The sequence below is a fragment of the Anaerobacillus sp. ABA4_114 genome (genome assembly GCF_056159065.1).
The window spans coordinates 1,667,829-1,725,223 of sequence record NZ_JBSWUM010000001.1; the positions used below are offsets into that span (position 1 = coordinate 1,667,829).

Genomic DNA, 57,395 nt, shown 5'->3' on the forward strand with positions numbered 1-57,395 from the left:
AACAGTCTGCCGATGAAGATGAGTTCCTTGATGTCCTTTATCTATCGTTAGATGAATTAGAAGAAATGGTCAACACAAAAGAAGTGCATGATGCAAAAACGGCTTATGCTTTGCTTTATTTGAAAATGAACCAAAGGTGACGTTGCGCTATGATTGATTGTTATGCAGATTTTCACATACATATTGGAAGAACTTCTTCTTATAAACCGGTGAAAATCACTGCATCTGACTCTCTAACACTTTCTTCGATCTTAGATGAAGCTTCAAATCGTAAAGGATTGGACATGATCGGTATAATTGATTGTCATGTTCCTGAAGTGATCGCTGATTTAGAAAATGAGGTCAGAGTAGGGAATGGTTATGAATTGGATGACGGTGGTATTAGGCTTGGAGATCTTACGTTAATTCTAGGTAGTGAGATCGAGATCTATGACGAAAATTGCAAAGGTCCTATTCACGTATTAGTTTATTTGCCTGATTTGATTACTATGAAACATTTTTCAGAGTGGTTGATAGGCCGGATGACTAATATTCATTTGAGCTCGCAACGAATTTATGAAGATGCACAAACGTTGCAGCGTAAAGTTAAAGAACTCGGCGGATTGTTTATCCCCGCTCATATTTTTACTCCTTTTAAAAGTTTGTTTGGTAGAGGCGTTTCATACTCGTTAAAAGAAGTGTTCGATATCAGTTTAATCGATGCTGTAGAATTGGGATTATCATCGAACACAATGATGGCAGATGAGATAGCAGAACTCCATGCTTTACCATTTCTTACGAATTCTGATGCCCATTCGACGCCAAAAATCGCACGAGAGTATCAGCAATTGAAGGTGAAAACTCCTAGTTTTCAGGAATGGAAGAAAGCATTAATGAACGTGGACGAGAGACACATTGTTAGAAACTATGGGTTAGACCCTGAACTAGGTAAGTATTTCGAAACAGTTTGTGCAAAGTGTGAAACAAGCGTTCACGGGAGAGAATGTCAAACCTGTAAGGGCACGAAATTGATCAAGGGTGTCTCGAATCGAATTAAAGAATTACGTTCTACAACTACTAAGCCCATGAGGCCAGAATATATCCATCATGTTCCTCTTGAATATATACCTGGTATCGGACCAAAGACGTTAAGTCGACTGTTAGATCATTTCGGAAATGAAATGAATATTTTACACCGAGCTAAGGAAAAGGAACTTGCGACAGTAGTGTCTTCTAAGATAGCGAGACTTATTAACCTTGCAAGAAACGGAGAACTCACGATCGAAAAAGGTGGGGGAGGAAAATACGGCAAAGTAAGAACAGAAGAGTGACAATCTAGCAACTGTCATACGCCTAGTATTCGATTCATAGACTTTACCAAGAGCAGTTTGGAGGGGGAGTTCTTATGAATCGGAGTCGACAGTTGAAGCAGATCATTTCGTCACATATTACTGACCATCTTTCGATTTATACATTCATCGCTGTATTATTTCTCATGGGGATCGTTTTCGGGGCAGTCATTGTTAACAGCTTAAGTCTAACCCAAAAAGAAGACCTCGCTCTCTATTTAAGCCGATTTTTTGGACAAGTGTCAGAGGGACAGTTTGCGACTTCCTCAGAGATGTTTCAGCAAAGCTTTACACATTATGTGAAATATATCGGATTGATGTGGCTACTAGGATTGACAGTGATCGGTCTACCGATTATTTTAGTAATGTTGTTTTTAAAGGGGATCGTAGTCGGTTTCACAGTAGGCTTTCTAGTGAATCAAATGAGTTGGAAAGGTTTTCTATTGGCGTTTGTATCCGTTTTTCCTCAGAATGTATTGGCAGTTCCTGTATTTATCGTGATCGGAACAGCTTCTCTAACATTTTCTCTTCGACTTGTTAGACAGCTGTTCATGAAACGGAAAACAGAGTTGATCTTTCCCCCATTCATTCGGTTTTCTTTATTAGTTCTCGGTTCCCTGTGCGTGCTTTTTCTAGCATCATGGTTTGAAGCTTACTTATCCCCTTCATTAATTAAAGCTGTAGTTGATATTCAGTAATTATTATATAATAATAATTACAAAGTGCTATTGATAATTATTTTAGTTTGACACCTTTTTTTCTACTGCTTATAATGAAATTGGCATCGATCGAGGGAGGGAATAAGGGATATGGAAAGCAGAATCGATCGAATTAAGAAACAGCTTCATTCTCAAAGCTATAAGCTGACACCTCAACGTGAAGCAACCGTTAGAGTACTTCTTGAGAATGAGGAAGATCATTTGAGTGCTGAAGACGTTTACCTTCTCGTTAAAGAAAAGTCTCCAGAAATTGGACTGGCTACAGTATACAGAACGCTAGAGTTACTGGCAGAATTGAAAATCGTTGACAAAATTAATTTCGGTGATGGCGTATCCAGATTTGATCTAAGACAAGAAGGCGCTGCCCATTTTCATCATCACCTCGTATGTATTGAGTGTGGAGCGGTAGACGAAATACAAGAAGATCTACTTGGAGACGTAGAAGAAGTTGTCGAGAAAGATTGGAACTTTAAAATCAAAGATCATCGTTTAACATTTCATGGGATTTGCTACCGCTGTCAAAGCCAAGAACAAGCTGAGCAGCCTGAAGAGGAAACAGCGAATCGTTCCTAACAATTATAATGAACGCAAAAGAGCCCCTTATCAAACATGCTATGTATAAAAATCTCCTTATCTGGCATATCTTTTACTAGAGATGGAGGTGCATATGATGGTTAGGGGTCTATTGCTTGTTTTAGATACTATGAAGGTATTCTTGTTATTCACAGGCTGCACGCTGCTGTTTTACTTTGGAATTCTCTGGGTAAATCAAGAGTATCAAAATTACCACCGGTATGATGAGCCAGAGGGAAAGGCAGTCAAAGTGGTGCAGATGGAGTCAGTACCTCAGCAGATTTTCCTTGAGAGGCTCGGTTTGTTTTTCCAAACTGGTGAATAAGGGAGTTTTCGCTTATGGAGGACCAGGTACAGGATTTTTTACATTATTTAATCGTTGAGCGGAGCCTATCAAAAAATACTCTCGATGCTTATAGGCGAGATCTGGCTCAATATACAAAGCACTTAACAGAACAAGAATCACTTACTTCATTGCAGGATGTAAGGCGTGTGCACATCGTCAATTACTTATACGAATTAAAGGATAACGGTAGAGCCTCAACGACCATAGCGCGTAACATTGCTTCGATACGATCCTTTCATCAATTTCTCTTAAGAGAAAAAGAGACCGATCAAGATCCTTCCGTACATATTGAAACGCCGAAAGCTGAAAGAAAATTACCGAAAATCCTTTCTACATCAGAAGTCGAACAGCTGCTTGAAGCACCTGATCATTCAACTCCGTTCGGTAAACGGGACCGTGCGATGCTTGAAGTACTCTACGCTACAGGACTTCGTGTTTCTGAGTTAGTGGATTTAAACTTGGAGGATATCCACTTAACGATGGGATTTATACGCACGATAGGCAAAGGCAATAAGGAGAGGATCGTTCCTTTAGGTAAGATGGCACGTGATGCATTGCAGCTCTATTTAGATGAGGGAAGAAGTGCGCTATTAAAACGAAAAAAATCAGATGCGCTTTTCCTCAATCATCATGGTGAGAGACTTTCTAGGCAAGGATTCTGGAAAATCCTCAAAAAGCTTGCGCTGCATTCGAATATTGTAAAGCCTCTTACTCCGCATACACTAAGGCATTCTTTCGCTACACATCTACTTGAAAACGGAGCAGATTTAAGAGCGGTTCAGGAATTGTTAGGTCATGCTGATATTTCGACAACACAGATATACACACATGTAACGAAGGCCAGGTTGAAAGATATTTACTCAACATACCACCCAAGAGCTTAATTCGCTTTTCCAGAGATCAATCTGGTCGTTGACCAGGTTTCTTTTTTGTTTTATTGGACCGATTGTACATAAGTGTGTTTTTATATTTTCTGAAGGGAATAGTAAAATATGAGTGTTATTCATACAAGGAGGACTAGGAATGTCAAATAAATTTAAACGAGTATTTTTAGTAGTAATGGACTCTGTTGGTATCGGTGAAGCTCCTGATGCTGAGCAATTTAATGATAAAGGTGCAGATACGCTTGGACATATTGCTGAACACATGGGTGGACTAAAGATGCCAAACATGGAAAAGTTAGGTCTCGGTAACATTAGAGAAGTCAAAGGCATTTCCAAAGTGGAGAAACCGATGGCGCACTTCACAAAAATGCAGGAAGCATCAAATGGGAAAGATACGATGACTGGCCATTGGGAAATAATGGGCCTTCATATCGAACAGCCTTTCCGTACATTCCCTGATGGATTTCCTGATAAGCTATTGAATGAATTAGAAGAAAGAACAGGTCGAAAAATCATCGGTAACAAGCCAGCTTCTGGAACAGAGATCATTAAAGAGCTCGGTCAAGAACATGTGGAAACAGGTGCTTTGATCGTCTATACATCTGCAGATTCCGTACTGCAAATTGCAGCTCATGAAGAAGTAGTACCACTCGATGAGCTATATCATATTTGTGAAATCGCAAGAGAGATGACGAAAGCAGAAGAGTACATGGTAGGAAGAGTTATCGCTCGACCATTTGTTGGTAAAGAAGGCGAATTCAAACGAACTTCCAATCGTCACGACTACGCTTTAAAACCATTCGGCCATACCGTGATGAACGAGCTTCAGGATAATGGAAAAGATGTCATCGCTATCGGGAAAATTTCCGACATCTATGATGAAGAAGGTGTCACAAAATCTCTAAGAACGAAATCAAACATGGATGGTATGGACAAGCTTATCGATACCCAAAAAATGGAATTTGAAGGGTTGAGCTTCCTGAATCTTGTTGATTTCGACGCACTCTTTGGACACAGAAGAGATCCACAAGGGTACGGAGAAGCTCTTGAGGAATACGATGCACGTCTGAGTGAATTCTTAGAAGGTATGCAAGAGGATGATCTCCTCCTAATTACTGCAGACCATGGTAACGACCCAGTACATCATGGAACGGATCACACTCGTGAGTATGTGCCGTTGCTTGCTTATCATAAAGGAATTGAAAAAGGTGAAGACCTTGGAATCCGCAAAACATTTGCAGATATTGGTGCTACTGTAGCGGATAATTTTGAGGTAAACTTGCCTAAGTATGGAACAAGCTTTCTTGAGAAGCTTTAAGGACAAGAGGAGGAATAAATAATGACAGTAATCAAACAAGAAATTCAAGATGCAGCATCATACATTACAGAAAACGCTGGAGAAGTGAAGCCTGAAATAGGTCTCATCTTAGGATCTGGTCTTGGTGTACTAGCAGAAGAAATCGAAAACCCTGTGAAAATCGCATATAGCGATATTCCTAACTTTCCTGTCTCAACAGTTTCAGGACATGCAGGTCAATTCGTATTTGGAACGCTTAACGGCAAGAACGTAGCAGCGATGCAAGGTCGCTTTCATTACTATGAAGGGTATGAAATGGATAAGGTAACGTTCCCGGTACGAGTAATGAAAGAGCTAGGCATCGAAAAAATCATCGTAACAAACGCTGCCGGAGGCGTTAATGAGGAGTTTGAACCTGGTGATTTGATGGTGATCTCAGATCACATCAATAACTTTGGCGCAAACCCGTTAATCGGCCCGAATAGCGAAGAGTTTGGTCCGCGCTTCCCTGATATGTCTACGGCATATAGCCAAGACTTACAAAAGCTTGCTCATGATACTGCAACAGAACTTGGCATGAAGCTTCAGTCTGGTGTGTATGTAGGGAACACGGGTCCAACATATGAAACACCAGCAGAAGTACGTATGCTACGTACAGTTGGTGGAGATGCAGTCGGCATGTCAACGGTTCCTGAAGTAATCGTTGCAAGACACGCTGGAATGGAAGTACTAGGAATATCTTGTATCTCAAACATGGCTGCAGGAATCCTTGATCAGCCACTTCACCATGGTGAGGTAATCGAAACAACTGAAAAAGTAAAAGCAAACTTCTTGCTTCTAGTTAAAAATATTGTAGAGAAGATGGCGTAGGAAGGGAGATTCATCACATGAGAATGGTTGATGTTATTCAAAAGAAACGTAACGGTAAAACGTTAACTAAAGAAGAAATCGAATTTTTTATTAATGGCTACACAGCAGGTGATATTCCGGACTATCAAGCTTCTGCACTTATGATGGCTGTTTATTTCAACGGCATGGAATCAAACGAAACAGCAATGTTAACGCAAGCGATGGTTGATTCAGGTGAAACGATCGATCTTTCTGCTATCGAAGGACACAAAGTAGATAAGCATTCTACAGGTGGAGTAGGAGATAAAACAACATTTATTGTTGGACCTCTTGTTGCTTCTGTTGGAGTTCCTGTTGCAAAAATGTCTGGTCGTGGACTAGGACATACGGGTGGTACTCTAGACAAGCTTGAATCCATCGAAGGCTTTAACATTGAAATGACGAAAGAGAAGTTTATCAACAATGTAAACACACACAAGCTTGCAGTGGCTGGTCAAACAGGAAATCTAGCTCCAGCTGATAAGAAGCTATATGCTCTTAGAGATGTTACGGCTACTGTTGACTCCATTCCTTTGATTGCAGGCTCAATCATGAGTAAGAAATTAGCGTCTGGTGCTGACAGCATTGTTCTTGATGTTAAGACGGGAACTGGAGCTTTCATGAAAGAATTAGAAGATTCTAAAGCTCTAGCAAGAGAAATGGTGAACATCGGAAATAATCTTGGACGTAACACTGTTGCAGTCATCAGTGACATGAACCAACCTCTAGGGTTTGAAGTTGGAAATGCGAACGAAGTACGTGAAGCTTGTGAAGTTCTTCAAGGTAAAAAAGTAGAAGACCTTCGTCTCTTATCTTTAGAATTAGCTTCACATATGACTGTTCTTGCAGGAGTATTTAATGACTTTGATTCCGCATATAAAACGCTAGAAGAAAACCTTGAAAACGGTAAAGCGTTTGAAGCGTTCCGTTCTCTTGTTTCTGCTCAAGGTGGAGACGTAAGCGTGATCGACGATCTTTCTAAACTTCCGCAATCGAAGTATCATATTGAAGTAACTGCTGAACAAGACGGTTACGTAACTGCGATCGATGCAGAATCAGTCGGTGTTGCTGCTATGTACCTTGGAGCGGGTAGAGCAACGAAAGATGATCAGATCAATCACGGTGTAGGGATCACGTTAAACAAAAAAGTCGGCGATGCAGTGAAGAAAGGTGAAGCATTGGTTACACTTCATAGTGATGATGAGAATCCACAAGATTCAATCAAAAAGATCAATGAAGCATACACACTTTCTGAGGCATCTCCAGGTAAACACAAGCTTATTTATGATGTGATCAACTAAATATAAACGAAAGCCCCCATTTTGGGGGCTTTTTTTATTGGTATCCGCCCTCGTTCTATCGTAATGAATGAAAGGTATACTTTACCAATAAGATGGGCATCCTTCTATTACTAAGAATGGAGGGATCCAGATGAAAGTTTCGGCAGCTTTACTCGCCATGCTACTCGTAGTAGCAACATTCGTTCCAACATTTGCAAGCGCTAATGAAATAAAATCAGATATTGTGGAAGAATCATCGTCTGCAATACTCATTGAACGAGATACAGGGGCAGTTTTATATGAAAAAGACAGTGATAAAAAGCTTCCTCCAGCAAGTATGACAAAGATCATGACGATGGTTTTGATTATGGAAGCGATCGAAAGTGGAAAAGTGAAGCTTGATGACAAAATCCGCACGAGTGAATACGCAGCATCTATGGGGGGATCTCAAATCTTCCTTGAAGCAGGGGAAGAGATGACGGCCGACGATATGCTGAAGGGCATCGCGATTGCTTCAGGTAATGATGCATCGGTTGCGATGGCAGAGGCGATTGCTGGTTCAGAAGAAGCTTTTGTTCAAATGATGAATGATAAAGCAAAAGAAATGGGTCTAAAAGATACGAACTTCGTGAATCCTACAGGCCTTCCAGCGAAGGATCACTATTCAACTTCACATGATATGGCTATGATGGCGAGAGAATTATTAAAATATGATTTGATTACGAAATACACAGGAAAGTACGAAGATTACTTAAGAGAAGATACTGATAAAAAATTCTGGTTAGTGAATACGAATAAATTAGTGAAATTTTACCAAGGTGTAGACGGGCTTAAGACTGGTTTTACGAATGAAGCAAAATATTGTCTAACCGCTACTGCGAAACGCGATGATATGAGAGTAGTCGCTGTTGTAATGGGCGCACCATCACCCAAAAAGCGGAATGCTGAGGTAACGAAGCTATTCGATTATGCTTTCTCTCAATATACGACAAACAAATTATTCGATAGAAATCACGTTGTGAAAGAAGTCGAAATTAACAAAGGTGACCGAGCAACGATGGAAGTTGTAACTTCTGAGCAAGTATCTGTGCTCATGAAAAAAGGCAGTAAAGACGAGAAGATAACGACCTCGATCAAAATGAATGAAAACCTTCAGACCCCGATTAAAGAGGGTGATCCTGTAGGTGTTCTTACTGTTAAGGTAGATGGCAAAGTAACAGCAACGTCGCCTGTATTGTCATCACAATCGATCGATCAAGCATCATGGTGGCAGTTGATGAAGAGGACGGTAGGGCAATTCGCCAAAGCGTCAGATGGTGTCAAGTAAGCAACCCTTTCATCGAACAATCACTAGTTTTGTCACGAAGAAGGAATTAAGGTAATAAACAGAGAAAAAACTCACAAGCAAACCATGAGGAGGAGTGCGTTGTGAGTCTTACGATTAACCTTGAAGTTAAGCATCCAGTTTTATTAATACGTTTAGAAGGCGAACTAGATCATCATACCGCTGAAGAGTTACGGGAGAGAGTCGATCAACTTCTTGAGGAGAGAAAAATCGAGCATATCGTTCTAAGTTTGGAAGGTCTGTCATTTATGGATAGCTCTGGGCTTGGTGTGATTCTTGGCCGGTACAACAAGGTGAAAAGCTTTGGTGGAGAGATGGTTGTATGCTCGATATCTCCTGCTGTGAAACGCCTTTTTGAGATGTCAGGTCTATTTAAGATCGTGAGACTCGAAGATGATGAGCAACATGCTCTTGCGACACTGGGGGTGGCTTAATGAGAAATCGTATGGATATTGAATTTTCAGCTCTCAGTCAGAATGAATCCTTTGCTCGAGTTACAGTTGCAGCATTTATAGCTCAATTAGACCCAACAGTCGATGAGCTAACCGAAATTAAAACAGTTGTCTCTGAAGCAGTGACAAATGCAATCATTCATGGGTATGAACAGAATGGAGATGGAAAAGTCTATATATCTGTTGAGCTCAATGATGATACGGTTCACCTTACTATTCGCGATAATGGAATCGGAATCGATGATTTGGATGAAGCTAGACAACCTCTGTTTACTACGAAGCCAGAATTAGAAAGATCTGGGATGGGCTTTACAATCATGGAGAACTTTATGGATGAAGTAAAGGTTGAATCTGCTAAGAACCAGGGTACTTCGATTCATGTTGTAAAGTACCTATCAAAAAATAAAGCGTTATGTAATTAAGGGGACCTGCGTATGGACGTGGAGGTAAAAAAAGGTAAACATACTCAGCTTAAGCATGAAGAAGTCAAGGAATTAATCAAACAGAGCCAAAATGGCGATCAGCAGGCAAGAGATCAAATTGTACAAAAAAACATGAGACTGGTTTGGTCTGTGGTACAACGCTTTCTTAATAGAGGCTATGAAGCCGACGATTTATTCCAAATAGGGTGTATTGGTCTGTTAAAATCCGTTGACAAGTTCGATTTAAGTTATGATGTTAAATTCTCCACTTACGCTGTCCCAATGATTATCGGAGAAATCCAGCGCTTTATTCGAGATGACGGTACGGTAAAGGTTAGCAGATCTCTTAAAGAAACAGGAAACAAAGTGCGTAAAGCAAGAGATGAGTTGTCAAAAACGTTAGGTCGAACACCAACGATCAATGAAATTGCTGAGCTTATCGACGTCACTCCAGAAGAAGTGGTAATGGCTCAGGAAGCTGTTCGGGCACCGAGTTCGATCCATGAAACGGTTTACGAAAATGACGGTGATCCAATTACGCTATTGGATCAAATTGCAGATCATTCAGATACATCGTGGTTCGATAAGATTGCCTTACAAGATGCTCTACAGCAGTTAGATTCAAGGGAAAGGTTAATCGTATATCTGAGGTATTACAAAGATCAAACACAATCAGAAGTAGCTGAACGGTTAGGGATTTCCCAAGTACAGGTTTCAAGGCTTGAAAAGAAAATATTAAAGGAAATAAAAGAGCAGCTGAACAAATAGTTCAGCTGTTAGAGTGTAGAGAAAGTTTCGGTGTTTAGATGAAGTTATGAAGTTGATCGTTTCCATTCTTGTCTATGTTGATGGATAGTGAAATATCTGTCTGTTAAACCTTGGGACGGAACGTTCTTTTTGGATAAATTCTCATCAAGTAGGAGAGACGATCACGGACTCCTGCGGTCGTACGGGCGGCCGAGACCGGGGTGTGGTTTTCACCTCGGGCTTGGACGTTCGTCCGCGGAAAGCATGTGATCGTCATCGACTACGGTATTGGGAGCACTGAATAATGACATAGGTTTCTCGAAAGGCTGGCAGCTGAACAAATAGTTCAGCTGTTTTTTTGTTGGATATTTTCTTAATTTGAACCATGTTTTTCTACGAGGGAATTAATGGAACATGGGTGCAGTTCGAATGAGAGCGATATACCAGAAACATACTATTACCTATATAAGGTACCTCTCGAATAAGGAGGTGGAGAGCTGTGACAGCTGATATGATTTACCTTCGATTGAAACAAAAGATTAGAGTGAGGCCCGGAGCACATCTGACGATCGGTGATATCGCTCAGCTGATTGGAGAAGACGAGATATGTAGAAAACTTGAGACCACCATCATTCATCGCATTAGGAAAGAAGATAAGAATCTCGTTGTAATCGATGTGATGAAAGTGATAAGAGCGATTCAACGTACAAACTCTCTTGAAGTGCAAATTATCGGACCGACACAAACCATTATCGAAGTGCAAATCTCAAAGAAAAAATTAGCACCTGTCTATTTTGTCTTCATTTGGCTTCTCCTATTTATTGGGGCTGCACTAGCAATTATGAACTTTCATGAAGACGTAAGTATGCGTGAAGTACACCAACAAATTTACAAAATCGTTACTGGGATTGATAATCCTAAACCTCTTCTCCTCCAGATTCCGTATTCATTCGGACTTGGGATTGGAATGATCCTATTCTTTAACCACTTGTTTAAGAAAAGATTTAATGAAGAACCTAGTCCACTTGAAGTAGAGATGTTCAATTATCAACAAGACCTCGATCGATATGTCATCGTTCATGAAAATGAAGACAATGGAAAGAACGAATGATGAATGCGCAGATCATTTTGGTAATGATCATCGGTTTTGCTGAAGGAATTGCTGTAGGAGCTGGTTTAGTTGCATTTTTATCTGTTCTAGGGATTATCCCTCGTTTAACTCAAATAACAAAAACAAGGCATCTGATCAAGTTCTATGAGTGGGCAATCATCGTTGGAGCTGTTACAGCGAGCTGGCTATCATTAAGAAATCCAATCTTAGGGTTACCTAAGATCTTCATGGTGCCGGTTGGGCTTCTAGCAGGGATTTTTATAGGAATGCTTGCGGCAGCTCTAACAGAAGTCCTAAACGTGCTTCCAATTCTTACGAAACGGATTGGATTTATCGATAAAATCCTTTTGTTATTGATGGCTATCGTATTAGGAAAGATCTTCGGTTCACTATTTCATTGGACAGTCTTTGTAGATGGAGGGTTTTAAATGTCGTTACACGACCAGGAACAATATTCGAAAAATATTAAGAATTATCATCCTAAAACACCTTATATTTGGAATTCATTAAAAGCTTTTTTGGTGGGAGGCGCAATTTGTGCATTTGGTCAAGGGATTCAGAATTTCTACATGAGTGTATTCGATTTTTCTGAAAAAAATGCAGGAAACCCAACGGTTGCTACGCTTATCCTTATCTCAGCTTTACTTACTGGTTTTGGTGTATACGATAAGATAGGACAGTTTGCGGGTGCCGGTTCAGCTGTTCCTGTAACAGGTTTTGCGAATTCGATCACAAGTGCTGCTCTCGAACATAAAAGTGAAGGGATCGTTTTAGGGGTCGCAACGAACATGTTTAAGCTCGCTGGGTCTGTCATCGTTTTCGGGGTTGTTGCAGCTTATTTGGTAGGAATTGTCCGGCTAATTTTCAGAGCGTTGTTGTAAGTAAGGAGAGAGTCGAATGAAAATTGGAAAACAAACGTGGAAGTTCTCTAACGTATATGTACAATCTGTTGGCACAGCAGTTGGTCCTAAGGAGGCTGAAGGCCCTTTAGGTGAATGTTTCGATGTGACCTATGACAATCTTCATTGTAATGAGGAGAATTGGGAGTTAGCCGAAAGAAAGCTTCTGGAAGACTCGATTACAAACTGTTTAAGCAAAAAAGGTTTTTCTAAAGAAGATGTAGACATTTATGTGTCTGGAGATCTTTTAAATCAGATCGTAAGTGCGACCTATTCTGCAAGGGCACTACAAATTCCCTTCCTAGGTGTATTCGGAGCATGCTCGACCTCAATGGAATCCCTTGCAGTAGCATCCTCTTTAGTAGAGGGAGGTTTTGCGACATCTGCTGTAGCTGGGGTTAGTAGTCATAATGCGACTGCTGAAAGGCAGTTTCGGTACCCTACTGAATATGGAGGCCAAAAGCCAGGAACTGCAACCGCGACAGTAACAGGTGCAGGTGCCGTTTTAATCAGTACTGACCCTTCTGATATCAGAATTACTGCAGCGACAGTTGGAAGAGTGGTGGATTGGGGGGTGAAAGACCCATTTGATATGGGATCTGCGATGGCGCCTGCTGCAGCCGATACGATCGCTACACACTTTAAAGATCTTGATATTCAGCCGACTGAATACGATTTGATCGCTACTGGTGACTTATCAGCTGTCGGGTCACCAATCGTCAGAGACCTGCTGTTAGAAGATGGATATGACATCACCAATAACCACAATGACTGTGGATTGATGGTCTATCGCCCAGATCAAGAAGAAGTGTTTGCAGGAGGCAGTGGATGTGCGTGTTCTGCTGTTGTAACGTATGGGCATCTTATGGATCTATTGAAAAAAGGGCGCTACAACAAGATTTTAGTCGTTGCAACAGGGTGCCTTCATAGTCCCGTGATGGTTCAACAGAAAGAAAGCATGCCAGCCATTGCACATGCTGTAGTTTTTGAAAGAATAGGAAGTGGTCAATAATGGAATATTTCCTTGCATTTGCTGTCGGAGGAGCTATCTGTGTGATAGGTCAACTTTTATTAGACATTTTTAGATTAACACCTGCACACGTTATGTCGTCCTTCGTCGTCTCCGGTGCGATATTAGACGGATTTGGAATTTATGATAAGCTGATCGAATTTGCGGGGGCAGGAGCAACCGTTCCGATCACAAGCTTTGGTCATTCTTTGCTCCATGGAGCCATGCAAAAAGGTGAAGAACACGGCTTTATCGGAATTGGGATGGGGATTTTTCAATTAACTTCAGCTGGTATTTCGTCAGCGATCGTATTCGGTTTTATCGTTGCCATACTGTTTAAACCAAAGGGGTGAAGATATGAATACAAAGCGGAGGGTTATTTTTGTTACTGACGGTGATCTATATGCGCAACAGGCTATTGAAACAGTAGCCTCAGAACTTGGCGGAAGATGTATCAGTCAATCGGCTGGTAACCCTACCCCGCTTGCTGGATACGAAATCGTATCACTCATTTCTGAAACCCCTCATGACCCAGTATTTGTCATGTTTGATGACAGTGGCTACCAAGGTGAAGGGTACGGCGAACTTGCGATGCAGTACGTAGCTTCTGATGCGAATATCGAGGTTTTAGGAGCGATCGCTGTGGCATCGAGAACCCATTTTTCTGAATGGACGAAAGTGGATGTTTCCATCGACCGGTTTGGGGAGCTTACCCATTTTGGCGTCGATAAAAACGGGCTTCCTGATATGGAAATCGGGAGAATCGATGGAGACACGGTATCTATCCTTGATAAATTGGACCTTCCAATCGTTGTGGGAGTCGGTGATATTGGTAAGATGTCAGGTTATGATGATCCGTCAAAAGGGTCACCGATTACGAGGAAAGCGGTCCAAATTCTTCTAGAAAGGAGTGGAATAGATGAGTTCAACAACGAAGGATAAACAAAAAATCTTTAAAAAGATAAAAGAAAATGAAAAGTTCATGGAAAAGTCGATTGGTATTGGGAAGAGTTTCGACGTAGGCGTTCGGAAAATAAGAATATTAAACAAAGAAGTGTACTTTTACTACTGTACAGGACTCTGTGATACATCTATCATAGTAGAAATCATGCGTGAATTGATGTATACAGACGAACATCATCGTCTGACTGCGCAGTTTGAAAAAGTGATTCATAATCACTTGCCACATCAGCAAGTGTCGACAGTAACTACCTTTGATGAAGTCGTAGATCAAGTTCTCTCAGGCTTAATCGCTGTTTTTATGGAAGGCGAAGAACAGGCATACATTATTGACGTTCGTAAGTATCCTGGCAGAACACCACAAGAGCCCGATACAGAAAAGGTCATCCGCGGTTCGAGAGATGGGTACACAGAGAATATCATTGAAAATACAGCGTTAACACGTCGTAGAATACGTGATGGAAAGCTTAGGAATGTGATCATGCAAGTTGGAGAACGTTCTAAAACAGATATTTGCATAACGTATATAGAGGATGTGGCAAATCCTAACCTAGTCGAAATCGTAACGAAAAAGTTAAAAGAGATCAATATCGATGGTCTACCGATGGCTGATAAAGCGATAGAAGAATTTTTGGTGCATCAAGCAGGGAATCCATTCCCTCTGGTGAGGTATACGGAAAGACCCGACGTTGCAGCGTCTCATTTATTAGAAGGTCATGTGCTGATCATCGTAGATACTTCACCGAGTGTCATCATCACGCCTACGACATTTTTTCATCACGTTCAGCATGCGGAAGAATACAGAGAAGCACCTCTAGCGGGAGCGTTTCTTAGATGGGTACGATTTGGTGGTATGCTTGCTGCATTGCTTCTTTTGCCACTATGGCTACTATTCGTATATGAACCGGAACTACTTCCAAAAACGATCGATTTCATCGGACCGAATGAGAAAACCAATGTTCCGATATTCGTTCAAATCGTACTAGCCGAACTCGGTATAGAGACTTTGAGGATGGCCGCCATCCATACTCCTACGCCACTTTCAACAGCTATGGGCTTAATCGCAGCGGTTCTAATTGGACAAATCGCCATCGACGTTGGTCTATTCGTACCAGAGGTCATTCTTTATGTGTCGATCGCGGCAATCGGTTCTTATGCGACCCCAAGCTATGAGCTTGCAATCGCAAACAAATTGATCCGGCTCTTATTATTGTTTCTCGTCTATTTCTTCCGAGTCCCAGGCTACATGATCGGCGTTACTTTGACGATATTGTTTTTAATAAGTTTACGCCCGCTCAATACACCGTATTTGTGGCCGTTCGTCCCATTTAACGCAAAGGCGTTCTTACAGATTCTAATCAGAGTCTCAGTGCCATTGACGAAGCTTAGACCGAGTATTACGCAGCCTCAAAATAAAAAGAAGCAAGAGGACGAACCACTTGCTGAATCTTAAAAAGTGTGATAATTTAATTTTTAATAGAATAGACCTCATTGAATGTAATGGGGATAGAGGCGCAATGAGAATGAGTACGATATCTGAGCATATAATGGGTTGCGATGATGGTATCTGAAAGGTCGAATTGCCGAAGTGGAAGAAGGTCCATCCTTTTTCTGCTGGGCTGTAGTTGAATAAGCTGCAGACTGTCACTGTTATCTATACTGCAGTGGTGAGCTAATCCAACTCGTGGGGATACGGAGCAAAACAGCCAATGTATCTATAAGTTGGCTGTTTGTTTTTTTTATGTAGTGGGAGCTCGCTTACTGAATAAAGCGAGAGGGGAGAATATCGTGCACTTATTTGGCACAGCAGAAATTTCAGAAAACGGTCACTATACAATCGGAGGGGTCGATACGTTTCAGCTAGCGAAAACGTACGGCACAGCATTGTACGTCTATGATGTAGCACTGATTCGAGAGAAAGCAAGAGCATTTAAAGAGGCTTTCGAGAAAAAGCAATTAAACTATCAGGTTGCGTATGCGAGTAAAGCATTCTCTTGTATTGCGATGATTCAACTAGCGGAAGAAGAAGGGTTGAGTCTTGATGTTGTCTCTGGAGGAGAATTATATACGGCTTTACAAGCAGGGTTTCCAGTCGACCGGATTCACTTTCATGGTAACAATAAAAGCGAAAGTGAAATAAGGATGGCTCTAAAAGCTGGGATTGGTTGCTTTGTGGTCGATAACTTTTATGAGCTTTCGTTACTCGAACAGCTAGCAGCAGAAGAAGAGGTTTCAACGAATGTGCTCTTAAGAATAACGCCTGGGATCGAAGCACACACACATGACTATATTCTTACGGGTCAAGAAGATTCAAAGTTTGGATTCGATTTACAGAGTGGTCAAGTAGAGCAAGCGATTGATACAGCGTTAAAAATGAGTAACATTCACCTGCTTGGCCTTCATTGCCATATCGGCTCTCAAATATTTGAAACGACAGGATTTGTGATGGCGATCGACAAGATCTATAGTTACCTCCATCGCTGGAATGAAGCGTTTGGGTATGAGCCCCGGGTGCTGAATTTAGGTGGCGGGTTTGGTATTCGTTACAACCACGAAGATCAACCGATCTCTCCTCAGAACTACATCGATGCCATGACGGATGCTGTAAAAAAGCAAATCGAGCATAGCAACATGTCGATGCCAGAAATTTGGATTGAACCTGGCCGCTCTCTTGTCGGTGAAGCGGGGTCTACATTGTACACCGTTGGCTCTCATAAAAATGTTCCGGAACTAAGGAATTACCTTGCTGTTGATGGGGGGATGAGTGACAATCTTCGTCCTGCTTTATATAACGCAAAGTATGAGGCATCGATCGTAAATCGAATGAATGAACCGAAAGATCACCTGTATTCGATCGCAGGAAAGTGCTGCGAATCCGGTGATATGTTGATTTGGGACTGTCAGCTTCAGCGCGCGATCGCAGGAGATGTGATGATTGTCTTTTCCACCGGAGCATATGGGTATTCGATGGCGAATAATTACAATCGACTACCAAAGCCAGCTGTTGTTTTTGTAGAAGATGGGGAATCAAGTCTTGTAGTTGAAAGAGAATCATATGAAGATTTAATTCAATATGACAGACCTTTTAAAAAAATGGTTATATCAAAATAGTTTCCTAAAGTTAATTCATATGGTAAATGCATCTCTTATGCTATAATGAAAGAGCTTTTAAGCAAATTGTTTACGCAGGAGGATATTTTTAATGAAAAAAGGTTCAATCGCATTTGAAAATGGCGAAGTAATTCAAATTGAATTCTTCCCAGAAGAAGCGCCAAACACTGTAGCTAACTTTGAAAAACTAGCAAATGAAGGCTTCTATAACGGTGTTAACTTCCACCGTGTCATTCCTGGATTCGTTGCACAAGGTGGAGACCCAACAGGCACTGGTATGGGCGGCCCTGGCTATACAATCGATTGTGAAACAGAAGGTAATCCTCATAAACATGTAGCTGGATCCCTTTCTATGGCTCATGCTGGTAAGAACACTGGCGGTAGTCAGTTCTTCCTAGTACATGAACCACAGCCTCATCTTGATGGAGTACATACAGTATTCGGTCAAGTAACGGAAGGAATGGATACTGTTCTTCGCATCAAGCAAGGTGATGTTATGAAAGAAGTGAAAGTCTGGGAAGAGTAAGTTTCAGACTTTAAGGTTGTTGTAAGGAGTTTAACCACTTTCCTTATAGCAATAACATTGACAATTGTATAGAACTTTCCTTCGGGGTAGGGTGAGATTCCCAACCGGCGGTAATGATTGATTATTCTATTGCGTAATCAACTAAGTCCGTGACCCGTTTGCTTTTTGTAAACGGTGGATCTGGTGAAAGACCAGGACCGACAGTATAGTCTGGATGGGAGAAGGAGTAAAAGTTTGCCGATCCTTTTGAAGAAGTACGTTCAAAAGGCTTATTTGGTATACTCTTTTTAAAGCCTCCCTACTAATCGGGAGGCTTTTTTTATCTCTTAACCCCAATTGATTCGTTAGGAGATGATACATGTGAATAACAAAGATTATATGAAGATGGCGATTGAACTCGCGAGAAATACGGTGGGTCAAACAGCTCCAAATCCAGCTGTTGGTGCTGTTATCGTCAGTGATGGAAGAATAGTTGGAATGGGTGCCCATTTAAAAGCAGGTGAGCCACATGCTGAGGTTTATGCACTTAGAATGGCAGGCGAAAAAGCAAAGGGAGCAACTGCTTATGTGACGTTAGAACCTTGTAGTCACCATGGAAAAACCCCACCGTGTGCTAATGCATTAATAGATGCTGGTATCACAGAGGTGCATGTAGCAATGCAAGATCCAAACCCTCTCGTAGGAGGAAGAGGGATAGAGCGGTTGAAGGACGCTGGTATAACCGTTCATGTAGGCTTACTTGAAGAAGAAGCGTACTCTCTAAATGACGTGTTCTTTTACTACATAGAGACGAACCGTCCTTATGTGACACTAAAATCGGCCGTTTCATTAGATGGTAAAGTAGCCACTAAAACAGGAGAAAGCAAATGGATTACTGGAAGCGAAGCCAGGCAAGATGTTCATGCAGAACGTCATCAACACGATGCGATACTCGTAGGTGTCGGAACCGTGGAGAAGGACGATCCCTCTCTTACAACAAGGTATGGTGAAGGGATAAGTGCTATAAGAGTTATTCTCGATCGAACGTTAAGGCTTCCTTCTGATGCTGTTGTTTTACAAGATGACTCTGTGGAAACTTGGATTATTACGACTAAAAAGGCTAAAAATGAAACAAAAAGAATGTTCTCTCAGCACGTAACTGTTCTTGCAGTGGAAGGTGACTCTATTTCAATTGATGATGTATTGCATATGCTAGCTGATCGTGGAGTCACATCTGTTTTTGTAGAAGGTGGACCTACGATCAACGGTAGTTTTTTGGAAGCGGGAGCTTTTCAAAAAGTGATCACGTACGTAGCCCCTAAGCTGATCGGTGGTACAGGTGCACCGACATCGTTTGAAGGAAATGGAATTGCCACAATGCAAGATACACTGGAACTTACGATCGAGAGCGTTGAACAAATAGGGGACGACATTAAGATCATATCGAAGCGGAGGTGCAGTGATGTTTACAGGTATCGTTGAAGAAATAGGTAAAGTACAAAGTGTACATCAATCGGGTGAGTCGATCGTAATGGACATTCGCGCTTCAAAAGTTCTCGAAGACGTTCATTTGGGTGACAGTATATCGATAAATGGCGTATGTTTGACCGTTACTACCTTCACAAATTCTTTCTTTTCTGTAGACATTATGCCTGAAACGTTTCGTGCAACAGGATTAAGAGAACTTCGTCCAAACGACGATGTGAATTTAGAACGAGCGATGGCCGCAAACGGAAGGTTCGGAGGTCACTTTGTGTCGGGTCATGTAGATGGTATTGGAGAAATCGTGAAGATCGAACAAGTTGATAATGCGTTGTACTATGATATAAAGCTTTCTGCAGACCTTATGAACTATTTTGTTGAAAAGGGTTCTGTTTCCGTAGATGGGACAAGTTTAACTGTGTTTAAACTAACGGATGATACATTAACGATCTCTCTTATTCCCCATACTGTAGATGCTACCGTATTAGGCAATAAGCGCGTCGGCGATACGGTCAATATTGAATGCGATATGCTTGGGAAATATATACTCAAGTACCTCAATAAAAGTCAAGATAAAAACGAACACAATACGCTTAATCATGATTTCTTCAAAGATCACGGATTTAAGTAGACGGAAGAGGGAGGGATTGGTATGTTTCATACGATTGAAGAAGCGATTTATGATCTAATGCAAGGAAAAATGGTAATCGTTTGTGATGATGAGGACCGTGAAAACGAAGGGGATTTTATCGCTTTAGCAGATAAGGTCACACCTGAAACGATTAATTTTATGATTACAGTTGGACGAGGGCTTGTTTGTACACCCATCACAGAAGATAGGGCAAAAAAGCTACAGCTGAATCCGATGGTGGATCATAATACAGACTCTCATGGCACTGCATTTACAGTAAGCGTTGATCATGTAAGTACAACGACTGGTATTTCTGCATCGGAAAGAGCTGCAACTATAAAAGCGTTAATTGATGATCAATCTAAACCTTCAGACTTTAATCGACCTGGTCATATTTTCCCATTAGTGGCAAAGGATGGCGGGGTGTTAAGGCGTGCAGGGCATACTGAAGCGGCGATCGACCTTGCAAAGTTAGCAGGATCAGAACCTGCAGGGGTGATTTGCGAAATCATTAAAGAGAATGGTGAGATGGCACGTGTGCCGGATTTAGCCAAGTTATCAAAAGAACACGATATGAAAATGATTACGATCAAAGATCTCATTCACTATCGAAATCGTAAAGATAACCTCATCAAGCGAGAAGTTGAGATAGAAATGCCTACTGAATACGGCTCATTTCGAGCGATCGGCTATTCCAATATTTTGGACCAAAAAGAACATGTTGCACTTGTAAAAGGCGAGATTCTTCCTGATGAAGCTACCTTAGTAAGAGTGCACTCGGAATGTTTAACAGGTGACGTGTTCGGCTCATTTCGCTGTGATTGCGGTCCGCAATTACATGCTGCGCTCTCTCAGATCGAGAAAGAAGGGCATGGCGTGTTACTCTATATGCGCCAAGAGGGAAGAGGAATAGGACTTCTCAATAAAATGAAGGCGTACAAGCTTCAAGAAGAAGGGTATGACACCGTAGAAGCCAATGAGAAGCTCGGCTTCAAACCAGACTTGAGAGATTATGGGATCGGTGCTCAGATACTTCGTGATTTAGGGATCTCTAACATGAAGCTACTAACGAACAATCCGCGAAAAATCGCAGGCTTAAAAGGATATGGTCTCGAAGTCCAAGATCGTGTTCCACTTCAGATGGCATCGAGGATGGAGAACGAACGATATTTGAAAACAAAGCATAGTAAGCTTGGACATATGCTGCACTTCTAAAACAAAAATAAACCAAACAGGGAGGATATTAATGATGGGTCATTTATATGAAGGCAATTTAGTTGCATCTGGTTTAAAAGTAGGTATTGTAGTAGGAAGATTTAACGAATTTATTACGAGCAAGTTGCTTGGTGGAGCTGAGGATGCCTTAAAAAGGCACGGCATATCAGAAAATGATATCGATGTAGCGTGGGTTCCCGGAGCATTTGAAATACCATTTGCTGCTAAGAAGATGGTCGATACAGGTCGGTATGATGCTGTGATCACCCTTGGAACGGTGATCAGAGGTGCAACGCCTCACTTCGACTATGTTTGTAGTGAAGTTGCAAAAGGCGTTTCAAATTTAACGCTTCAGAGCGGCGTGCCAGTCATCTTTGGAGTGTTGACTACCAACACGATCGAACAAGCTGTAGAGCGTGCAGGAACGAAAGCTGGTAACAAAGGTTGGGAAGCTGCTGCAGCTGCGATTGAGATGGCGAATTTATCAAAATCATTTGAAAGTTGATTAATAGGAGATTTTTGGCTATGATTGTGGTGATGTTTAACAATCCGACAAGGGAGTCATGCAAGTGAAGGGTAAAAAACAAGAGAAGTGGCTGATCCGTATGTGTGTACTGATCGCTGTAATCATGCTCTTTGCGCTTGTGCGAAGACTTGTATGAACACTTCATCGTATGATTGAATATGGTAATAAACAGAACGCCAAGAATTTCTTTAATGAGGGATAATGATGTTAATTCGATATAAAAAAGCTCATGAAAAGATCGCAATGGGACTTTTGAGCTTTATGCCAAATGAAAAAGAAATAAAGAAGCTTCAGCAGTCCATCAAAGATTATGAAGATATGGACTCAAGACAGCTCTATCTGTGGAAAGATGAGGATATCATCGGACTATTGGGTATTGAGTGGATCAGTGATACCGAAGTTGAACTGAAAGACATTAGTGTCAACCCTTCTCACCGTCACCAGGGAATCGGTAAACAAATGGTTGAGGCTCTATGTGAGATCCTAACTGATGATGTTGATATTAAAGGGAATGAGTTTACAGGAACATTCTTTGAGAGATGTCATCTTGAGGGAAATATCAATATATCTAATTAAAAAAGGAACGGCTCAGCCGTTCCTTCAGGCTGTCGAGAAAGTCTCGACAGCCTGTTTTTTTGTTTTTTTCTCTTTCTCCCTCATTTCGCTCTCTCGTTTGTTACCCTATAGATAGATTCTTTTTAGGCGGTGATTTCATTGTTTCAATCTAAAAAAGCGCGACAAAACGAATTAGAAATGGTAACGATTGATGAATTAGTCCCTGAAAACCACTTACTTCGCAAAATTGATCACTACATAGACTTTTCCTTTATTCCAGAGAAAGTACGTCCCTACTATTGTGAAGACAACGGACGTCCCTCGCTAGATCCTCTAGTGCTGTTCAAGATGATGATTATCGGTTACATCTATGGCATTCGGTCCGAACGAGAATTGGAACGTCAAATTCAAACCAATGTCGCTTATCGTTGGTTTCTCGGATTGAACCTTACAGACACTGTGCCTCATCACTCCACGATCAGCTGGAATCGGCGAATGAGATTCCATGAGACGGATATCTTCCAAGAGGTCTTCGATGAAATCGTTCATCAGGCGATGAACCACCGTATGGTTTCAGGGCGTGTGCTTTATACAGATTCAACCCACTTGAAAGCCAACGCCAATAAGAAGAAGTTTTCTAGAAAAGAAATCAACGTTGAAACGGTAGACTACATTGAAGAGTTGAATGAAGCCGTGGAACAGGATCGGACTGATCATGGAAAAAAGCCTCTAAAAGAAAAGAAGGAGGTGAATAAGACGAAAGAAATCAAAGTCAGTGACACAGATCCAGAGAGTGGCTATTTGTATCGAGAACACAAGCCTGAAGGGTTCTTTTACTTGGATCATCGCACGACAGATATGAAATTTAACATCATCACAGACGTTCATATTACCCCAGGTAATATTCATGATTCCAAGCCTTATTTACAACGATTAGACCGACAGATGAAACGATTTGGATTTAACGTTGAAGCTGTAGGCTTAGATGCCGGTTACTTGACCACGCCAATATGTCATGGATTAGAACAACGAAATGTGTTTGGGGTGATTGCCCACCGTCGTTATAAATCCAGAAAAGGAATAATGCCGAAATGGAAATATACATACGATGAAAACGTAGACCAGTATGTCTGTCCGCAGGGTGAATCATTAACATACGCGACAACCGATCGAGAAGGCTATCGTCACTATAAATCTGACCCAACTATATGTAAGGCCTGTCCACTGTTAGCCCAGTGTACGCAAAATCATAAACATCAGAAAACCATCACCCGACATGTGTGGGAAAGTGCGAAAGAACAAGTTCGGGAGAACCGGCTTTCCAATGAGGGAAAGTGGATATATCGCATGAGAAAAGAGAAAGTCGAGCGTAGCTTCGCAGATTCAAAAGAACTGCATGGGCTGCGTTATTGTCGTTTGCGAGGAAAACAAAAAGTTCGCGAACAAGCGTTACTAACAGCTGCCTGTCAGAACATGAAGAAGATTGCCCTTCACCTAGACCGGATGAGCTAGGTGAAGGAGAGTTTTTTTCATTTGGATATCACCAAACCAAAAAACACAGGCCAAAAAAAGAAAGACAAAAGAAAAAGCTTGTAGAGGAACCGGGGGTTCCTCTACAAGCTGAAGGAACGGCTCAGCCGTTCCTTTTTCTTTACGAATTTGGATTTGTTGATCTCGTTCTTCGAGTACCTCTGTTCGATCTCGTTTCGTGTGTTTATGGACGATATATTCGTTCGTTAAATCACTTGGAGATCCATATACGCAGCCTACTTCCGTACAGCGTGCATCACAAAGCTCGAGAAGTTCTGGGCTTGTTATCGGGAGGTCTATACTTTCGTATGGTGCGTTTTTTTCAATGAGTTCGATCTGTTTTGTCAGCTTAACGATAAGGGCATCTACTTCTAGTGAAAGCTGTTCGAGAGCTTTTCTTTCCTCTAAAGCAATTTTCTTTGCATTTGTGAGCATGCGTTTAGCTCCGGCAACGTTTCCCCTTCGATGATGATATAAACCGACCGCAATTTGAATAAGACCGACCCAGTGGGGTTTTCGCTCACCACGAGGATCTTCTTTCCAGTGTTCTTCTAATATTTCGTGGCATTCAAAATAATCTCGCAAACCGTGAAAATGCACTAAATAATCAATATAAGCTTTTGGATACATGTCATTTCCTCCAATTCCCTTGTAGTTTAGCACATGATGAAAGCACTTTAAAAGTGAATGGGATACCTGGTCATGTAGCATAATAAGACCGGTTCATCTTATTGAACTAAAACGAAATCGGGAGTGGCCATTATGGGCAAGAGAAGCAATATGATGCCTTTATTAACAGCGGTTAGTGTTGGGGCTGCATTGTACAGTGTGTACCAAAATCGCCAGCCCAAAAAAGGAAATACAGAGGATGTTTCAACGATGATCAGCTCAGTCCTCGGTCAACAAAAGCAATGATAGATCGGGCATTCGCCCGGTCTTTATTTGTATTTTCCTAAGTCGGTACACGGATTCAGTGTGATATAATCGGTTTATTAGATGGTATATAAAAGGAAGATGAATTTATGAAACACTATAATGTTAAGGTGGATGCTTTCGAAGGTCCCTTAGATTTATTGTTACATTTGATCAATAAGTATGAAGTAGATATTTATGACATACCCGTTTCAGAAATCACTGATCAATATTTAACATATATACATACGATGCAAGAACTAGAGCTCGACATTGCGAGTGAATATCTTGTAATGGCCGCAACTCTTCTCGCTATTAAAAGCAAAATGCTTTTACCCCAACGAGAAGAAGAGCTTTTTGAAGAAGATGCAGAACTTGATGAAGATCCCCGTGATGAGCTGGTTCAGCGACTTGTCGAATACCGGAAATATAAAGAAGCTGCAGATGAGTTAAAGAAAAAAGAAAGCAGTCGAAGCTTATTATATACTCGTCCACCAGCTGATATGACTGAATATAGCCGCGAAGATTCAAACACATCGATCGGAGATGTTACGCTTTATGATATGCTTGCAGCTTTTCAAAAAATGTCGCGAAGAGTGAAAGAGAAAAAGCCTAAAAGAACGACGATTAAAACCGAAGAGATCCCAATAGAGGACCGAATGAGCGAGATCAAGGAGCAGCTGAAAGGTGGAAAACGAAAGCGATTTACGGATCTATTTACCGAACAGGAAAAGGGTCCTATGATCGTTACGTTTCTAGCGATATTAGAACTTATGAAAACAAGGTATGTGAGCTGTGAACAAGAAGGAAACTTCGGTGAAATTATGATTTTTGAGTGTGAAAGGAAGGCAATGTAGTGTCGAACGAAGAAATAAAAAGTATCATCGAAAGTCTCCTGTTTGTAGTAGGAGACGAAGGAATCGATCTGAAGAGCTTATCTGAAACGATTTCGATCGATGAAAAGAATGTGTTAGAAGCAATAAACGAATTGCAGGAAGAATATATTGAGAAGGAAAGAGGTTTTCAAATCGTTTTTCTTGGAGGAAGCTATCAGCTAACTACGAACTCAAAGAATGCTTCTTACATTGAAAAAATGGTTGAGGATCCTAAGAACCAATCCATATCGCAAGCAGCACTTGAAACGCTAGCTATCATCGCATATAAGCAGCCGATCACAAGAGTAGAGGTAGAGGAAATACGGGGGGTAAAGACCGATAAGCCTCTTCAAACGTTAATGAGTAAACTTCTGATTAAAGAAGTTGGCCGAGCTGAAAAGACAGGTAGGGCAATTCTTTATGGGACGACAAGAGAGTTTCTGTTTCATTTTGGTTTGAGCGCGATTGAAGACCTTCCACCATTACCAGATGGGGAAGATCAGGGAGAAGATGATGAAGCAGATTTATTTTTCGAGAAGTTTCAAGAAATTCCTGACTGACCATATGAATCGGAGGGGGTATCTATGCAAATTAAACACATTGTAGGTGGAGAGTTAGAGAAGGAACGTTCAAATTCACCAGAGGATGCTTTTTCGAGGATGACGGTTACATATGAATCAAATGGAGCTGAAAAGAATTTCTCAGTCTTGTACCCAACTGTATTTGAGAGTAAAGTGATCGAAGAAGAAATTTTAGGAGGAGAATCCTTTTTAAAAGAAAAGATCGCACTTTGCTTTTTTGAGCGATACCCAGAACGAAAGCGACTTTATATTAGTGATGCCGATGAGTTCATCGATGTCATAAAAAGTAGTGATTTAGAAGGGATACAATCTTCGCTAAATCGTATAAAACAGAAGTGATAAGACAAATGAGGTGCTCAATGATGAGTACCTCATTTTTGTGTAACTTTTTAGAATAATAACTACCAATAAATCTCAAAATAAACGAAAAGATCGTTGAAGGAGTCGGTATGATGATTCTATCGATAGGAAGACACCTTCCTCCCAATCGTTTAGGTCAAGATGAAGCAATAACATTTGCAAGAGATCAGTTTGGTAGTCATTTTAAAGATATAGACAGGCTCTTACCTGCTTTTCAAAGCGCGGAGATCGACTCGAGGTATTTTGCGATGCCTGTGGAGTGGTATAAGGGAGGGCCTACTTTTGAGGAGAAGAATGAAAAGTATATCACCCTTTCTGTTGATTATGCCTCTAAGGCGATCCTAGACTGTTTAGAAAACTCGTATTACCTTGAATCGAAGGTGGACTGTAGTGAGGTAGATGCTATTTTCTTCATTTCTACCACTGGGATTTCGACTCCAAGTATTGAAGCTAGATTGATGAACGTTCTTCCTTTTTCTTCTCATACAAAACGAATCCCGATATGGGGGTTGGGATGTGCAGGTGGTGCTGCGGGATTATCAAGAGCGCATGATTACTGTCTAGCTCACCCAGAAAAGACCGTTATCGTCGTGAACGTGGAACTTTGTAGTTTAACGTTTCAGCATGGTGACTATTCGAAAAGTAACTTGATTGGAACAGCCCTTTTTGCAGACGGTACCTCATGTGTACTTCTATGTGGGAATAACTCTCCACTTCTAAAACGATCGAAATTAGCTTGTCTACCAGTCATCCGTACAACATACTCTACATTGATGAAAGACTCTGAAGACGTGATGGGGTGGGACGTGAGTAATCAAGGATTACACGTCGTTTTTTCAAAATCGATCCCTTCTATCGTTTCTAAGTGGCTTGAGCCGAACGTGAAAGAGTTCCTTACATTAAACAATGTTGAAAACATCGATTATTTTATCGCGCATCCAGGAGGAACGAAAGTATTAGCTGCTTATGAAGAGGCCTTAGGCATGGACCGGTCCAAAACAGCTAATTCAAGGTCCATATTAAGAGAATTTGGAAACATGAGCTCAGTAACCGTTATCTTTGTATTAGATTTGTTTTTACGTGAAGAATGTACAGTTGGAGCGACAGGGTTGATGGCAGCATTGGGGCCAGGCTTTTGTTCTGAATTACTACTATTGGAGTGGGAGGAAGTGCGTTCGGCATGACGATTGTGTTTACTGTTTTCTTTCTATTGATCGTTGGGCAGCGGCTTGCAGAGCTGATGGTTGCAAAGAGGAATGAAAGATGGATGAAAGATAAGGGAGCCTTCGAAGCTGGGAAGGAGCACTACAAATTCATCGTTATGCTTCATGTTGCTTTTCTAGCGGCGTTTTTTGTTGAGGGAGCGATAAGAGGGTTTCAGCTTTCTTCTGTGTGGACAATCATGCTCACGATTTTTATCATCACTCAATTACTTAGAGTTTGGACGATAAAAAGTCTAGGGAGATTTTGGAATACTAAGATCATTGTACTTCCAGACGCAAATGTTGTTACAAAGGGGCCATACAAGTTTATTAGACATCCAAATTATCTTATTGTTGTGATTGAAATCATCGCATTGCCCCTTATCTTTTCATCCTATATAACAGCGTTGTTATTCACAGTTTTAAATGCATTCTTACTCCTTAAAATAAGGATACCAGCTGAGGAATTTGCATTAAGGAAAGCCACGGATTTCGGACGTTTAAATAATAAATGATAATCATATCCACGTTCTGTCGTTCATAGACTTGTACAAATACGGAGTCAGGGGACGTGGAAGTCATGAACAAGTTGTTACGTTCGAAAGTAAGCATCGTTATACTAATCATCACCTTATTGTTCCTTTTGATCCCTGAGAATGTTTTTGCAAAAGGCGTGAGCGTGTCAGCGCGTAGTGCAATATTAATGGAACAAGATACAGGACGGATATTATACGAGAAAGATGCCTATACACAGAGAAGGATTGCAAGTATCACCAAGATTATGACTGCGATATTAGCGATAGAGTCTGGAAAGATGAATGAGAATGTAGAGGTTAGTTCCCGTGCATCAGGCACAGAAGGGTCTTCACTTTATTTAAAACCTGGAGAGAAAATATCCCTCGAGAACCTTGTATATGGATTGATGCTGCGTTCTGGAAACGATGCAGCTGTGGCGATTGCTGAGGAAGTGGGAGGGAGCCTTGAAGGGTTTGTGCGATTGATGAATTACAAGGCAGAAGAAATCGGAATGACGAAGACAGTCTTTGCCAATCCGCATGGCCTTGATGACCATGAAGAGCACTATTCAACTGCTTATGATATGGCGCTTCTTACCCAATATGCCATGAACAATGAAATGTATCGAATCATATCGAGTACAGAAGTTCATAGAGCACCGAATGAAAATGAAAGCTGGGATTACGTTTGGAGAAACAAAAATAAGTTAGTAACGGGTCTCTATAGCGACTCGACCGGAGGGAAGACGGGGTATACGAAAAGAGCGAAACGGACGCTCGTTTCCACGGCTGAGCGCGATGGTATGTCGTTAATAGCGGTTACGCTCGATGCACCATCCGATTGGAACGATCATATCGGAATGTTTAACTGGGGTTATCAGAATTATGAACTCACTACATTAGCAGAAAAAGGTTTCCTTGATGAAGTGAAAAAGGAACCGTATAAAGGAAAGGTTAAATTACACCGTGATCTAGTTTATCCATTGACTAAGAACGAGAGGAAAGAAATCGAATCAAGTATCCGACTGGCAAAACCACCAGAGAAGAAATCATGGGATGACCCTGAATCATTTCAAGATCCAGTTGGTATTTATAAAATAAGCTTAGATGACAAAGTAATCGTCAAAGCACCTCTAACATACGAAAGTGAAACGGAAAGCAAAGGGTTTTGGGGTTTCTTTAAAAAGCTGTTTTCACTAGATATTAAGCGTGATCTATATGGTTAACTTGATATGGGTGGGCCTTTTCGTGCTTAGTATTCTTTATGCGATGTTTAACGGCACTATGGAAGAAGTGAACAAAGCCATTTTTAGCGGTGCGGAAGAAGCTGTAGCTGTTTGTATCGGATTGTTAAGCGTCCTGGTTTTCTGGCTCGGGCTAATGAGGATCGCACAAAACGCTGGCCTCTTAGTGAGTTTATCGAACGTTTTCAAACCGATCGTTTCGAAGCTATTTCCGGAAGTTCCTCCAGATCACCCAGCTATGGGCTATATCTTATCGAATATGATCGCAAACATGTTCGGACTTGGAAATGCTGCAACACCTATGGGCATCAAAGCGATGGAAGAGCTTAAGAAATTAAATCACATGAGAGATAGCGCTTCTCGATCGATGGTAACGTTACTAGCCTTAAATACTTCTAGTCTTACATTGATTCCTACTAGTGTAATAGCGATTCGAATGAAGTATGGCTCCATATCACCTGCCGAAATAATAGGAACGACAATTGCGGCTACCGTTTGTTCAACGATAGGCGCAATTATCATCGATCGCATGTTCAATAGGAGATAAGGGGGAGATGATCTGAATATCTCGATCTGGATTATCCCTATATTAATTGCGTTTGTTCTTGTTTATGGAACGTTAAAAAGAGTCCCTACTTACGAATCATTTGTAGAAGGTGGGAAAGAAGGGCTTTCGATTGCGATCTCCATCGTCCCTTATCTAATCGGAATGATGGTTGCAATCTCAGTTTTTAGAGCGTCTGGCGCCATGGCGTTTGTGAGCGACATGTTAAAAGCTCCCCTCGATATGATCGGTGTTCCAACAGAAATCGTCCCTCTAGCTCTCATTCGCCCGATTTCTGGGACAGGTGCTCTAGCGATGACGACAGACATCATAAGAACATACGGACCAGATTCATTTATTGGAAGGTTAGCGTCGACGATGCAAGGAAGTACTGATACAACCCTATACATCCTTACCGTTTACTTTGGTGCAGTTGGAATAAAACGAATGGGGAATGCCTTAAAAGTAGGGTTGCTTGCAGACTTAGTCGGAATCATCGCAGCAATCGTTTTTGTCACGATCGTCTTTGGTTAAGAGTCTCTTAAATAAAACATACCTTTAGGATATTGTGGATCCTAAACGCAATGGAACACATCTTGCTTTCCTGTGGACGAACGTCAGGGTCTCCTGCAAAATAGTCCGAGCTTCCAGCGCACGTTAGAACATGGGAGAGATGTCACTCCTACTAGTTTACATTTATATCAACTAGTACTTTCCGATCTTATATGCCATTATTTATTGGTGTCACATCAGGTTATTTTTTCTATGAATTTGAACATCCTTATGCGGATTGGAGCGGAAGGATGCTCGACTCCTGCGGGATCAGCGGGACAGGTGAGATCCCACAGGAGCGTAAGCGACGAGGAAGCTCACCGCCCGCCCCGCGGAAAGCGAGCATCCTGTAGCGGAAATCTCACAATATTCATGGTAAATAGCTCTTAAAGCTTTCTCGACAGTTTGTGAGTCTCTTTCATCAAGAGACTCTTTTTGCATTTTAAATGGTTGGTTAAGATGCGAATTGCCTATAATGAATGATAGAATGAATCTGTACTTGAGGTTTCGTTAACACAAGAGTATGATGTTTTAGTGAGGTGAATGATATGGAACGTTTACAGAAGGTAATCGCACAAGCTGGAGTTACATCTAGACGAAAAGCAGAAACATTGATTGAAGAAGGCAGAGTGAAGGTGAACGGAAAGCTTGTTACAGAGCTAGGAACGAAAGTAAAAGACAGTGACAAAATAGAAGTGGACGGAATTCCGGTGTATCGTGAACAGCCGGTTTATTTTTTGTTTTATAAACCAACTGGAGTCATTTCTACAGTAGAAGACGACAAAGGAAGAAAAGCCGTTACGGATTATTTTCATCATATCGAGCAGCGTGTTTTCCCTGTTGGCAGGTTGGATTATGACACTTCAGGTGCGCTACTCTTAACAAATGATGGAGACTTTGCAAATAAGCTTATGCATCCAAGTTACAAAATCGACAAAGTCTACGTGGTAAAAGTGAAAGGAATCGTCACAAAAGAGGTTATTCAAAAGCTACAGAACGGTGTACATCTTGAAGATGGGAAAACCTCTAAATCACAAGCAAGAATTCTATCGATCGATAAGCAAAAACAAAAATCAATCGTAGAAATCACGATTCATGAAGGTAAAAATCGCCAGGTGAGAAGAATGTTTGAAGCGTTAGGATTCCCTGTTCAGAAGCTAAAGCGCGAAAGATATGGCTTTTTAGAATTAACTGGGCTTAATTCTGGGGAATACCGTGAGCTTAAACCATACGAGGTCAAGCAGCTTCGTAACGAGGCTGTCACACAAAAGTCAAAAAAATAGTCATTCGTATTCCAGACAGCACGTTATAGTAAAAGTAGTATTGTTTTGTTTGATTGGAGTTGGTGTGAAATGAAGAAAAAAAACCGGCTCGTTGTCCGAACGGTGATTCTGGCTGCTGTATTACTAGCAGTCGGATATACGTTCTATACGAACTTTTTCGCGAATGATAGCGGTGTCGTTCAAGCGGGCGATCAAGCTCCTAACTTTATTCTTTCTGATTTAGAAGGAAATGAAGTGGAGTTGAAGGATTATAGAGGAAAAGGGGTTTTCCTGAATTTCTGGGCAACGTACTGTGAGCCATGTAAAGATGAAATGCCAGCGATGGACAAGAAGTATAAAGAATACAAGGAAAAAGGAGTAGAAATTCTGGCAGTGAATGTTTCAGAACCGAAGCTTACTGCAAAGAGTTTTGTTGATCGCTATAAGCTTAGTTTTCCAGTACTTCTTGATAAAGGAAACGACGTAACAAATCATTATGGGGTTGGACCAATTCCGGTTACATTCTTAATCGATAAAGACGGTAAAGTGATACAGAAGACAGAAGCCAGTTTATCTGAAGAAGTGATCGATGAGTATATGAAGCGAATCCAACCGTAACGGGGTGTTCGAATGAGTAACAAAACGATTACCTGTGAATGCGGACACGTGAACCCTTATGGAACTGAAATATGTGAGGCATGTGGGAAGCCGCTTCAAGGAGACTTAGAATCAAAGAAACTTCTAAATATGAGATATGAAGGAAGTGCGAGAAGATCTCAAACCTATAAAACAACCATTGTCGACAAGGTTTGGAACTTCTTTTCTTCTGTTAAGGTAGGGATATGGATCATCGTGCTGCTGTTAGTTGCTTCAGCGCTTGGAACGATATTCCCTCAAGAAATGTACATACCTCCTCTTTCTGACCCATCTGAGTACTATCGAGACCAATACGGCATCCCAGGTCAATTGTTTTATGATTTAGGCTTTCATAATCTTTATGGTTCCTGGTGGTATATGCTCCTCATTGCTGCTTTAGGTCTATCGTTGATCGTCGCAAGTCTTGACCGTTTCGTTCCTTTGTATCGCTCGTTGAGAAAACAACGGACGATCCGTCACGAAAGCTTTATGAAGCGTCAGAAGTACTTTGGTATTACCAACATAGAAGGTGATAAGCCGAGTCTTTCTAAGGTGAAGGAAGTGCTTCAGAACAAGAGGTACAATGTTAGAGAAGAAGATGGTCACCTTTTTGCAGAGAAAAATAGATTCTCTCGATGGGGTCCTTATGTAAATCACATCGGGTTAATCATCTTTCTCATCGGAGGAATGCTTCGCTTCTTCCCTGGTATGTACGTGGATGAAGTTCTATGGATTAAAGAAGACGAAACGAGAAAAATCAAAGGTACAGAAGAAGCTTATTATTTAAAGAGCGACGGCTTCATACTAGAAACCTATGATAATAATGACGAGAAGTTTAAAGATGCGATCGAACAGTCTGGTCAGGAAGTTGTAGCTAAAAACTATCAAACAGATGCAGTTCTTTATAAGCAAGTTGGAGATAGAATTGCTGGAACAGAGCCAGAACTAGAGAAGGTAAAGGAACATCCAATTCAAGTAAACAGGCCACTGAAGTTTGATGACTATGCAATCTATCAAGTTGACTATAAGCTTAACGAACTGCAAAGCATGACCTTTACGTTAGATAAAAAAGAAACGGGTGAATCATTCGGCGAACTAACCATCGATTTATACAACCCTGAAGATGAGTATGCACTCGATGAGGGGTATCGAGTCGAAGTAATGGATTATTTTCCAGACTTTGAATTTAACGATAAAGGTGAGCCGACTACAAAATCAAAAATCCCTAATAACCCAGCATTCATTCTTCGGATGATCTCTCCAGAACATCCAGATGGTGAGGTTGCGTTTGTCGCTATCCGTCAAAACTTAGAGCCATTAGGTGAGAATGAATATAAGATGTCTTTCCAGAATGTTGATACGAAGAATGTATCTGGTCTCGTTGTCCGAAAAGACAACACGCTCTGGATTCTTGGTATCGGTGGAGCAATCTTTATGATCGGTGTTGTACAAGGAATGTACTGGAATCACCGCAGGATTTGGGTGCGTAGAAAAGATGATGAACTGTGGATTGCGTCTCATACGAATAAGAATTGGTATGGGCTAAGACGCGAACTTGAATCAATTACAGAACAAACGGGGATTGAGATGCCTCAAGATCAATCTGAACAAAAATAGCACCTCTATTACGAAGGGAGGCATGATGAGATGGCACAACTCAGCAGTAACTTGCTTTATATATCTTTCTTTATTTATTTTGCAGCAAGTCTTGTTTTCGCCATTTCACTGCTTGGAAAGAAATGGAGAAAGTCAGATGAAGAGACCCACGCTAAGAAGTGGGGACGTGGAGGATTCATCCTTTCGACCGTCGGCTTTCTATTTCAACTAGGATATTTTATTACAAGGTGGATTGCGGCAGGTCACGCGCCAGTCAGCAACCTCTTTGAGTTTACGACATTCTTTGGGATGACGATGGTATTTGCCTTCCTAATGATCTATGTCATTTATAAAAGTAACGTCATCGGTGTGTTCGCCATGCCGGTCGCTCTTATCATCATTGCTTACGCGAGTGTATTTCCTTCTGAAATTCAGCCACTCATACCTGCGTTACAAAGTAACTGGCTAAAGATTCATGTTACGACTGCAGCACTTGGGGAAGGAATTCTTGCGATCAGTTTTGCTGCAGGGCTCGTTTACCTGGTAAAAAAGGTGAACCAAGAAAAAGCAAGTAAGTCGACCTTTTGGCTTGAAGCAGTGATGTACACGCTGATCAGTACAATTGCATTCGTTATCATATCACTTAGTTTTGAAGCAGCGGGTTATTCATCTACTTATGATTTTGTAGATAACAACGATCAACCAGCTACCGTAGAGTACACCATTCCAACTCTTATAGGTCCAACAGATGCCACATATGTTAGTGGAAATGAATTCGGACCACTCGTTGATGCTCCTTCTTGGATGAAGGGTGAAAAAGCTGCTCAAAAACTCAATACATTAGTTTGGTCGATGCTTGGTGGTTTCGTTTTATATTGGATCATCCGTCTAATTCTAAGAAAGCGGATCGGAGCCGCTTTACAGCCTGCAGTTAAAAATGTAAACGAAGAACTTGTGGACGAAATTCAATATCGTGCAGTGGCGATTGGGTTCCCTGTTTTCACATTAGGAGCGCTCATCTTTGCAATGATCTGGGCACAAGTCGCATGGACGCGTTTCTGGGGCTGGGACCCTAAAGAAGTATGGGCACTCATTACATGGCTTTTTTATGCAGCATATCTACATCTTCGGCTCTCAAGAGGCTGGCAAGGAGAGAAGTCAGCCTGGCTTGCAGTAGTAGGATTTATCATCATTATGCTTAACCTAGTCGTTGTTAACCTGGTCATCTCAGGTCTTCATTCTTATGCATAATCTGAAAGCCTTCACAGAATGTGAAGGTTTTCTTTCATTAAATTAGGAATAATGATTAGTATGAGAAGGCAAAGAATGAAGCACAATGGCTGAAGGGTTGTATGCGGTTTCTTGATTAGTGGTCTCTAAAGCTGTGTGCGTGATAAAATAAGATAGAGTAGTACAAGTAGGAGGGAATCTTCTTGGAAAAAGACGCAAAAATATTAGTTGTAGATGATGAAGACCGTATTAGAAAACTGTTACGAATGTACTTAGAAAGAGAAAACTATGAAATTGAAGAAGCAGAGAACGGAGAGGCTGCTTTAGAGATAGCAACAGAAGACGATTTTGACCTTATTCTGCTGGATCTTATGCTACCAGGAATAGATGGAATTGAAGTTTGTGAACAGCTGCGTGAACATAAGGCTACGCCAGTGATCATGTTAACCGCAAAAGGTGAGGAAGCCAATCGTGTGCAAGGATTTGAAGTGGGTGCTGATGATTATATCACAAAACCTTTTAGTCCAAGAGAAGTTGTCTTACGTGTGAAGGCCCTTTTACGAAGGTCTTCAACAACGAAATTTTTACAAACTGAAACAACAACAAAAAACGTAATCGTCTTTCCGTATTTAACGATCGACCATGATGCACACCGTGTCTTAGCTGAAGATCAAATCATTAATCTTACACCAAAAGAATATGAGCTATTATATTTTCTAGCAAAAGCACCTGATAAAGTCTTTTCACGAGAAGATCTATTAAAAGATGTATGGAACTATGAATTCTTTGGTGATCTAAGAACGGTAGACACACATGTGAAACGTTTGAGAGAGAAATTAAACAAGGTATCCCCTAATGCAGCTGGAATGATTTCGACCGTTTGGGGAGTGGGTTACAAGTTCGAGGCAGCTAAAGACTAATGATCTGGAGAAGTGTTGTAGGGAAGCTATGGTTGACCATCATCCTTCTTGTGGCTTCCGTTTTATTTATCTTGACCATTCTATTGCTTCAGTTCTTCGAAGATTTTCATGTTGAAAAAGAAGCAGAAGAGATGGAAAGACTTGCGACGAAAGTGTCTTCCGTAATCGAAAATTACGATGATAGAAAAAAAGCTATGGATACGGCATGGGAAATTACAGATTTCTACCCAACTGGAGTAATGGTGATTGAAGATATAGAGGATCGCTCTACCATTCAATATTCACCTAATAGTCATGGACTACCAAACTTTCCACTACGTGTGTTCAAAGACGATCCAGTCCTTGAGGATGTATTTACAAACCAACGTACCGTCGTGAAACAAGGAGAGTTGGCAGCTGACTCTGTTTCAAGAAATGATTTGTTGATCGTAGGCGTTCCGATGCAAGTTGGAAGTCAAAACGGAGCGGTATTTCTTTATCAGTCTCTAGATGTTATAGCAGAAACAACGAGACAAGCTAGAAACTTGATCTACATCTCAGCAGGTATCGCTATTGTTCTCACAACCATATTTGCCTTTTTCTTATCGACCCGTATTACAGCACCCCTTAGGAAGATGAGAGAAGCCGCAACGCAGGTTGCAAAGGGGAAGTTCGATACGAAAGTTCCAATGGTTACTCACGATGAAATAGGAGAACTGTCAGTTGCCTTTAACCGTATGGGGAGGCAATTGAACAACTATGTAACGGCCTTAAATCAAGAAAAAGAACAGCTGTCTAGTATACTGAGTAGTATGGCTGACGGTGTTATTACATTTGATAAAACAGGAGCGATCTTAAGTACCAATCCTCCTGCAGAGAGGTTCTTGAAGGCGTGGTATTATGAGCAGGGTATGCAAGAAGAGCCTGGAAAAGAAGTCCCTGAAGATATCAATGAATTATTTAGTCTCGTGGTGATGCAAGAACGAGAACAGCTCACTGAAGTAGAGTTACAGGGGCGTAACTGGGTGATCGTGATGACACCACTTTATAATAAATCTGCAATCCGAGGCGCTGTGGCTGTCCTTCGAGATATGACAGAAGAGCGTCGTTTGGATAAGCTTAGAAAGGATTTTATCGCGAACGTTTCTCATGAATTAAGAACACCTATCGCGATGCTTCAAGGATACAGTGAAGCGATTGTCGATGACATCGCAAGCAGTGATGAGGAAAAGAAGGAAGTTGCTCAAATCATCTATGATGAATCGTTAAGGATGGGGCGTCTTGTTAATGAGCTTCTCGACCTTGCTAGAATGGAAGCTGGCCATACTGAGCTTCATTATAGTGAGATCAACCTTTACGATTTTGGTCAGCGGATTTTGAGGAAGTTCCAAGGTCCAGCCCGAGAGAGAGAGGTTGGCTTGCATTATTATGTATCAGACCACGATCATACACTTTCAATTGACGCGGACCGAATCGAACAAGTCTTAACCAATTTACTAGACAATGCAGTGAGACATACACCGAAAGAGGGAGAAGTCAGCTTGATCATTACGGTTCAACGTAACGGTGTACAGTTCGATGTGAAAGATACAGGATCAGGTATTCCTGAAGTGGACCTTCCATTTGTGTTCGAAAGATTTTACAAAGCAGATAAAGCTAGAACGAGAGGACGCTCAGGAACCGGGCTCGGCCTTGCGATCGCACGCAATATTGTAGAAGCCCACCGAGGTCAAATTTCTGTCCATAGTAAAGATGGTGAGGGAACGACATTCTCATTCTTTTTACCTTAAGTTGTCTAGAGCCTTCATTTTGGAGGCTCTTTTTCTATTCTACTTCCCTTTTAACCTGTCCCACGTATAATCCTATCGTGAATGCTACACAATAGTTAAGTAGGATAAACAGTTGGACAGGAGGAAACGACATTGAAAAAAAGTATGAAAGTATTAATGGGTCCCTTAGGGTTTTTGTCTGTAATCGTGCTGATCCTATCAGTCTCTAAAAGAGCAAGGAAAGCTACGAGTAATACGATTAAAAAAGGGTACAGCAGCTTAAGTGCTCAGTCATCCGGTTCAAGTGATAAGAAAGTGCGGGAAGGTGGGCACGCTGAACAAGCGAACTATCCTTCATATATCGGCTATGGAAAAAGTAGTGTTAACCAGAAGGTTCGTAAAATAAACCCAACACGCTTTAAAAATGCTCAAAATGTGTTTAACGATGAAAAGATGCCTTCGAAAATGGCTGAAATTGCAGAGGAATTTGATCTAAATGATCACCAATAGTGTTAGGATGTGCCCCTAATCCAAGAATAAGTGAGACATTTCAATTTTCTGCATTTGCTATCCTGTTAAGCTTTTGTACGTTACAATGGTAGTGGAAATGTCAAACTAGTTCGATAAAGGGGATGAAGGCATGTATACTGACTATCATAACCATTTGGAAAAAGGGACGCTAACACTAGATTACTTAACAAAATTCGTAGAAGAAGCCAGAAAGAAGAATATTGAACACTTTGGTATATCAGAACATGCATATCATTTTTATGAAACAGAAGATATTCTTAAAAATCCTTGGGTGAATGAACGTAGATGGTACAGTATGAAGGATTATGTGCGTTTATTTAATGAGGCACAGGACAATGGAATGGATGTGAAAATGTCCATTGAAATGGATTACACGCCTGGAAAACATGCCGAGATGAAGAAATTCATTTCGTCCTACCAATTTGATTATGTGATAGGCTCGATTCATTGGGTCGATGACTTCGGTATCGATCTTGCGGAATATCGACATTTGTGGGATGAAAGAGATGTTGTCGATACGTACAGAAAATACTTCGATCAGGTCGTCACACTTGCAGAATCGAACTTATTCGATATCGTTGGGCATTTAGATCTCGTCAAGATCTTCAAGTATAAACCAGATGATAAAGACTTTCTTTTAGAGCAGTATGATCGAGCGACGAATGCCCTTGCGAATTCAAAGACGTGTGTGGAAATAAGTACTGCTGGCTTAAGAAAGCCTGTTGGTGAGCTTTATCCTGATTATGATCTATTGAAGATGTGCTATGAAAAAGACATTCCAATCGTACTCTCTTCTGATGCTCATGTACCTGAGGATGTAGGTGCAGACTATGATCAGGCGCTAACACTCGCTAAGTCTGTCGGTTATTCACAGCTTATGACCTTTAATAAGGGAGAGCGTAAGTCTATCAAGATTTAATAGCAGCTTCATGTGTATTCACCCCGGATATCCTTTACACGATTAAGACCAAGAGCAGCTGCTCTTGGTCTTTTTTATTACACGCCTTTAATTTGCTCCACCTTTACAATGTCTTGTACGCTACTGATCGTTGATTCGATATGGGCAGGGAGTGCTTCATCAAATGATAGCATCATGATTGCTTCCCCACCTGCCACTTTTCTTCCTACTTGCATCGTAGCGATATTTACTTCATGTTCCCCTAACACTTTTCCAACGTTACCGATAACGCCTGGTCTGTCATTATGCTGAATATATAATAAGTGTCCTTGTGGATGAAAGTCGATGTCGAATCCGTTTAATTGGGTGATCCTCTCGCCGTATTCTTTGATGTACGTTCCTTGTAAGGAAAAAGAACCTTTGTCTCCTTCGACCGTCACTGATATTAGATTGGAGTATCCGTGAGTCTCAGATGTATGTTTTTCTCCGTATGTGATTCCGCGTTCTTTTGCAATTGAAGGAGCATTCACTTCGTTTACTGTCGTATCTAGTCTATATCGTAAGAATGAAGCCATTAAACTTCTTGTTAAGATCGCTGTATCTAATTCTGTTAACGTTCCAGCGTAGGTGACATCTACGACGTTAACTGCTGTTTTCATGCATTGTGAAAGAATGCTTCCCATCTTACGAGTTAATTCGTAGTATGGTTTAATCTTTTCATATTCTTCGTTTGAGAAAGCAGGTAGATTGATTGTATTTCGAATTGGTTTGCCGCTCAAATACAGTTGTACTTCATCCGCAACTTGTGCGGCTACATTCAGTTGAGCTTCTTTCGTAGAAGCACCTAGATGAGGGGTAACAATCACCTGGTCATATTTAAGAAGAGGGTGATCCTCACGTGGAGGTTCGGATTCAAATACGTCTAGTGCGACGCCGCCGATATGTCCAGAGTCAAGATAAGGGATGAGTGAATCCTCATCAATGATTCCACCTCTTGCGCAGTTGATTAGAAAAACACCTTTTTTTGTTTTCGCTAGTGTTTCCCCATTGATCAATCCTCGTGTGTTTTCGGTAAGAGGCGTATGAACAGTAATGAAGTCAGACTGTTCGAGTAGCTCATCGATATCAACTGAAGCCACATCTAACTTATCCGCACGATCATTTGTTAAAAAAGGATCGAATACCATTACCTGCATTCCGAATGCTCTCGCTCTCCTTGATAACTCTGTACCGATTCTTCCTAATCCAATAATACCGAGTGTTTTACGATTTAATTCTGTACCGACGTATTGTTTCCTCATCCACTTTCCGTTTTTTAAACTATTTGTTCCTTGAGGAATGTTTCTGGCAAGAGAAGCCATCATAGCAAAAGTATGCTCTGTTGTTGAGATTGTATTACCATCTGGAGCGTTTACAACAATAACGCCTCGCTTCGTTGCTTCTTCTATATCGATGTTGTCGATCCCAACTCCAGCTCTAGCGACGATCTTTAAATTAGGCATCTTGTCGAGGAGGTCTGATGTTACTTTAGTAGCGCTCCTAACTAAAAGCGCTTCGTACTTTGAAAGGTGTTCCTCATAATTTTGAATCGAACCTATATCACATTGAATCGAATCGTCATTTAGTAATGGTAGTAAGCCATCCTCTTGAATAGAATCAGTAACTAGCACATGTGCCAACAATCTCCACTCCTTTTTTCTCTTCTTTGTTATAATATTTAGAAAAGATAATACATTACTTTTTACCACGAAAGCACTAAAGTGTCAATTTGATATCCTGAAAAATCACCATAAAAAAATCTCCGATAATCATATCGGAGATTCGTAGTACTATTCGAATTTCAATGGATCGCCATCAAAAGACTCTTCAGCAATTTTGATGGAATCAGTAGGGCAACCTTCAAACGCGTCCATCATGTCTTCGTGTAACACCTCAGGAATTTCTACGATACCTTCATTATCATCGAGCGTTACAAAAGCGATTCCTTCATCATCATAATCGTAAATATCTGGTGCAGCTGCGCCGCATGCACCGCAAGCAATACAAGTATCTTTATCTACAATAGTATACTTAGCCATGTATTAACCTCCTATTCAATACTTCTATATGTCTGTCATCACTACAATATTCATCAAATGAATGTTTTGATAACTTTATTGTAAAGGTGATGCCTTGACTTTTCAATAGCTAAATCCTTCACTATGCTTACTAAAAGGTTACCCGATTTGAAATTCACTAAACAGGACGAAAATTTTGATACAATAGAAGTAGAAAGAAACAGGGTGATTCAATGATAAGATATTTAGACGGACTTCTCTTATTCGTCTTACATCAGATGAAAGGTGAAAGGACGATCTCAGGTGCCTACCACTTGTTGAAAGGGAAGAAGTCATCTCAAACAATTCAGGATGCGAAATTATTCGGTTTATCTTTTTTATTTGGTATGCAAAAGAATTTAGCTCGTGGTCAAATTGAGGAAACCGTTTCAACGCTCTATGATGACGGCTTACTTGAACAGATCGATCGACATACATACAAGGTCAATGAAAAAGGACAAGACGTTCTTAACGAATTTCTTAAAGAACATTCTTTTCCTCAGTATTTGAATGGGTGGAAGTACCACCAGGTTTCAGACGACTTTTGGAACCGTATTAGTTTGTACATGCAGGCTCTATCACATTCTGTAAATCGTTCAATGAATTTTTACCCAGTAATACGTGAAGAACAAGCACAGAAGTGGGTTAGAACGCATTTTCCAGCAAGTTTAGAGAAAAGGAAAAGAACAGCTCAGCAGCTTTATCGAGAGCTTCGACAAGTGTTAGAAGCATTGCCTGAGAATCATGCGCGTTTCTTTGTCCTTCGATTGAGCGGATTTCATAGGACTGGATTAACAGTAGAACAAAGCTGTGCATCACTTGATCTTTCATTTGAAGAAGGGATAATCGTCTTTTATGGGGTGATTCATGCATGTATTACGCATGCTCGAAATGATGCAAAATCTTATCCGATCATAACTTCTTTTATAGAAAATAAAACATTGCCAGTCCCTTTAACTGCTTCTACTCGTACTACGTACACTATGTTGCAGAAGGGATTGTCCTTTCAACAGATTATGGAGATCAGAAGACTAAAGAAAAGTACGATAGAAGACCACATTGTCGAGATTGCAATCAATGTTGAAGCATTTTCGATCGACCCTTTCGTCTCTAAACGAGCGCAGGAGGAAATTTTGAGGGCAAGCAGATCGACCAACAGTCATCGGCTAAAAACAATACGTGATCACCTAGAGAATCGGTATGGATATTTCGAAATTAGGTTAACACTGTGTAAAGTAGGGGTTTAATGAATTTAACGAGGACGTTAATTGATAAATTTGGTTATGAAGAATTTCGAATGGGGCAAGAGGAAATCATTCGGGATGTTTTGGAAGGTAAAGATGTCTTTGCGATGCTCCCTACAGGTGCAGGGAAATCACTTTGTTATCAGCTCCCTGCATACTTAGGTCATTCCCCAGTCCTAGTTGTTTCTCCACTAGTTTCCCTCATGGAGGATCAGGTTCAGCAATTAAAAACGAAAGGGGAGAAACGCGTTCTTGCGTTGAATAGTTTTCTCGATTTCGAAAAAAGGTTGACCGCTCTGCAAAATTTATCGTCATACACGTTTATCTTTGCATCACCAGAGATATTACAAAACAATAATGTAAAACGAACGTTAAAAAAGGTTCGGTTTTCTTTGATGGTAGTAGACGAGGCACATTGCATTTCCCAATGGGGACATGATTTTAGAACCGATTACTTAAAGCTAGGTGATGTTAGAGCAGAGCTCGGTCAACCGCCTCTTCTAGCATTAACGGCTACCGCTACAGAAGATGTTCGAAAAGATATTATCGCTCAATTAAATATGGTCGATCCTACGCTACATATCAATTCGGTCGATCGTCCAAATATTGCGATTAAATTAGAAAGACATGCGACTCTTGATTCTAAGATGAATTCGGTCTTAGAATATGGAAAAACACTTCAAGGACCAGGCATTATTTATTTCTCTAGTCGTGCGATAGCTGAACAGGTCAGTATCAAACTGTCAGAATCAGGTGTTCAGGGTGTCGCTGCATACCATGCTGGTCTTGACTCAGAATCTCGTCTGCTTATTCAGCAGCAGTTTATTAATGATGAACTTTCACTAATTTGTAGTACAAATGCATTTGGTATGGGAATCAATAAGAGCAACGTGAGATACGTCGTTCATTTTCATCCACCTTCGAACACTGAAAGCTACTTACAAGAAATTGGTCGGGCTGGTAGAGATCAAGAACCCGCGATCGCTATTCAACTTTTTACTGAAGCTGATGAGCGGTTACCGATTTCGTTTATTGAAACAGAATTACCTGAACGTCAGCAAATCAGTATGTTACTAGAAGAATTGCGTGTACGAGCTGGCGAACACATCTCACTCGACTATGAAAAAGAAGGCATTCGGTACAAGCTATCTGAAACAGCATGGCGCTTCATTATTCATCACCTGCATCAAAAAGGGATCTTATTGAACGGTATCGTTAATACATTCCATTATCAAAGCCTTTTGGAAGACCTTTCAAATGAGGTAGAAAGGTTAAGAAAACGAAAACTGTTAAAGTGGATCGACTTTAAAAAATGGCTTTATGATAACCAGTGTCGGCGCAAAGGGCTTTTAGAGCGTTTCGATGAAAATGTTCCTAAAATCGATCAATGTTGTGACCACTGTGGCCTAATCGAAGAGGTTTATATGAACCAGAGAGACTCTACTCTAAAAGAAGTGACCGCTATAGATTGGGATAAAGAGTTACAATTTATGCTGAGGGTGGAGGAGAAGGGTGAGGAATAAACAAGCAGAAGTTGTCAAAGCCCTCTCTGATCGAGAATTACTTTTAAATGTTTATTTAACGCAGCTTTCCTTATTACTTATCTCTTGGATAGTAGGTTATTTTTTGTTTCGAGAAGGGTGGTTTCTCGATCGAATAGTCGAGCTAGTATGGGCAGATATGGTTTTGTACGGCGGCGGGGTAGCGTTAGTTGTCATCTTGATCGATATTGCTCTTATGAGGCTGTTACCAGAGTCTGCATTCGATGATGGAGGCATTAATGAGCGCATCTTTAAGAACAGATCGATCTTCCATATTTTCATACTTTCGTTACTAATTTCGATCAGCGAGGAAGTAATGTTCCGTGGTGTGATTCAAACACATTTCGGCTTGGTGATTGCAAGTCTATTGTTTGCAATCATCCATGTGAGATACTTGACTAAGCCGGTGTTATTTAGTCTTGTTGTGGGGATAAGTTTTCTATTAGGAATCATATATGAGATAACAGGTAACATAGCTGTTACGATTACTGCGCACTTCTTAATCGATTTCATTATGGGGTGTTTAATTAAATATCGAACCCCAAAATGATCACATCTTGAAAGGTGAGTTTAATGAAAAAAGAGAACCCTTTACCATCTAGAAAGGAATATCATAAGCATAAAGCCAAGAAGAAAGGGAGATCAAATAAAAAAAGAGAAGAAACAACGCCTTCTCTTACGCTCGTTCGTATTTTAGCACTGCTTTTTATATCGATGGTTGCGATTTTTCTCCTGTATTCGATTTATTCTTAAACCATCATTTTAAGTTGGAGCATCGATGGTATTATGTTCTCAGTTTCAAGCATAAACTAGTTTCAAAAAAGGAGGACAACCATGGATGCTCTAAAGCAGTGGAATCTCCCACAACCTCAATCTGATGTGACGCTTGTGTTATTGAGTGAACTGGTCGATAGAAAAAGAGAAGAGAGGCAGTATAAAGCTAAATCAGAGTTTTATAGCTATGCACTCATGATCTTATTGGTTGTGAGTGGTGGGTTCTTAGTATACCAGCTACAGGTGAGTAGTTCGATTCTTTGGGAGGCTTTTTCGTTGTCCAAAGCACCTTTCATCGTTTTAATGTTTCTCCTTAACGGGTTCGTCTATTATCGGTTAAAAAGAGTGACCAAGAAGTTAAAGAAAGCGGAAGATGAGCTTGATTCGTTGCGGCTAGAGGTAATCGATCGTAGTGAGGAGCTATGGAAAAGTGAAGCTCAATGGGAGAAGCGTCATGATGTCTTCTCTTACATGAAAGAAGAATACGATATTAATTTATTCTACAAGTAACTCTTATCGATGTTCTGGGCAGCCAAAAAATAAATACTGTTCGATTTGAAAACAGTTTCCATTGATAAGTAACGCGCTTTCATCGAACATTTCGATTTTGCCAAATGCCACAGTATCCTTGATCTTTGGACAGAACACTTCGACAGGCATCCCGAGTCGACGGTTGAAATCAAGGTCATCGTTACCCAACAAAGATTGTGTTTTCAGTTTGTTTATCATAGGTCCATCATCTCCGTTAGTTTGATATACGTCCTTTAGAAGTCTACTTTGATAATATCTTACCTTAAAAAGACTGAATTTTCAAGAAACGATATCGCCCATTTTTACGAGTGTACAACCCATTTTTGAATTAATGGTAGATAAGGAGGACATTGTATTGGTAGTATGGTATTAATTATATGGGGGAAGTAACTTATAGAAGAGGTGATAGTCGTGTTTGTAAGAAGTGCTATGAAATCGCTAAGAGAAACAATTTCTGTGAATTATGACACGAGTCTTGAAGAAACACTGGAGCGACTCAAGAAGAGTCAGATCGATGGCGTACCAGTCATTCAAGACGGAAGGTATGAAGGGATCGTAACCTTTAACAGAATTTATAAATCGTTTTTTAAAAGCGATATGACTGATAAAGTTCAGTTTTTAAAAGAAACAAAAGCAGGAGATATCGCTTATCAAAAAGATGTAACGGTAGATAAAGAGGCAGTTTTCGAGACGACGCTATTGCTCGTAAACGATGCTCCTTTGGTTGCTGTCGTGGATGAAAAAGAGCAGTGCATCGGGATTATCACAAGAGCAGATATATTGGATCAATTCCAAAGTGCCTTCGGGATGAGAAAGACCGGTGTTAGGATTGCATTCGCTTCTTCTGAAACGGAAGGTAGGATTGCAAGACTTGCTAAAATCGCGAAAAGCTTTCATGAGAACATTATTTCTTTATCGACGTTTGATGAAACAAATCAGAACGTTAGACGAATCGTGATGAAGATTGAGAAGAATGAAAATATCGATCAGTTCATTACAAAACTTGAGCAAAACGGATTTAAAGTATTAGATATTAAAGAAATGTAAGATAAAATTTATAATACCTCCTTCTCTATCATAGATATAGAGGGGGAGGTTTTTTCTATGCTGCTTTCTTTTTTGCGTTTACTATCATCATTTGGTTTACTGTATATTGCAGAAGAAACGCTTGTATTTAAGTCCATTACGTTTACAGACTTGATGTTGAATAGTTTTCGTTACGGTGCTGGTGCGCTTTGTTTCTTATTCGGTTTCTTAGCAGTTGCAAGTATTATTCGAAATCAACTTGAAAACGTAATTTCTCAGGGTATAAAGGCACGAATAGGAGCAGTTCTTTTGGAATTTGGTTTATTGTCAGCAATGTACTGGGTATTGTTTGAAAAAAACGTTTGGTTATCAATTGCTTCTCTTATCATGGCTACAATGTACGGTGTATTATCTGCCAACATTGAAGCAGCAAGGGCAGCTAAGAAATTTAGGAGGGGCGTTGAAATATGATGGTGGTCTTATTCTTTGCAGCAGCCTCTGTGCTGCTGTTGATCTATATGTGGATTGAAGCACATTTAAATAGGGTTGTGAGAAAAGAACTTTTCCTTGAAGGGCTGCCTGATGAGTTCGAGTCCTTCACCATCTTCTTCATATCAGATTTACATAACCGCAGGATTTCGGAAAACATCATCGATGAGGTTAAGGGAGTAGTAGATATTGTTGTCATCGGAGGAGATGTGATGGAAAAGGGCGTCTCTTTTGAAAAGGTACAGGAAAATTTAGAAGATCTAAGGAAGGTTGCTCCATGTTATTTCGTTTGGGGGAACAATGATTACGAAGAAGATCCAGATCGTCTAGAACGGATACTTGTTAAAAGTAATATTACGATTTTAAAAAACACATCTGAAACCATCACGAAAAATGAAGATGAAATAAGTCTAGTAGGCATCGACGACCTCTCGACACACAACCACTCTCTTCAAGAAGCTTGTTCAAAAGCGAAAGCACCGATGAAGATTTTAATCAGTCATAACCCTGATATCAAACATGAGCTTACAAATGATTCAGATATTAAGCTTTTACTTTCAGGTCATACGCATGGTGGTCAGATTAGACTTTTAGGATGGGGATTACGTGAAAAAGGCGGAATAAAACAAGTTGGAGAAACGACTGTTGTGATCAGTAACGGATACGGTACCACCACACTTCCCTTAAGACTGATGGCACCTGCTGAGTCACACGTTTTTACATTAAAAAGGAAATAACTTATACAAAGTTTACACAAACATCATCCATCCCTTATACTGAGTATGATGAATGAATAGTAGAGGAGTAGAGGGCTATGTCGGATGGTAAATATAATATTAAAGCAGTCTCTAAAAAACTAGGTATACAACCTGGAACGTTAAGAGCATGGGAGAGACGGTACAATATTATTTCTCCTATAAGAAATGATGCTGGTCATCGCCTCTATTCAGATGAGCATTTATCGGTTTTGAAATGGTTAGTCCAAAAGACAGAACAAGGCTTTACGATTAGTCAAGCAGTAGAATTGCTTGAGGATGGAAATACAGAGCCACACTCGGATGCTTCAGAGTTAAGTCGAGATCGTGCTCACGTGTTGTCAGATGATATTTTGGAAGCCTTGCTTGCATTTGAAGAAAACAAAGCGCAGGAATTGTTAAATCAAGCCTTTTCACTTTTTAGTATCGATAAAGTTGTCCAAGATATCCTAGGGCAGCTTCAAGTTCGAGTAGGAGAACTATGGGAAAACGAAAAGATTACAGTTGCACATGAACATTTCGCTACTGCATTTTTACGATCGAGAATAGGCATGATTTTTCATACCTTGCCGATCGATGGATACCTTCCTAAGGTTATGGCGGTGTGTTCAACAGATGAGTACCATGAATTAGGACTTTTGATCTTTACGTTATACCTTAGAAGGAAAGGCTTTGAAGTAATTTACTTAGGTCCTAGCATTCCTGAAAAAGACATTGAAATCGTAGTGGAAGACACTGCACCTAGTATATTGTTCTTATCCTGCACCCTCATGTCAAATCTACCTAAATGTTTGAACTTGATCGATCGGCTCGATAATAAGTTCCCGGATTTAACAATCGGTGTTGGAGGAGGAGCACTTCTACATCTACATGGAGAAAAGAGACAAGCTTATGATCACTATTTCGTTGGAAAGAATAAAGATGAATGGGATGTATGGATAAAACACAAGCTTCATAAACTTTCAATTTAGTATAGGAAGTACAGGACTTGTCTAACATTCCCAATACGGTGTAAACTATAAGAATATCGTCAAGCAAGAACCATCTATGTAATATCACATATATTATGTTAAAGGATATGCTGGTGACAGACGGTAGGGGGGAATTAGATGCGTCTTGAACGTTTAACATACGACAAAATTAAGATATTTCTCACTTATGACGATTTGAACGAGCGAGGAATAACGAAAGAAGAATTATGGCAGGACGTGCCAAAGGTCCATAAGTTATTCAGAGAAATGATTATGGAAGCAGACGATGAACTAGGCTTTAAAGTAGATGGCCCTATCGCAGTTGAAGTGTTTTCATTGCCTGCTCAAGGTATGGTCGTAATCGTTACAAAAGGCTCAAAAGAAACTGATTTTGAAGATGATTACAACGATGAATACATCGAAATGCAGGTTACGCTTGATGAAAGCGATGAAGTATTTTATGAATTTAATACGTTCGAAGATGTGATCGGTCTTTCGAAACGTTTACTTGATGTAGGTGTTGAAGGTGGAATTCTTTATTCGTACCAACAACAATTCTATTTGAAGATTAACGAAGAGGAAATCGGTGACATGGAGTTAGATACGCTCATCGCGCTATTAGCTGAATTCGGTAATCCATCTACAATCACAAGTTATCGTGTTATTGAATATGGAAAAACACTGATGCACTCTGAAGCTGTAAAACAATTGAATCACTACTTTCAATAAAAATAAGCCTTCCGGAGAAAACGCGCGGAAGGCTATTCTTATGAACTATGAAAGAATGGGATCTGTCTTTGAGTCGCTCTCCCATGCTCTTATGAAGTATTCTTTGTTTTCAAATTTAGTAAATCCACTCTGATTGTGGATAGATGGAAATACTCGCTCCACTGATAGGTGCTGAGTTTTATGTGCAAGGAGAGCAAGCTGTACGTTCTTCATATGTTCCTCTGTGAAGGATTTCATTAGCGTGATGTTTTCATCAGGATCAGCAAACGCTGGGTTTCCTGTTTTAGTTGCGAGTGATTGTGGTAGCGTAGCATAGTATAGTTCTTTTACGCTGTTTGGTGATTCTTGAACAGCTTCTAAACATGCTTCCTGTATCGCTGTATGGTCGCTGTGCCCAGATAGCCCGTGTGGCGGGAACGTAACGACGGCGTCAGGCTGATAATTGTCTAGTAGGGTGATGATTCTGTTTTTTAGTGTATGAGGTGCAAGTTCACTTAACTTTCCATCCGGATAGTCATCGATAACGAGTTCATCGATCCCTAGATGAGCAGCCGCCTCTTGTAGTTCATTTCTACGAACGTTTGCGAGGTCGTCACGCGTGCACAAAGGAGGTTCACCACACTTCCCTGCATCACCTGCAGTAGCACTATATAGAATTGTTTTGGTATCCTTCTGCTTAGAAAGCTCAAGTATTGTACCCCCACATGTGAATGATTCATCATCAGGATGGGCGAATGCAAATAGAATTGTCTTTGACATAGTGGTAGATCCTTTCTTATTGAAGATAGTGCAAGTATACGGAACAGGTGGCGTGATTTCCAATTCTTTGTTCGAGGTGATGAATTACCAGCCACACATTACAAGAAAACATGGTATGATGAGAGAAGTTTTTAACAGTTCCAATTAGGTGAATAACGAATATAATGATGTACATAAATGTAGCCCAGGAGGTATTTGATCATGAAAGTTGCAGTACTATATGGTGGAACATCTGCCGAAAGAGAAGTATCCCTATCGAGCGGGAAAGGAATCATAGCCGCACTCGAACATAATGGTCATGAAGTAATCGGAATTGATTTTCATCCAGATAAAATTAGCGAAATTTTAAAATTAGATGTCGAAATGGTTTTCATCGGCCTTCATGGTAGATTTGGTGAAGATGGAAGAATTCAAGGGTTACTCGATATGCTAGAGATCCCATATGTTGGTTCTGGTGTACTCGGTTCAGCTGTAGCCATGGATAAAGCAAAAAGTAAAAAAGTACTAAACGATACGAGTATTCGACTTGCTAAAGACCTTGTGTTGGAGAGAGGCGACAGCTATGAAAACCTCGACCTTCCATTTGATTTTCCTGTTGTTGTAAAGCCTAACAGTGAAGGATCTACAATAGGGTTAACGATCGCTCATTCAGAAGATGAGTTGGTAAGAGGAATCGATGAAGCCTTCCGTTTTGATACAAAGGTTATCCTTGAGGAGTTCATTTCTGGGACAGAGGTCACAGTTGCTGTTTTAGGTGAGAAAGGTAATGTGCGAGCATTGCCTGTCGTTGAGATCGTACCTCGTAACGCATATTATGATTATGAATCGAAATACGCAGAGGGTGGCAGTGAACATATCGTTCCTGCACGTATTACAGAAGAGTATACAACGATGATTCAGGAGGAGTCTGTTCTTGCACATGAATTGCTAGGTTGTGAAACATACTCAAGGGTGGATTACATTATCCCTAAAGATGGCTCTAAGCCCGTTTTTCTTGAAGTAAATACATTGCCAGGCATGACACCTACGAGTCTTTACCCTGATGCGGCTAAGGAAATTGGCTATTCGTATGAAGAGATGATCGAACAGCTGCTTCAACTCGGGTTGAAAAAGTAAATTGCTATATAAAACCTCACACATCACTGTGAGGTTTTTTTCGAATAGCAATATGGGCCCACCTAGTAAGCGTTTGCAAATTTGTGAAACAAATTGCATAAAATGTGGACGGAATACCTTCTCATAGGATACCTAAACGTGTATACTATGTTTTGAAAGCAAGACATTAGAGTATTCTAGATATTAATGAAACCAAAAAACTGAACAATGTTAGATGTAAATGGGTCAAAGGTCACCTAATCGGATCTTTTATGAAGACACCACAGTAAGGGCATAGTTATGGGAGGTTAAGTAATGGTCGACAAAAACGAAACAGATAACGGACAAGGTAACAAAAAGAAAAGGGATGTATTAGAGTCGACGCAATCGGTCATAAATGAAGCACTTGATAAGTTGGGCTATCCAAAAGAGGTTTTTGAACTTCTAAAAGAACCTATGAGGTTGATGACAGTCCGTATCCCTGTGCGAATGGATGACGGATCAATAAAAATCTTTACTGGATATCGTGCTCAGCACAACGATTCGGTTGGTCCTACTAAAGGTGGGGTTCGCTTTCATCCAGATGTAACGGAAACTGAAGTGAAAGCACTTTCTGTTTGGATGAGCCTTAAAGCAGGAATTGTTGATTTACCATATGGTGGAGGAAAAGGCGGAATTATCTGCGACCCTCGAGAAATGTCTTTCAGAGAGCTTGAAAGGTTAAGTCGCGGATACGTAAGAGCAATCAGCCAAATCGTTGGCCCTACTAAAGATATCCCAGCTCCAGACGTGTTTACAAATTCACAGATCATGGCCTGGATGATGGATGAGTACAGCCGTATTCGTGAGTTTGATTCTCCTGGCTTTATCACAGGTAAACCGCTTGTGCTCGGTGGTTCGCATGGGCGTGAATCAGCTACAGCAAAAGGTGTAACGATCTGCATACGCGAAGCAGCTAAGAAGAAAGGCATTAAGATCGAAGGAGCTCGCGTCGTCATTCAAGGATTTGGTAACGCAGGTAGTTTCCTTGCGAAGTTTATGCATGATGCTGGCGCAAAGATCGTTGGTATTTCAGATGCATATGGAGCGCTTCACGATCCAGAAGGCCTTGATATCGATTACTTATTAGATCGTCGCGACAGCTTTGGAACAGTAACGAAACTCTTTAAAGAAACGATTAGTAATAAAGAGCTTCTAGAACTTGACTGTGATATTCTAGTTCCTGCAGCGATTGAAAATCAGATCACAGAAGAGAATGCCCATCAGATCAAAGCGAGCATCGTCGTTGAGGCTGCAAATGGACCGACAACGATTGAGGCGACTAAGATCTTAACCGAAAGGGACATCTTACTAGTACCAGATGTTCTTGCTAGTTCTGGTGGAGTAACGGTATCTTACTTCGAATGGGTACAGAATAACCAGGGTTACTATTGGACCGAAGAAGAAGTTGAGGCAAAGCTTGAAAAGGTTATGGTAAACGCATTCAACTCGATCTATAGAACTTCTGAAACTAGACGTGTAAACATGAGGCTTTCAGCATATATGGTCGGTGTTCGAAAAATGGCTGAAGCGTCTCGCTTCCGTGGTTGGATTTAAATAGTTGATATTGCGATAGAAATTCCCTATCATTCAGGTAGGGAATTTTTTGGTTGTAATGAGTACAATAAAAAAGAAATAAACCGTTTATATGGATTGTTGCAGGAGTGAGGGAATATGAGAGAAGAGCAGGTAATCATTATTGGAGCTGGTCCGTGTGGTATGTCAGCAGCGATTGAACTTCAAAACAAAGGGTTCGATCCATTGATCATAGAAAAAGGGAATATCGTAAATGCGATCTATCATTATCCCACACACCAGACGTTTTTCAGCTCAAGTGAAAAGCTTGAAATAGGTGAAGTACCGTTCATTATTGAAGAGAGAAAACCGAAGCGTAACCAGGCGCTCGCATATTATAGAGATGTTGCGAAAAGAAAAAACCTTCGAATCCATTCATATGAAAAGGTTAATAAGATCGAAACAGAAAATGATGGATTTGTCATTGAGTCTGAGAAGCTACATGAATCGAAGGAGATCACTTATCGAGCAAAACATGTGGTAATCGCGACTGGGTATTATGATAGCCCAAACTATATGGGTATTCCTGGAGAAGATCTTGATAAAGTGATGCATTATTTTAAAGAGCCACATCCTTACTTCAATAAAGATGTTGTTGTCGTTGGTGGTAAAAACTCCGCTGTTGATGCTGCATTGGAGCTTGAAAAAGCTGGAGCGCGCGTGACCGTTCTCTATCGACAGGGAGAGTATTCGAAAAGCATTAAACCATGGATCTTACCTGAGTTTGAAGCATTAGTGCGAAATGGAAAAGTGCAGATGGCGTTTAATGCTGAGTTAGTTGAAGTTCGTGAAAAAGAAGTTGTGATCACTGTGAATGGAGAAAAACAAACGATCGCGAATGATTTTGTTTTTGCCATGACAGGTTATCATCCAGATCATTCGTTCTTAACGAAGATTGGCATCGACATCGATGAAGCATCTGGCAGACCTGCGTTTGACCCTGAAACGATGGAAACGAATGTAGAAGGGTGCTACATTGCTGGCGTTATCGCTGCAGGAAACAACGCGAATGAAATATTTATTGAGAATGGCCGACACCACGGCGCACAAATAGCGAACGATATTATCGACAAAGCAAGAAAGCCTATCTAATAAGATAGGCTTTCTTGCTTGTGGAGAAACCTAGAATTTCGTGGTCTCTTTAACGTATGAGATCGAATTCCTCTTGATTTCTTTTTAATTATCTTAAGAATAGTTGCTGTAACTCATTTAAATCTTCAGTGGCTTCTAGGGCTACTAAGAGCTTCAACCTTGCTTTTTGTCCATTGAGTCCATTTGAGAAAACAACTCCGAGTTCCTTCAAATGCTTCCCTCCACCTTCATATCCATAGACGTCCTGCACGATGCCATTGAAACATCTCGAAACCATCACAACAGCGATCCCTTTTTTTCGTAATTGCTTTATCCCGTCGACTGTCTGTGGGGGAAGATTTCCTTGACCCAATGCTTCGATGACGATGCCGTTGATTCCAAGCTCCCCAGCAGCTTGAAGAAGTTGAGAGTCCATTCCTGCATACGCTTTTAGAAGCATGACTGTTTTGCTTAGTTTCGAAATATGATAGCGATCACGGTTCGTCAAAGTATGATGGAAGTGGACACGCTGCTTTGTGACGATTCCGATCGGGCCGTATTGTGGACTTTGAAAGGTTGAAACGTTGCTCGTGTTATATTTCTATTACACTTTTAAAGGAAAGAGTCTGGTCTATCCCCTTTTTATGTTTTTGCGAATTAACCGCCCCTCCTTTACGCAAGGTTTTATAAACGAAGAAATCCATAACCTTCAAAATGTAAGTAATAATTCATTATTAGAATTGTTAATGATAAAATGAAGAAAATGAATTTTATTCGCTCGTAAATAAAGGTGGGTTTTGAATGAAAAAAGTAATTTTACTAACCACGGGTGGTACAATCGCAAGTGTTCCTAATAAGGAATCTGGTAAATTGTCCTCTGGTGCTTTAACTGGTGAAGAGCTGGCTGAAATGTTAAATTTACCTACAGATATCAATATAATAATTGAATCAGTTTTCCAAAAACCAAGTATGCATATTGATTTTGAAGATTTGGTGTTATTAAAGAATAAGATTCAATCTTATTTTAAAGATGATTCAGTTTCGGGCGTAGTAGTGACTCATGGGACTGACTCACTAGAAGAAACTGCATATTTCTTAGATTTGACTACAAACGATGAAAGACCTGTTGTAATTACCGGTTCTCAAAGAGCGCCAGGAGAAACAGGTAGTGATGCATACATAAATTTAAGGCATGCAGTATATACAGCATGTAGTAAAGACTTACACAATGCTGGTGCTGTAGTAGTTTTCAATGAAAGAATATTTCCTGCAAAGTACGTAAAGAAAGAACATGCTTCTAATTTGCAAGGGTTTAATGCTTTTGGTTTCGGTTATTTAGGAATAATAGATAATGACATAGTACATGTTTATCAAAAACCAATTAAACGAGAAAATTACAACCTAGTGAGAAAAATTCCTGCTGTAGATATTATTAAAACTTACTTAGGTGCAGACGGGAAATTTATACGTGCTTCAATTGATAGTGGAGTTCAAGGCATTGTTATAGAGGGAGTTGGAAGAGGACAAGTATCTCCTTTAATGATGTGGGAGATTGAACGAGCTATACAAGAGGGCATAAAGGTAGTAATTACTACTGCCTCTGAAGAAGGATCAGTTTATACTACTTACGACTATCAGGGCAGTGCTTATGACTTGTACAAACGAGGAGTTATTCTAGGAGATGATGATGATAGCAAAAAAGCGAGAATAAAATTAGCTGTTATATTAGCTTCTAGTTACGAGGGAAAGATTTCGTATTAGGATGTTACCAAAAAGACTCTTTAAGAAAAGAGTCTTTTTGTTTTCTGAATCATACAGATTTTTCATTGTTGCTCAAAATGAATATGTAATATTTCACCATTTCACATTCTAAATTATGGTATTATCAAAGGTAGGAGGTGTATTTTATTGAATAAGTCATCCTACAACATCAATCAGAATCAGAATGTATTTGTTGAATTTTATAATGAAAATTATATTAAATCATTGAATGAATTCCTAGGCTTCACAATTGAATTAAGCATGAAAGAAGGGGGGCCTGAAATAGAAATAGTCAATATTCCAACAGAAACACTTAAGATTAATGAGGAAAATGTTGAGTTTATTAAGAATATTATTAAAAATTCAATGATGGAATTTTATATTGAATTTTCCAAAAACACATATAATACTGCATATGCCCAGATTCTCATTGAAAAGATTGTTTTGAAGCTAATGTACTGTGAAAATTCTCAAGAAGTAAGTGGTTTTATTGAATTACTAAAGAAGCTTAGTTCTAAAACTTATGAACAAAACTACACTGAAATTAGCTTTATTGTAGTAAAAGATAAAAACATAAATATAAAAGATTATTTAAACAAGATAAATATTGATTACATAAAGTTTGAAAAATACTTAGACAGCGATTACTTATTTAAAGATAAACAAACTTATAAATTAATTGATGGTAAATCTCTAGCTTTTGTAGTAGACAGTAATTATAAAATTGTCGGTATTGCTAAAAAAACCATCTCAAATAAAAGCGTAAGCGATATTATGAAAAACAGAAATAAGCAATTAGAAGATATAGAGGTTAAGGAACAAAATTATCAGTATTTTGTCGAAGCAAAGTTCAGAGTTAATAACTTAGATAAAAAGTTTAGTCAGGTATACAATAGGTTAATTTCAGTTGAAAAAAATATTGCAGAAGTACTAAACATAAAAAAATACTCTGCAGGACGGCTTTTTTTGGAGATAATTAATCTCTATCCTGATATTTCAAAATTATTGAATAGACTTCACAAAGAAAATGCTAGAGAAGAATTTGAAAAATTACTGAATTACAACCAATTGGTAATATCACTTGATAGGTCTAGAAATATAAGTGTTAGAGAAGAAGAATACTTAGAAGGCTTGGGTAATGCTAGGAGTGGAATTGGAAATCATGAAAATGTTGATTTTGTAACAATAAAAAAGAGGAGAATTTACTGGCATTCTACGCATAGTTATGAACTTTATTATGACAACGGTTTCTGGAAGTTAAGAAACTTTGCCTTTTTATCAAGTCATATTTCAAGATATGTTTTAATGCAATACTTTAATTATTTGCGTACATCGAAAAACAAATTGACTGTTGATGAAGAGATAGGCTATATCTTAAAAAATATTGATTACTCTACACCAAGAGTACTTAAGATATATGATATTATTAGAGACTTGTCTTTGAATAATATTGGTTCATTAATATTAATACTTGAACGGACAACTAAAAAGAAACAATCGATTTATAAACAATTGTTA

64 protein-coding genes, 2 pseudogenes and 2 riboswitches (2 of these 68 cut by a window edge) are annotated in these 57,395 nt (G+C 40.2%); of the genes and pseudogenes, 60 read left to right on the forward strand and 6 right to left on the reverse strand.

What is annotated here, in order from left to right:
• The 28 genes from ACXAEY_RS08345 to ACXAEY_RS08480 all read left to right on the forward strand — a co-directional run.
• Positions 1-140, forward strand: partial view of an NUDIX hydrolase gene (locus ACXAEY_RS08345; RefSeq protein WP_270179135.1) — the 3' end only. The gene continues 400 nt to the left of window position 1, outside the view; 140 of the gene's 540 nt are visible here — the last part of the coding sequence; the start codon falls outside the window, past its left edge; the stop codon is at positions 138-140.
• Between the two features lie 9 nt (positions 141-149).
• Positions 150-1,310: an endonuclease Q family protein gene (locus tag ACXAEY_RS08350; RefSeq protein ID WP_474811303.1), complete on the forward strand. Its 1,161-nt coding sequence runs from the start codon at positions 150-152 to the stop codon at positions 1,308-1,310.
• A gap of 74 nt (positions 1,311-1,384) precedes the next feature.
• Positions 1,385-2,026, forward strand: coding sequence for a stage II sporulation protein M (spoIIM, locus tag ACXAEY_RS08355; RefSeq protein WP_270179133.1), 642 nt, complete (start codon positions 1,385-1,387; stop codon positions 2,024-2,026).
• A gap of 111 nt (positions 2,027-2,137) precedes the next feature.
• The gene (fur, locus tag ACXAEY_RS08360) at positions 2,138-2,620 is read left to right on the forward strand and encodes a ferric iron uptake transcriptional regulator (protein ID WP_270179132.1); all 483 of its coding nucleotides are present in this window, start codon (positions 2,138-2,140) and stop codon (positions 2,618-2,620) included.
• 97 nt (positions 2,621-2,717) lie between these two features.
• The gene (locus ACXAEY_RS08365) at positions 2,718-2,945 is read left to right on the forward strand and encodes a YqzK family protein (protein WP_270180579.1); all 228 of its coding nucleotides are present in this window, start codon (positions 2,718-2,720) and stop codon (positions 2,943-2,945) included.
• 14 nt (positions 2,946-2,959) lie between these two features.
• Positions 2,960-3,850, forward strand: coding sequence for a site-specific tyrosine recombinase XerD (xerD, locus tag ACXAEY_RS08370; RefSeq protein ID WP_474811306.1), 891 nt, complete (start codon positions 2,960-2,962; stop codon positions 3,848-3,850).
• Between the two features lie 139 nt (positions 3,851-3,989).
• A complete protein-coding gene (gene deoB / locus ACXAEY_RS08375; RefSeq protein WP_474811308.1) occupies positions 3,990-5,168 on the forward strand; it encodes a phosphopentomutase in 1,179 nt (392 codons plus the stop codon).
• Between the two features lie 21 nt (positions 5,169-5,189).
• On the forward strand, positions 5,190-6,017 hold the full coding sequence (locus ACXAEY_RS08380; RefSeq protein WP_474811310.1) for a purine-nucleoside phosphorylase: 828 nt from the start codon (positions 5,190-5,192) through the stop codon (positions 6,015-6,017).
• A gap of 17 nt (positions 6,018-6,034) precedes the next feature.
• Positions 6,035-7,336, forward strand: coding sequence for a pyrimidine-nucleoside phosphorylase (locus ACXAEY_RS08385; protein WP_474811312.1), 1,302 nt, complete (start codon positions 6,035-6,037; stop codon positions 7,334-7,336).
• A gap of 130 nt (positions 7,337-7,466) precedes the next feature.
• Positions 7,467-8,642 (forward strand): D-alanyl-D-alanine carboxypeptidase family protein, encoded by a 1,176-nt coding sequence (locus ACXAEY_RS08390; RefSeq protein WP_474811314.1) that lies wholly within the window; start codon positions 7,467-7,469, stop codon positions 8,640-8,642.
• A 101-nt stretch (positions 8,643-8,743) separates the two neighbouring features.
• Positions 8,744-9,094: an anti-sigma F factor antagonist gene (spoIIAA, locus tag ACXAEY_RS08395; RefSeq protein WP_270179126.1), complete on the forward strand. Its 351-nt coding sequence runs from the start codon at positions 8,744-8,746 to the stop codon at positions 9,092-9,094.
• On the forward strand, positions 9,094-9,534 hold the full coding sequence (spoIIAB, locus tag ACXAEY_RS08400) for an anti-sigma F factor (RefSeq protein WP_270179125.1): 441 nt from the start codon (positions 9,094-9,096) through the stop codon (positions 9,532-9,534). The genes spoIIAA and spoIIAB overlap by 1 nt, the downstream gene beginning before the upstream one ends.
• A gap of 12 nt (positions 9,535-9,546) precedes the next feature.
• Positions 9,547-10,302: an RNA polymerase sporulation sigma factor SigF gene (gene sigF, locus ACXAEY_RS08405; RefSeq protein WP_270179124.1), complete on the forward strand. Its 756-nt coding sequence runs from the start codon at positions 9,547-9,549 to the stop codon at positions 10,300-10,302.
• A 490-nt stretch (positions 10,303-10,792) separates the two neighbouring features.
• On the forward strand, positions 10,793-11,392 hold the full coding sequence (locus ACXAEY_RS08410; RefSeq protein WP_270180578.1) for a stage V sporulation protein AA: 600 nt from the start codon (positions 10,793-10,795) through the stop codon (positions 11,390-11,392).
• Positions 11,389-11,820: a stage V sporulation protein AB gene (locus ACXAEY_RS08415; protein ID WP_474811318.1), complete on the forward strand. Its 432-nt coding sequence runs from the start codon at positions 11,389-11,391 to the stop codon at positions 11,818-11,820. Before ACXAEY_RS08410 ends, ACXAEY_RS08415 begins: the two co-directional genes overlap by 4 nt.
• Positions 11,821-12,273: a stage V sporulation protein AC gene (gene spoVAC / locus ACXAEY_RS08420; RefSeq protein ID WP_474811320.1), complete on the forward strand. Its 453-nt coding sequence runs from the start codon at positions 11,821-11,823 to the stop codon at positions 12,271-12,273.
• A 16-nt stretch (positions 12,274-12,289) separates the two neighbouring features.
• Positions 12,290-13,303, forward strand: coding sequence for a stage V sporulation protein AD (gene spoVAD / locus ACXAEY_RS08425; protein WP_474811321.1), 1,014 nt, complete (start codon positions 12,290-12,292; stop codon positions 13,301-13,303).
• Positions 13,303-13,653: a stage V sporulation protein AE gene (spoVAE, locus tag ACXAEY_RS08430; protein ID WP_474811323.1), complete on the forward strand. Its 351-nt coding sequence runs from the start codon at positions 13,303-13,305 to the stop codon at positions 13,651-13,653. The genes spoVAD and spoVAE overlap by 1 nt, the downstream gene beginning before the upstream one ends.
• Before the next feature lie 4 nt (positions 13,654-13,657).
• Positions 13,658-14,242: a stage V sporulation protein SpoVABEA gene (gene spoVAEA, locus ACXAEY_RS08435; protein ID WP_270179120.1), complete on the forward strand. Its 585-nt coding sequence runs from the start codon at positions 13,658-13,660 to the stop codon at positions 14,240-14,242.
• Positions 14,220-15,713, forward strand: coding sequence for a spore germination protein (locus ACXAEY_RS08440; RefSeq protein ID WP_474811325.1), 1,494 nt, complete (start codon positions 14,220-14,222; stop codon positions 15,711-15,713). Before spoVAEA ends, ACXAEY_RS08440 begins: the two co-directional genes overlap by 23 nt.
• Positions 15,714-15,759: 46 nt before the next feature.
• Positions 15,760-15,943, forward strand: a riboswitch (Lysine riboswitch).
• Positions 15,944-16,048: 105 nt separating this feature from the next.
• Positions 16,049-17,371, forward strand: coding sequence for a diaminopimelate decarboxylase (gene lysA, locus ACXAEY_RS08445; protein WP_474811327.1), 1,323 nt, complete (start codon positions 16,049-16,051; stop codon positions 17,369-17,371).
• 91 nt (positions 17,372-17,462) lie between these two features.
• On the forward strand, positions 17,463-17,897 hold the full coding sequence (locus ACXAEY_RS08450) for a peptidylprolyl isomerase (RefSeq protein WP_270179117.1): 435 nt from the start codon (positions 17,463-17,465) through the stop codon (positions 17,895-17,897).
• Positions 17,898-17,970: 73 nt separating this feature from the next.
• Positions 17,971-18,127, forward strand: a riboswitch (FMN riboswitch).
• 130 nt (positions 18,128-18,257) lie between these two features.
• Positions 18,258-19,358, forward strand: a complete 1,101-nt coding sequence (gene ribD, locus ACXAEY_RS08455) for a bifunctional diaminohydroxyphosphoribosylaminopyrimidine deaminase/5-amino-6-(5-phosphoribosylamino)uracil reductase RibD (RefSeq protein ID WP_474811330.1) — start codon at positions 18,258-18,260, stop codon at positions 19,356-19,358.
• Entirely contained in the window at positions 19,339-19,989 is a 651-nt protein-coding gene (gene ribE / locus ACXAEY_RS08460; RefSeq protein WP_474811332.1) for a riboflavin synthase, read from the forward strand. Before ribD ends, ribE begins: the two co-directional genes overlap by 20 nt.
• A gap of 21 nt (positions 19,990-20,010) precedes the next feature.
• A complete protein-coding gene (locus tag ACXAEY_RS08465; RefSeq protein WP_270179114.1) occupies positions 20,011-21,204 on the forward strand; it encodes a bifunctional 3,4-dihydroxy-2-butanone-4-phosphate synthase/GTP cyclohydrolase II in 1,194 nt (397 codons plus the stop codon).
• 34 nt (positions 21,205-21,238) lie between these two features.
• On the forward strand, positions 21,239-21,709 hold the full coding sequence (gene ribH, locus ACXAEY_RS08470) for a 6,7-dimethyl-8-ribityllumazine synthase (protein WP_270180576.1): 471 nt from the start codon (positions 21,239-21,241) through the stop codon (positions 21,707-21,709).
• 225 nt (positions 21,710-21,934) lie between these two features.
• Positions 21,935-22,306, forward strand: a complete 372-nt coding sequence (locus ACXAEY_RS08475) for a GNAT family N-acetyltransferase (protein WP_270180575.1) — start codon at positions 21,935-21,937, stop codon at positions 22,304-22,306.
• A 138-nt stretch (positions 22,307-22,444) separates the two neighbouring features.
• Positions 22,445-23,797: an IS1182 family transposase gene (locus ACXAEY_RS08480; protein ID WP_474811335.1), complete on the forward strand. Its 1,353-nt coding sequence runs from the start codon at positions 22,445-22,447 to the stop codon at positions 23,795-23,797.
• Between the two features lie 135 nt (positions 23,798-23,932).
• Here ACXAEY_RS08480 and ACXAEY_RS08485 read toward each other — a convergent pair.
• Positions 23,933-24,445: pseudogene (locus tag ACXAEY_RS08485) on the reverse strand (DUF309 domain-containing protein); the annotation flags it as partial.
• Positions 24,446-24,577: 132 nt separating this feature from the next.
• Between ACXAEY_RS08485 and ACXAEY_RS08490 the strand changes: the two are divergent.
• From ACXAEY_RS08490 to ACXAEY_RS08570, 17 genes are all read left to right on the forward strand, one after another.
• On the forward strand, positions 24,578-24,730 hold the full coding sequence (locus ACXAEY_RS08490; RefSeq protein WP_270179112.1) for a hypothetical protein: 153 nt from the start codon (positions 24,578-24,580) through the stop codon (positions 24,728-24,730).
• A 107-nt stretch (positions 24,731-24,837) separates the two neighbouring features.
• Positions 24,838-25,584, forward strand: a complete 747-nt coding sequence (locus ACXAEY_RS08495) for a segregation/condensation protein A (protein WP_474811337.1) — start codon at positions 24,838-24,840, stop codon at positions 25,582-25,584.
• Positions 25,584-26,162, forward strand: a complete 579-nt coding sequence (gene scpB / locus ACXAEY_RS08500; protein WP_270179110.1) for an SMC-Scp complex subunit ScpB — start codon at positions 25,584-25,586, stop codon at positions 26,160-26,162. Before ACXAEY_RS08495 ends, scpB begins: the two co-directional genes overlap by 1 nt.
• 24 nt (positions 26,163-26,186) lie before the next feature.
• Positions 26,187-26,522: a hypothetical protein gene (locus ACXAEY_RS08505; RefSeq protein WP_474811340.1), complete on the forward strand. Its 336-nt coding sequence runs from the start codon at positions 26,187-26,189 to the stop codon at positions 26,520-26,522.
• 113 nt (positions 26,523-26,635) lie between these two features.
• On the forward strand, positions 26,636-27,727 hold the full coding sequence (locus ACXAEY_RS08510; RefSeq protein WP_474811342.1) for a type III polyketide synthase: 1,092 nt from the start codon (positions 26,636-26,638) through the stop codon (positions 27,725-27,727).
• Positions 27,724-28,260 carry an isoprenylcysteine carboxyl methyltransferase family protein gene (locus ACXAEY_RS08515; RefSeq protein WP_474811344.1) on the forward strand — a complete coding sequence of 179 codons (537 nt, stop codon included), beginning with the start codon at positions 27,724-27,726 and terminating at the stop codon, positions 28,258-28,260. The genes ACXAEY_RS08510 and ACXAEY_RS08515 overlap by 4 nt, the downstream gene beginning before the upstream one ends.
• Positions 28,261-28,325: 65 nt before the next feature.
• A complete protein-coding gene (locus tag ACXAEY_RS08520) occupies positions 28,326-29,486 on the forward strand; it encodes a D-alanyl-D-alanine carboxypeptidase family protein (RefSeq protein WP_270179107.1) in 1,161 nt (386 codons plus the stop codon).
• Positions 29,479-30,051 carry a nucleoside recognition domain-containing protein gene (locus ACXAEY_RS08525; RefSeq protein WP_270179106.1) on the forward strand — a complete coding sequence of 191 codons (573 nt, stop codon included), beginning with the start codon at positions 29,479-29,481 and terminating at the stop codon, positions 30,049-30,051. The genes ACXAEY_RS08520 and ACXAEY_RS08525 overlap by 8 nt, the downstream gene beginning before the upstream one ends.
• 12 nt (positions 30,052-30,063) lie before the next feature.
• Positions 30,064-30,582 (forward strand): spore maturation protein, encoded by a 519-nt coding sequence (locus tag ACXAEY_RS08530; RefSeq protein WP_270180573.1) that lies wholly within the window; start codon positions 30,064-30,066, stop codon positions 30,580-30,582.
• Positions 30,583-31,148: 566 nt separating this feature from the next.
• Positions 31,149-31,883 (forward strand): pseudouridine synthase, encoded by a 735-nt coding sequence (locus tag ACXAEY_RS08535; RefSeq protein ID WP_270179105.1) that lies wholly within the window; start codon positions 31,149-31,151, stop codon positions 31,881-31,883.
• 69 nt (positions 31,884-31,952) lie between these two features.
• Positions 31,953-32,480, forward strand: a complete 528-nt coding sequence (gene resA / locus ACXAEY_RS08540; protein ID WP_270179104.1) for a thiol-disulfide oxidoreductase ResA — start codon at positions 31,953-31,955, stop codon at positions 32,478-32,480.
• Between the two features lie 12 nt (positions 32,481-32,492).
• Complete coding sequence (gene resB, locus ACXAEY_RS08545; protein ID WP_474811348.1) at positions 32,493-34,115, forward strand: cytochrome c biogenesis protein ResB; 1,623 nt, start codon at positions 32,493-32,495, stop codon at positions 34,113-34,115.
• 30 nt (positions 34,116-34,145) lie between these two features.
• Complete coding sequence (ccsB, locus tag ACXAEY_RS08550) at positions 34,146-35,345, forward strand: c-type cytochrome biogenesis protein CcsB (protein ID WP_270179102.1); 1,200 nt, start codon at positions 34,146-34,148, stop codon at positions 35,343-35,345.
• Between the two features lie 182 nt (positions 35,346-35,527).
• On the forward strand, positions 35,528-36,244 hold the full coding sequence (locus ACXAEY_RS08555) for a response regulator (RefSeq protein WP_270179101.1): 717 nt from the start codon (positions 35,528-35,530) through the stop codon (positions 36,242-36,244).
• Positions 36,244-38,013, forward strand: a complete 1,770-nt coding sequence (locus tag ACXAEY_RS08560) for an ATP-binding protein (protein WP_270179100.1) — start codon at positions 36,244-36,246, stop codon at positions 38,011-38,013. The genes ACXAEY_RS08555 and ACXAEY_RS08560 overlap by 1 nt, the downstream gene beginning before the upstream one ends.
• Before the next feature lie 132 nt (positions 38,014-38,145).
• A complete protein-coding gene (locus ACXAEY_RS08565) occupies positions 38,146-38,502 on the forward strand; it encodes a hypothetical protein (RefSeq protein WP_474811350.1) in 357 nt (118 codons plus the stop codon).
• Between the two features lie 130 nt (positions 38,503-38,632).
• Positions 38,633-39,442 carry a histidinol-phosphatase gene (locus ACXAEY_RS08570; RefSeq protein ID WP_474811352.1) on the forward strand — a complete coding sequence of 270 codons (810 nt, stop codon included), beginning with the start codon at positions 38,633-38,635 and terminating at the stop codon, positions 39,440-39,442.
• A 77-nt stretch (positions 39,443-39,519) separates the two neighbouring features.
• Here ACXAEY_RS08570 and serA read toward each other — a convergent pair whose 3' ends face one another.
• Together serA and ACXAEY_RS08580 are read right to left on the reverse strand one after the other, a co-directional pair.
• The gene (gene serA, locus ACXAEY_RS08575) at positions 39,520-41,100 is read right to left on the reverse strand and encodes a phosphoglycerate dehydrogenase (protein ID WP_474811354.1); all 1,581 of its coding nucleotides are present in this window, start codon (positions 41,098-41,100) and stop codon (positions 39,520-39,522) included.
• A 150-nt stretch (positions 41,101-41,250) separates the two neighbouring features.
• Positions 41,251-41,499 (reverse strand): ferredoxin, encoded by a 249-nt coding sequence (locus ACXAEY_RS08580; RefSeq protein WP_270179096.1) that lies wholly within the window; start codon positions 41,497-41,499, stop codon positions 41,251-41,253.
• A 212-nt stretch (positions 41,500-41,711) separates the two neighbouring features.
• Here ACXAEY_RS08580 and ACXAEY_RS08585 point away from each other — a divergent pair, with 212 nt between their 5' ends.
• The 5 genes from ACXAEY_RS08585 to ACXAEY_RS08605 all read left to right on the forward strand — a co-directional run bounded on the left by ACXAEY_RS08585 (position 41,712) and on the right by ACXAEY_RS08605 (position 45,586).
• Positions 41,712-42,764, forward strand: coding sequence for a YpbB family protein (locus tag ACXAEY_RS08585; protein WP_474811357.1), 1,053 nt, complete (start codon positions 41,712-41,714; stop codon positions 42,762-42,764).
• A complete protein-coding gene (locus ACXAEY_RS08590; RefSeq protein ID WP_474811359.1) occupies positions 42,764-44,284 on the forward strand; it encodes a RecQ family ATP-dependent DNA helicase in 1,521 nt (506 codons plus the stop codon). The genes ACXAEY_RS08585 and ACXAEY_RS08590 overlap by 1 nt, the downstream gene beginning before the upstream one ends.
• Positions 44,274-44,852, forward strand: a complete 579-nt coding sequence (locus ACXAEY_RS08595; protein WP_270179093.1) for a CPBP family intramembrane glutamic endopeptidase — start codon at positions 44,274-44,276, stop codon at positions 44,850-44,852. The genes ACXAEY_RS08590 and ACXAEY_RS08595 overlap by 11 nt, the downstream gene beginning before the upstream one ends.
• Before the next feature lie 23 nt (positions 44,853-44,875).
• On the forward strand, positions 44,876-45,055 hold the full coding sequence (locus ACXAEY_RS08600) for a hypothetical protein (RefSeq protein WP_270179092.1): 180 nt from the start codon (positions 44,876-44,878) through the stop codon (positions 45,053-45,055).
• Between the two features lie 81 nt (positions 45,056-45,136).
• Positions 45,137-45,586: a DUF2663 family protein gene (locus ACXAEY_RS08605; RefSeq protein WP_474811362.1), complete on the forward strand. Its 450-nt coding sequence runs from the start codon at positions 45,137-45,139 to the stop codon at positions 45,584-45,586.
• 3 nt (positions 45,587-45,589) lie between these two features.
• Here ACXAEY_RS08605 and ACXAEY_RS08610 read toward each other — a convergent pair whose 3' ends face one another.
• The gene (locus ACXAEY_RS08610; protein ID WP_270179090.1) at positions 45,590-45,805 is read right to left on the reverse strand and encodes a hypothetical protein; all 216 of its coding nucleotides are present in this window, start codon (positions 45,803-45,805) and stop codon (positions 45,590-45,592) included.
• 213 nt (positions 45,806-46,018) lie between these two features.
• Here ACXAEY_RS08610 and ACXAEY_RS08615 point away from each other — a divergent pair, with 213 nt between their 5' ends.
• The 5 genes from ACXAEY_RS08615 (at position 46,019) to ACXAEY_RS08635 (ending at position 49,577) form a co-directional block, all read left to right on the forward strand.
• Positions 46,019-46,654 carry a CBS domain-containing protein gene (locus ACXAEY_RS08615; protein ID WP_270179089.1) on the forward strand — a complete coding sequence of 212 codons (636 nt, stop codon included), beginning with the start codon at positions 46,019-46,021 and terminating at the stop codon, positions 46,652-46,654.
• 57 nt (positions 46,655-46,711) lie between these two features.
• The gene (locus tag ACXAEY_RS08620; protein ID WP_474811364.1) at positions 46,712-47,104 is read left to right on the forward strand and encodes a hypothetical protein; all 393 of its coding nucleotides are present in this window, start codon (positions 46,712-46,714) and stop codon (positions 47,102-47,104) included.
• Positions 47,101-47,859, forward strand: coding sequence for a metallophosphoesterase (locus ACXAEY_RS08625; RefSeq protein WP_474811367.1), 759 nt, complete (start codon positions 47,101-47,103; stop codon positions 47,857-47,859). Before ACXAEY_RS08620 ends, ACXAEY_RS08625 begins: the two co-directional genes overlap by 4 nt.
• 77 nt (positions 47,860-47,936) lie before the next feature.
• Positions 47,937-48,848 (forward strand): MerR family transcriptional regulator, encoded by a 912-nt coding sequence (locus ACXAEY_RS08630; RefSeq protein WP_474811369.1) that lies wholly within the window; start codon positions 47,937-47,939, stop codon positions 48,846-48,848.
• A gap of 138 nt (positions 48,849-48,986) precedes the next feature.
• The gene (locus tag ACXAEY_RS08635) at positions 48,987-49,577 is read left to right on the forward strand and encodes a genetic competence negative regulator (RefSeq protein ID WP_270179085.1); all 591 of its coding nucleotides are present in this window, start codon (positions 48,987-48,989) and stop codon (positions 49,575-49,577) included.
• Between the two features lie 45 nt (positions 49,578-49,622).
• Here the strand turns inward: ACXAEY_RS08635 and ACXAEY_RS08640 are convergent, their stop codons facing one another.
• Entirely contained in the window at positions 49,623-50,336 is a 714-nt protein-coding gene (locus ACXAEY_RS08640) for a PIG-L deacetylase family protein (protein ID WP_474811371.1), read from the reverse strand.
• A gap of 201 nt (positions 50,337-50,537) precedes the next feature.
• Between ACXAEY_RS08640 and ACXAEY_RS08645 the strand changes: the two genes are divergently transcribed.
• The 3 genes from ACXAEY_RS08645 (at position 50,538) to ACXAEY_RS08655 (ending at position 54,137) form a co-directional block, all read left to right on the forward strand.
• Positions 50,538-51,452, forward strand: a complete 915-nt coding sequence (locus ACXAEY_RS08645; protein WP_474811373.1) for a D-alanine--D-alanine ligase — start codon at positions 50,538-50,540, stop codon at positions 51,450-51,452.
• Positions 51,453-51,746: 294 nt separating this feature from the next.
• Positions 51,747-53,027, forward strand: a complete 1,281-nt coding sequence (locus ACXAEY_RS08650) for a Glu/Leu/Phe/Val family dehydrogenase (protein ID WP_270179082.1) — start codon at positions 51,747-51,749, stop codon at positions 53,025-53,027.
• Between the two features lie 117 nt (positions 53,028-53,144).
• Entirely contained in the window at positions 53,145-54,137 is a 993-nt protein-coding gene (locus ACXAEY_RS08655) for a YpdA family putative bacillithiol disulfide reductase (protein ID WP_270179081.1), read from the forward strand.
• 88 nt (positions 54,138-54,225) lie between these two features.
• Here the strand turns inward: ACXAEY_RS08655 and ACXAEY_RS08660 are convergent.
• Positions 54,226-54,717: pseudogene (locus ACXAEY_RS08660) on the reverse strand (asparaginase); the annotation flags it as partial.
• 200 nt (positions 54,718-54,917) lie between these two features.
• Here ACXAEY_RS08660 and ACXAEY_RS08665 point away from each other — a divergent pair.
• Together ACXAEY_RS08665 and ACXAEY_RS08670 are read left to right on the forward strand one after the other, a co-directional pair.
• Positions 54,918-55,877 carry an asparaginase gene (locus ACXAEY_RS08665; RefSeq protein WP_474811376.1) on the forward strand — a complete coding sequence of 320 codons (960 nt, stop codon included), beginning with the start codon at positions 54,918-54,920 and terminating at the stop codon, positions 55,875-55,877.
• Positions 55,878-56,024: 147 nt separating this feature from the next.
• Positions 56,025-57,395, forward strand: partial view of a hypothetical protein gene (locus ACXAEY_RS08670; RefSeq protein WP_474811378.1) — the 5' portion only. It continues 357 nt past the right edge of the window; the window shows 1,371 of its 1,728 coding nt (coding positions 1-1,371); the start codon lies at positions 56,025-56,027; its stop codon lies beyond the right edge, outside the window.

Coding starts and splice junctions, on each gene's coding strand:
- ACXAEY_RS08350 (WP_474811303.1), top strand. CDS start 150: ATGATTGATTGTTATGCAGATTTTCACATACATATTGGAAGAACTTCT.
- spoIIM (WP_270179133.1), top strand. CDS start 1,385: ATGAATCGGAGTCGACAGTTGAAGCAGATCATTTCGTCACATATTACT.
- fur (WP_270179132.1), top strand. CDS start 2,138: ATGGAAAGCAGAATCGATCGAATTAAGAAACAGCTTCATTCTCAAAGC.
- ACXAEY_RS08365 (WP_270180579.1), top strand. CDS start 2,718: ATGGTTAGGGGTCTATTGCTTGTTTTAGATACTATGAAGGTATTCTTG.
- xerD (WP_474811306.1), top strand. CDS start 2,960: ATGGAGGACCAGGTACAGGATTTTTTACATTATTTAATCGTTGAGCGG.
- deoB (WP_474811308.1), top strand. CDS start 3,990: ATGTCAAATAAATTTAAACGAGTATTTTTAGTAGTAATGGACTCTGTT.
- ACXAEY_RS08380 (WP_474811310.1), top strand. CDS start 5,190: ATGACAGTAATCAAACAAGAAATTCAAGATGCAGCATCATACATTACA.
- ACXAEY_RS08385 (WP_474811312.1), top strand. CDS start 6,035: ATGAGAATGGTTGATGTTATTCAAAAGAAACGTAACGGTAAAACGTTA.
- ACXAEY_RS08390 (WP_474811314.1), top strand. CDS start 7,467: ATGAAAGTTTCGGCAGCTTTACTCGCCATGCTACTCGTAGTAGCAACA.
- spoIIAB (WP_270179125.1), top strand. CDS start 9,094: ATGAGAAATCGTATGGATATTGAATTTTCAGCTCTCAGTCAGAATGAA.
- sigF (WP_270179124.1), top strand. CDS start 9,547: ATGGACGTGGAGGTAAAAAAAGGTAAACATACTCAGCTTAAGCATGAA.
- ACXAEY_RS08410 (WP_270180578.1), top strand. CDS start 10,793: ATGATTTACCTTCGATTGAAACAAAAGATTAGAGTGAGGCCCGGAGCA.
- ACXAEY_RS08415 (WP_474811318.1), top strand. CDS start 11,389: ATGATGAATGCGCAGATCATTTTGGTAATGATCATCGGTTTTGCTGAA.
- spoVAC (WP_474811320.1), top strand. CDS start 11,821: ATGTCGTTACACGACCAGGAACAATATTCGAAAAATATTAAGAATTAT.
- spoVAD (WP_474811321.1), top strand. CDS start 12,290: ATGAAAATTGGAAAACAAACGTGGAAGTTCTCTAACGTATATGTACAA.
- spoVAE (WP_474811323.1), top strand. CDS start 13,303: ATGGAATATTTCCTTGCATTTGCTGTCGGAGGAGCTATCTGTGTGATA.
- spoVAEA (WP_270179120.1), top strand. CDS start 13,658: ATGAATACAAAGCGGAGGGTTATTTTTGTTACTGACGGTGATCTATAT.
- ACXAEY_RS08440 (WP_474811325.1), top strand. CDS start 14,220: ATGAGTTCAACAACGAAGGATAAACAAAAAATCTTTAAAAAGATAAAA.
- ACXAEY_RS08450 (WP_270179117.1), top strand. CDS start 17,463: ATGAAAAAAGGTTCAATCGCATTTGAAAATGGCGAAGTAATTCAAATT.
- ribE (WP_474811332.1), top strand. CDS start 19,339: ATGTTTACAGGTATCGTTGAAGAAATAGGTAAAGTACAAAGTGTACAT.
- ACXAEY_RS08465 (WP_270179114.1), top strand. CDS start 20,011: ATGTTTCATACGATTGAAGAAGCGATTTATGATCTAATGCAAGGAAAA.
- ribH (WP_270180576.1), top strand. CDS start 21,239: ATGGGTCATTTATATGAAGGCAATTTAGTTGCATCTGGTTTAAAAGTA.
- ACXAEY_RS08475 (WP_270180575.1), top strand. CDS start 21,935: ATGTTAATTCGATATAAAAAAGCTCATGAAAAGATCGCAATGGGACTT.
- ACXAEY_RS08490 (WP_270179112.1), top strand. CDS start 24,578: ATGGGCAAGAGAAGCAATATGATGCCTTTATTAACAGCGGTTAGTGTT.
- ACXAEY_RS08495 (WP_474811337.1), top strand. CDS start 24,838: ATGAAACACTATAATGTTAAGGTGGATGCTTTCGAAGGTCCCTTAGAT.
- ACXAEY_RS08505 (WP_474811340.1), top strand. CDS start 26,187: ATGCAAATTAAACACATTGTAGGTGGAGAGTTAGAGAAGGAACGTTCA.
- ACXAEY_RS08510 (WP_474811342.1), top strand. CDS start 26,636: ATGATTCTATCGATAGGAAGACACCTTCCTCCCAATCGTTTAGGTCAA.
- ACXAEY_RS08515 (WP_474811344.1), top strand. CDS start 27,724: ATGACGATTGTGTTTACTGTTTTCTTTCTATTGATCGTTGGGCAGCGG.
- ACXAEY_RS08520 (WP_270179107.1), top strand. CDS start 28,326: ATGAACAAGTTGTTACGTTCGAAAGTAAGCATCGTTATACTAATCATC.
- ACXAEY_RS08525 (WP_270179106.1), top strand. CDS start 29,479: ATGGTTAACTTGATATGGGTGGGCCTTTTCGTGCTTAGTATTCTTTAT.
- ACXAEY_RS08535 (WP_270179105.1), top strand. CDS start 31,149: ATGGAACGTTTACAGAAGGTAATCGCACAAGCTGGAGTTACATCTAGA.
- resA (WP_270179104.1), top strand. CDS start 31,953: ATGAAGAAAAAAAACCGGCTCGTTGTCCGAACGGTGATTCTGGCTGCT.
- resB (WP_474811348.1), top strand. CDS start 32,493: ATGAGTAACAAAACGATTACCTGTGAATGCGGACACGTGAACCCTTAT.
- ccsB (WP_270179102.1), top strand. CDS start 34,146: ATGGCACAACTCAGCAGTAACTTGCTTTATATATCTTTCTTTATTTAT.
- ACXAEY_RS08560 (WP_270179100.1), top strand. CDS start 36,244: ATGATCTGGAGAAGTGTTGTAGGGAAGCTATGGTTGACCATCATCCTT.
- ACXAEY_RS08570 (WP_474811352.1), top strand. CDS start 38,633: ATGTATACTGACTATCATAACCATTTGGAAAAAGGGACGCTAACACTA.
- ACXAEY_RS08580 (WP_270179096.1), bottom strand. CDS start 41,499: ATGGCTAAGTATACTATTGTAGATAAAGATACTTGTATTGCTTGCGGT.
- ACXAEY_RS08585 (WP_474811357.1), top strand. CDS start 41,712: ATGATAAGATATTTAGACGGACTTCTCTTATTCGTCTTACATCAGATG.
- ACXAEY_RS08590 (WP_474811359.1), top strand. CDS start 42,764: ATGAATTTAACGAGGACGTTAATTGATAAATTTGGTTATGAAGAATTT.
- ACXAEY_RS08600 (WP_270179092.1), top strand. CDS start 44,876: ATGAAAAAAGAGAACCCTTTACCATCTAGAAAGGAATATCATAAGCAT.
- ACXAEY_RS08605 (WP_474811362.1), top strand. CDS start 45,137: ATGGATGCTCTAAAGCAGTGGAATCTCCCACAACCTCAATCTGATGTG.
- ACXAEY_RS08610 (WP_270179090.1), bottom strand. CDS start 45,805: ATGATAAACAAACTGAAAACACAATCTTTGTTGGGTAACGATGACCTT.
- ACXAEY_RS08620 (WP_474811364.1), top strand. CDS start 46,712: ATGCTGCTTTCTTTTTTGCGTTTACTATCATCATTTGGTTTACTGTAT.
- ACXAEY_RS08625 (WP_474811367.1), top strand. CDS start 47,101: ATGATGGTGGTCTTATTCTTTGCAGCAGCCTCTGTGCTGCTGTTGATC.
- ACXAEY_RS08630 (WP_474811369.1), top strand. CDS start 47,937: ATGTCGGATGGTAAATATAATATTAAAGCAGTCTCTAAAAAACTAGGT.
- ACXAEY_RS08635 (WP_270179085.1), top strand. CDS start 48,987: ATGCGTCTTGAACGTTTAACATACGACAAAATTAAGATATTTCTCACT.
- ACXAEY_RS08640 (WP_474811371.1), bottom strand. CDS start 50,336: ATGTCAAAGACAATTCTATTTGCATTCGCCCATCCTGATGATGAATCA.
- ACXAEY_RS08645 (WP_474811373.1), top strand. CDS start 50,538: ATGAAAGTTGCAGTACTATATGGTGGAACATCTGCCGAAAGAGAAGTA.
- ACXAEY_RS08650 (WP_270179082.1), top strand. CDS start 51,747: ATGGTCGACAAAAACGAAACAGATAACGGACAAGGTAACAAAAAGAAA.
- ACXAEY_RS08655 (WP_270179081.1), top strand. CDS start 53,145: ATGAGAGAAGAGCAGGTAATCATTATTGGAGCTGGTCCGTGTGGTATG.
- ACXAEY_RS08665 (WP_474811376.1), top strand. CDS start 54,918: ATGAAAAAAGTAATTTTACTAACCACGGGTGGTACAATCGCAAGTGTT.